Genomic DNA, 56,806 nt, shown 5'->3' on the forward strand with positions numbered 1-56,806 from the left:
CCTGGTCAACGTGACCACGCTGGAGTCGGTCAATCCATTGATGTTCGAGCGCATGCCGATCCAGCCTGCTAAGGACCTGCAGCATGTGGCGCTACTGGCCAATACCCAGTTGTTTTTGGTGACGCGGCCAACGCTGGCGCCGGACACGCTGGCCGAATTCGTGGCTTATGCGAAGGCCAACCCCGGCAAGCTCAGCTACGGATCGGCCGGCAACGGCACCACGCCGCATGTGGGCGGTGAGCTGTTCAAGCAGGCGGCGGGCATCACCGCGGCGCACATTCCCTATCGGGGGGCAGCGCCGGCAATCCAAAGCGTGATGGCCGGCCAGGTCGACTATGCGCTGGTGCCAGGCACGGTATTTCCCAGTGTAAAGGCCGGCAAGCTCAAGCTGCTGGCCGTGGCAAGCCGACGTCGGCCATCCTATGCTGCCGATGTGTCCACGATTGAGGAGGCTGGTTTTGGCAAAGTCTACGTGGACACGCCGTTTGCGGTCTATGCGCCAGCAGCGATGCCAGCGGCCCATGTGATGCGCATGAACCGCGAACTGAACAAGTTGCTCGCGCAGCCTGTCATCAAAGCCCGGTTTGCAGAGGTCGGAGCCGAACCAATGACGCTGTCGCCCGCTGAACTGACGGCCATGGTCGGCGAGGAAGCGGCGTTGTTTGGTCCTATCGTGAGGACGCAGGGCATCAAGGCGGATTGAAGTGAATCCGCCTCTCAGCCCGGAGGCAGGTGTAGTTCGATGATGCGCCGTAGCGTGACCTTGAGCGCTTCGGCGCGCTTGAGGCCGAAGGGCTGCAGCACTCGCAACTCGTGCTCCTTGGCCTTGCGGATCAGGTCGGCCACAATAGTTTGGCCGGCCGGCGCGATGCGCACCATGGTGAGACGTCGGTCGGTATCGTGCGCGAAGCGCTCCACATAGCCCTTGGCTTCCATGCGATCAAGAAGGCGCGTGACAGTTGGCTGCTTGCTGACCGAGATCTGCGCCAGGCGGCCGGTGCTGATGCCGGAGGTGCCTGTCAGCGAGGCTAGGATTCGCCACTCGGTGATTGAGAAGCCCTCGGACTCGACCACTGTATGGAATTCAGCTGAAATTAGCTTGCTGGCCTGCGCTAGCAGCGCCGGCAGATAGTCTTCAACAAAAGGCATGGGAGGCAGCGCATGCGCCTCCTGTGAATCCTGATCCATACTGGTACCCACGTCGCCCGAGGACATCAAACGTCGATATTCCCCGCCCGCAGCGCGTTGTCTTCGATGAAGTTGCGGCGCGGTTCGACCTCGTCGCCCATGAGCATGGTGAAGACGCGGTCGGCTTCAATGGCGTCGCCGATCTTGACCTGCAGCAGGCTGCGGACGTTGGGGTCCATGGTGGTTTCCCAGAGCTGCTCGGGGTTCATTTCACCCAGACCCTTGTAGCGCTGGCGACCCGTGGTGCGCTCGGCTTCGGAGATCAGCCAGGCCATGGCCTGACGGAAGTCGCCGACCTTTTCGGTCTTGGCCTTCTCGCCTTCGCCGCGCGTGACCTTGGCGCCTTCGCCCAGCAGGCCGACGAAGTTCTGCGCTTCGTCGGACAGGGCGGCGTAGTCATGGCTGCGCACGAACTCCTGGGTCAGGATGGAGCTCTTGATATTGCCGTGGTGATGGCGGCTGATGCGCAGGATGGGGTGCTCGCTGTTGGGGTCGATCTCGGCCGTCACATCGGCGGGAACGCCGGTGGTGGTCAGCTCGCGCAGCTTGGCTTCGAGAATCGGGGCGCACTCCTGGGCTTCCTCGATGGTGTCGAGCTTGATCTGCACGCCGTCGGCAATGGCGCGCAGGGCTTCGGCATCCATGAAGTTGGACAGGCGCTCGATGACGGTTTCGGCGGCCAGGTGCATGTTGGCCAGCTTGGCCAGTTCTTCGTCTTCGACGGTGCGCGGATTGTCGCCGCCGGTGTTCACGCTGGCATGGTTCAGCGCGATCTTGAGCAGGTATTTGTTGAGGGCCGGGCCGTCTTTGAGGTAGAGCTCTTCCTTGCCGTTCTTGACCTTGTACAGCGGCGGCTGGGCGATGTAGATATGGCCGCGCTCGACCAGATCGGGCATCTGGCGGTAGAAGAAGGTCAGCAGCAGAGTTCGGATGTGGGCGCCGTCCACGTCCGCGTCGGTCATGATGATGATGCGGTGGTAGCGCAGCTTGTCGGGGTTGTAGTCGTCGCTGCTGCTCTTGCCCGAGTCTTCGCTGACCTTGCCGATGCCGGTGCCCAGGGCCGTGATCAGGGTGATGATTTCCTGGCTGGACAGCAGCTTTTCGTAGCGGGCCTTTTCCACGTTCAGGATCTTGCCGCGCAGCGGCAGGATGGCCTGGAACTTGCGATCGCGACCCTGCTTGGCGGAGCCGCCGGCGGAGTCACCCTCGACGATGTAGATTTCGCACAGCGCAGGATCTTTTTCCTGGCAGTCGGCCAGCTTGCCGGGCAGGCCCATGCCGTCGAGCACGCCCTTGCGGCGCGTCATTTCGCGGGCCTTGCGCGCGGCTTCACGGGCACGCGCGGCCTCGATGATCTTGCCGCAGAGGATCTTGGCGTCGTTGGGGTTTTCTTCGAGGAAGTCGGTCAGGCTCTTGGCCACGATGTCTTCCACGGGCGCACGGACTTCGGAGCTGACCAGCTTGTCCTTGGTCTGGCTGGAGAACTTGGGCTCGGGCACCTTGACGCTGAGCACGGCGCACAGGCCTTCGCGCATGTCGTCGCCGGAGACTTCGACCTTGGCCTTCTTGGCCATTTCGTTGTCGGCGATGTATTTGCCGATCACGCGGGTCATGGCCGCGCGCAGGCCGGTCAGGTGGGTGCCGCCGTCACGCTGGGGAATGTTGTTGGTGAAGCACAGCACCTGTTCGGCATAGCTGTCGTTCCACTGCATGGACACTTCGACACCGATTTCGGTGCCGGGAATGCCGCCATAGGTTTCCGCAGGGCGCGAGCCGTTGGCATGGAAGGTGGTGGGGTGCAGCACCTTCTTGGTGCCGTTGATGAACTGCACAAAGCCCTTGACGCCGCCGGCGCCCGAGAAGTCGTCTTCCTTGCCGTCGCGCTCGTCCTTCAAGCGGATGCGCACGCCGTTGTTCAGGAAGGACAGCTCGCGCAGGCGCTTGGCCAGAATTTCGTAGCGGAACTCGAAGTTCTCCTTGAAGATTTCCTGGTCGGGCAGAAAGTGCACCTTGGTGCCGCGCTTGTCGCTGGCACCGACCACGCGCATGGGCGAGACTTCGGCGCCGTCCACGACTTCGATCAGGCGGTTTTGCACAAAGCCGCGCGAGAAGTCGATCTCGTGGCGTCGGCCGTCGCGGCTGACGGTGAGCTTGAGCCAGACGGACAGCGCGTTCACGCAGGACACGCCCACGCCGTGCAGGCCGCCCGAGACCTTGTAGCTGTTCTGGTTGAACTTGCCGCCGGCGTGCAGCTCGGTCAGCGCGATTTCGGCAGCCGAGCGCTTGGGCTCGTGCTTGTCGTCCATCTTCACGCCGGTGGGAATGCCGCGGCCGTTGTCGATGACGGACAGCGAGCCGTCGGCATGGATGGTGACCAGAATGTCGTCGCAGTAGCCGGCCAGCGCTTCGTCGATGGAGTTGTCCACGACCTCGAAGACCAGGTGGTGCAGACCGGTGCCGTCCGAGGTGTCACCGATGTACATGCCTGGGCGCTTGCGCACCGCCTCCAGGCCTTCCAGGATCTGGATTGCGCCTTCGCCATAGCCGCCTGCATCTGCGGCGGTCTGGGTGTCTGGCTTGTTCTCTTCGGTCATGAAATTACCTTGCTGCTACAAGATCAGGAGCTGTTGGCGCCTGACCTGCATAACTTTCAAATGAATACTTGCCTGAAATCATTACAGGACGAGCGGTAGCTGCTCCTGTTATTTCAGGCAATGAAATGGCTGGCTGCGTTCGGTCCACTCAGATGCGCATGGGCATCACGACGTACTTGAAGCTTTCGTTCTCGGGGATGGTGACCAGCGCCGAGCTGTTGCCGTCCTGCAGATCGATCTTGACCATGTCCTGGCTCATATTGGTGAGCACATCGATCAGATAGGTCACGTTGAAGCCGATCTCGATGGTGTCGCCACCGTAGTCGATGTCGAGTTCGTCCATGGCCTCTTCCTGCTCGGCGTTGTTGGACGCCACGCGCAGCGTGCCGGGCTCGACCGACAGGCGCACGCCCTTGAACTTGTCGCTGGTCATGATGGCCGTGCGCTGCAGCGATGCCAGCAGCGGGGCGCGGCCCAGGGTCACGCTGTTGGTGTGGTTGCGCGGGATGACTCGGTTGTAGTCGGGGAACTTGCCCTCGACCAGCTTGGTCACGAACTCCATGCCGCCAAAGGTGAACTTGGCCTGGTTGTTGGCAAACTGCATCTCGATGACGGGCTGGTTTTCGCCGCTGGCGTCCGACAGCAGGCGCTGCAGCTCCAGCACGGTCTTGCGCGGCAGAATCACTTCCTGCTTGATGGGCACTTCCACGTCCAGCGTGGCGCTGGCCCAGGCCAGGCGGTGGCCGTCGGTGGCCACCAGGCTCAGGGTGTTGCCTTCGGCGACGAACAGAATGCCGTTGAGGTAGTAGCGGATGTCCTGCACGGCCATGGCAAAGGAGACCTGGCCCAGCAGGTCCTTGAGCACTTTTTGCGGCACGCTGAAGGCGGGGCCGAAGGCGGCCGATTCCTGCACCAGCGGGAAGTCTTCGGCGGGCAGGGTCTGCAGCGTGAAGCGGCTCTTGCCGCCTTTCAGAATCATCTTGGACTGCTGCGTCTCCAGGCTCACGGTCTGGTCGCCGGGCATGGTCTTCAGGATGTCGATCAGCTTGCGGGCACCGATGGTAGTGGTGAAGTCGCCGGCGTCGCCGCCCAGCTCGGCCGTGGTGCGGATCTGGATTTCCAGATCGCTGGTTGTCAGCTGCAGTGCATTGCCGGTCTTCTTGATCAGCACATTGGCCAGAATGGGCAGCGTGTGGCGGCGCTCGACAATGCCGGCCACCGATTGCAGGACCGCGAGAACTTTGTCTTGTGTGGCTTTCAGGACGATCATGTCAACCTCAGTGATTTAAGTGCGCATTTGTTTTGACGCGGCGGCATCCGCAGGGCTGGGCGGACGCTCCCTCATGCCGCGTGAATTCCCCATTTTGCCCTGTGTGAGTGACATTCATGGGGGAGTTTTTCAGAGCGTGGTCATGATCTCTACGTCGGCGCGAGCAGATCGTGAACACGCTCTTAACCCTTGAGCGTTTGTTCCAGCACATGCAGCTGCTGGTTCAACTCGGTGTTGGTCTGGCGCTCGCCCGCAATCTTGCGTACGGCGTGCAGCACCGTGGTGTGGTCGCGGCCGCCAAACAGCTCGCCGATCTCGGGCAGGCTTTTTTGCGTCAGCTCCTTGGCCAGGTACATGGCAATCTGGCGCGGCCGGGCAATGCTGGCCGGGCGCTTCTTGCTGTACATGTCGGCCACTTTGATCTTGTAATAGTCAGCCACCGTCTTCTGGATGTTTTCCACAGAAATCTGGCGGTTCTGAATACTGAGCAGATCGCGCAGCGCCTCGCGGGCCAGCTGGATCGACACTTCCTTCTGGTTGAAGCGCGAATAGGCCAGGATCTTGCGCAGCGCACCTTCGAGCTCACGCACGTTGGAGCGCACGTTCTTGGCCACGAAGAAGGCAACTTCCTCGGGCATGTCGGCGTTCTCGGCGCGGGCCTTGTTGATCAGAATCGCCACGCGCATTTCCAGCTCGGGCGGCTCGATGGCCACCGTCAGGCCCGAGTCGAAGCGCGAGACCAGGCGCTCGTGAATATTGGCCAGACCCTTGGGGTAGGTGTCGGACGTCATCACGATATGGCTCTTCTTGGCCAACAGGGCCTCGAAGGCATTGAAGAACTCTTCCTGCGTACGGTCCTTGTTGGCGAAGAACTGCACATCGTCGATCAGCAGCAGGTCGAGCGAGTGGTAGCGTTCCTTGAACTCGTCGAAGGTGCGGCGCTGGTAGGCCTTGACCACATCCGAGACGAACTGCTCGGCGTGGATGTAGAGAATCTTGGCGTCGGGCTTGTCCTTGAGCAGCTGGTTACCCACAGCATGCACCAGGTGGGTCTTACCGAGACCGACACCGCCGTAGATGAACAGCGGGTTGTAGAGATGACCGGGCGAGCCTGCCACATGCATGGCGGCCGAGCGCGCCATACGGTTGGCCGTACCTTCGACCAGCGTCTCGAAGGTGAGGGCCGGGTTCAATCGGGTGCGGAAAACCGGTGCGCTGGCCTCTTCGCTGGTGACGGTAGGCACGGCGACATTGTGCGTTTGCGGCGCAGCCTGCTGAGTCGATGAAGGAGGGCGCACATAAGTACGAACAACGCTTTCCCGCTGAGCAAGTGCTAACTCAAGAGTGACGGGTTGGCCGTAGAGCGACTCCAGCATGGCCGAGATGCGGCCCGCATACTGGGCACGGATCCAGTCCAGCTTGAAGCGGTTGGCCACATAGACGGTGACCTTGGAAAAATCTTCTGCAACGAGTGCCGTCAGCGGCTTGATCCAGGTGTTGAATTGCTGCTCTGGCAGCTCCTGACCCAGTTGCTCAACGCAGACCTGCCACAGGGCCTGGCCTGCATCATTGGTTGGTTCCTCTGTCATTGTCAAAAGTCTAATTGTGGATAGGAGGAACAGTTGCGGGGTTGGTATTGTAGCTTTTGCGGAAGTTATCCACAAAATATCAGAAGGCTGTCCCCGACTCCGGTGCGTTATAGGCTGCACATCCTAATAGATTGGCCGCCTGCTGTTTGTAAAGAATCTCTGGGCCGCGCAGGTGCTTGACGGGATACCCCGCGAGTCCTTAGCAAATTCAAGGGTCATTGCATCAAAGGCGCAACGCTGTGATAATCCCCGGTTTCCCTGAATGTGTTCAGGGTGATATGAGCCGGGCGCCTTTTTTGTGCGCGCGCGCCCAGTTGCTTTAGGCGCTGTGGCGGGTGCTTTGTTCCGTTTGTTGCCTTCTGGTCCGATGACATGCACGGCATGTGAAAAAATATCGGGTTTGGCGGTGACAGTGTGCGGCGCAAAACCGGAATGGTCGGGCGCAGACATGGCGCCTTGCCGACGCAAATACTGAACCTTCTCAAGGAACCAACATGAAACGTACTTACCAACCTTCCAAGATCCGCCGCGCCCGTACCCACGGTTTCCTGGTCCGCATGAAGACCAAGGGTGGCCGTGCCGTGATCAACGCACGTCGCGCCAAGGGCCGCAAGCGTCTGGCCGTCTAAGGCCGGCGTTGGCTAGCGGTCTGCTCATTCGCTGCGCTGAAGGCCTCTGAACGGAGGCTCTCCTATGCAAAGGCTGAAAACGCGTCCGCAATTCCAGGCCACCATGTCCGCGGGCACGATTGCCCGTACCCCGCACTTCGCCCTGCATCGCATGGAGCTGGTGGCCGAGGTTTCCGACATGGTTGCCAACCCCAGGACAGGGCCCGGATCGAACGATCCGCAGGCCCTGTTTGGCATTGGTGCCGTGCGCAAGCAGGCCTGGCTGGGTGCCATGGTGCCCAAGCGCTGGGCACGCCGCTCGGTCACGCGCCACACCATCAAGCGCCAGATCTACGCGGTGTCCTCGGATTACGAGGATGCCCTGCTGTGTGCTTCCTATGTGGTGCGCCTGCGCTCGGGGTTTGACCGTAAGCAATTCGTCAGTGCAACTTCGGATCAGCTCAAGGCAGCGGTCCGCAAGGAACTGCAACAGCTTTTTGCGACCGGGGCGCGCCGCCTGACGCAGGCCCGTCAGACCGCCGAGGCGGAGGTGGATTTGAAGAAGAATTCACCTCAAGTTATTGATGGTAAAGCGCAAGAAGCTACTGATTCAATAGCAAATCAGCCGGAGAACCAGCCATGATGCAGCGACTGCTCATGGCTGTAGTGCGTGGCTACAGGCTGCTGCTCAGTCCCTGGCTGGGCTCGGCCTGTCGCTTCGAGCCGACCTGCTCGGCCTATTCCCTTCAAGCGCTGGAGCAACACGGCGCTGCGGTAGGCTCTTATCTGACGGTGCGCCGGCTGGCGCGTTGTCATCCGTGGTGTGACGGAGGGCATGATCCCGTGCCACAGCAAAAGCCCAGGCTGTTTTCCTTTCTGGACGATGCCTCGGACTCTTCCGCGACCACCCAACCTTCCTCACCTAAGAAGTCTTCATGAACGATATTCGCCGCACCATACTGTGGGTGATATTTGGCTTTTCCATGGTTTTGCTCTGGGACAAGTGGCAAATCCATAACGGCAAAAAGCCCACCTTCTTCCCATCGCCGCAGACGGTCAGCGCGCCTGCTGCGGCCGATGTCAAGCCTGCTGACGTCAGCGTGCCCCAGCCCGCAGCAGCAGCTTCTGCCGGCGATGTGCCCGGTGCCGCCAATGCCGCGGCGCAGCCCGCAGCAGCCGTGACGCCCCGTCAGGACGTGATCGTGGGCAGCGATGTGATGCGTCTGACCTTCGACAGCGAAGGTGGCACGCTGAAAGCTTCCGAGCTGCTCAAGTACTCCGACACCGTGGATGACAAAAAGCTCATGCAGGTGTTCGAGGAAAACGCCAAGCGTGTGTATCTGGGTCAGACCGGCCTGATCGGTGGCAACTTCCCCACGCACAAGACTCCCATGACCGTGATGCCCGGCGAGCGCGAGCTCAAGGACGGTCAGGACAGCGTGCAAGTGCGCTTCGAGTCGGCCGACCAGGGTGGCGTGAAGCTGGTCAAGACCTTCACGCTCAAGCGCGGCTCCTATGCCGTCGATGTGCAGCACGATGTGGTCAACACCGGCTCTGCCGCCGTGAACCCCCAGCTGTACATGCAGCTGGTGCGCGACGGCAACAAGCCCGAGCATGAGTCCACGTTCTACTCCACCTTCACCGGTCCTGCCGTCTATACCGACGCCAAGAAGTACCACAAGGTCGAGTTCAAGGACATCGAAAGCGGCAAGGCCGAGGTCGACAAGGCCTCTCCCAATGGCTTTGTGGCCATGGTGCAGCATTACTTCGCCAGCGCCTGGCTGCTGGCCGACGGCATTCAGCGCGACAACTTCGTGCGCAAGGTGGGCGACAACCTCTATGCAGTGGGCATGATCACGCCCGTGGGCACGGTGGAGCCCGGCCAGACCAAGACCGTGAGCTCGCGCCTGTTCTCCGGTCCTCAGATCGAGCCCATGCTGGAAAAGCTCTCGCCCGGTCTGGAACTGGTCAAGGACTATGGCTGGCTGACGATTCTGGCCAAGCCGCTGTACTGGCTGCTGTCCGAGCTGCACAAGTTCATCGGCAACTGGGGCTGGTCCATCGTGGCCCTGGTGGTGCTGCTGAAGATTGCCTTCTACTGGCTCAACGCCAAGGCTTACTCCTCGATGGCCAAGATGAAGGCCATCAACCCCCGCATTCAGGAAATGCGCGAGCGTCTGAAGGACAAGCCCCAGCAGATGCAGCAGGAGATGATGCGCATCTACCGCGAGGAGAAGGTCAACCCCATGGGCGGCTGCCTGCCCATCGTTATTCAGATCCCTGTCTTCATGGCTCTGTACTGGGTGCTGCAATCCAGCGTGGAAATTCGCAACGCGCCCTGGATTGGCTGGATTCATGACCTTTCGGTGCCGGATCCCTTCTTCATCCTGCCGCTGCTGATGACTCTGTCCTCGCTGCTGCAGACCGCCCTGAACCCCGCTCCTCCTGACCCCATGCAGGCCAAGATGATGTGGATCATGCCGCTGATGTTCAGCGTGATGTTCTTCTTCTTCCCCTCGGGTCTGGTGCTGTACTGGCTGACGAACAACATTCTGTCGATCGCTCAGCAGTGGATCATCAACAAGCGCATGGGCGTGCCGCCTCAGTTCAACCTGCCGAAGTTCGGCAAGGCTGCCGAAGGCAAGTAAGCACGGCGCCAGCGCCAACAAAAACGCCACCTGAAAAGGTGGCGTTTTTTTATGGGATGAATAAGGGCAGATTTCGTTGGTTGCCAACGATGTTGATGCGCCGTCTGATCAAAGATCTATGCAGGCCAATACAGTCGCTTTAGTGGAATGAGGCGTTTGGTCTCGGCATCGGTGGCATCGTAGTGCTCGATTAATGCACGGACTACATGCTCTAGTGTCCACATCGCCAATGGGATGGAGGCACGATCTGCTTCGTACAGTGCATCCTTGGTAAAGCCGCCTGTGCTTACATACAGACCCCGGTCATCCTTGTGTCGGCCACCGAGGAAGCTGCGGATATCCTGGCTACCCATCTGCTCCTTGCGGTGTTTGACCTCAACGACGATGCGAGGGTGTTCAAAGCCAAAACCATCGGGCGATGCAACAATGTCTTTGCCCCGGTCTGCTCCGTCTGGCGACACCTGTGTCTTGTAGCCCATGGCTCGCAGGATGCCTGCGACGACCTCTTGCATCTCTTTCCAGCTCAGATTGACGATGAGGTCCTTGATCTGCTCTCGCGCACGTTCCTCAATGCCACTCAGTGGGTCAATTGTTTCTTCTTCTACTTCGTATGCCTGTATTGGGGCTGGCTTGCCCTTTAGTGCGGCTTGTATTTCGTTTGCTGCGCTGGACGGGACTTCAAACAGAGTCAGGGTTGAGCCCAGGCTGTTTTTTGTACTGGCGCTAAGACTGTCGCGTGCGAGTTCTTGCATTTGCCACTGAACCTTGCGCACCAAAGACAAGCCCTGCTCGGCCGATTCTGGGCGGTGCTCGGATGGCCCCATAACTTTGCCGATCGAGTAGAGGCGGTTGGCTGGTGAGTAAGTAATGATCCAGTCGCCGTCTTGGATTTCATTGACGAAACGCCAGACCTGTGAAGCGCCCGATATCACGCTGCCTTGCTTGGACTGCGGCTCCATGGATTGAAAGAGTGCAATTAACTGCTTTCGGTCAACTCCAGGCTTGGCATGTGGCGCCAACTGACTCCAGCCGACGGCGACCACGCCTTGCTCTCGGAAAGCATCGTACAGACTGCCGCCTTCGCCTCGTACCATCCACATCCGTGCCATAAAAGTCCTTTTTGAGTGGGTGTCGGTCCACTATTTCTGCTGACGGAACACCAGAGTTATTTGCCGATGCAGAAGCTGGAGAAGATCACCCCCAGCAGGTCGTCGGAGCTGAATTCGCCAGTAATAGAGTTCAGCGACAGCTGGGCCAGGCGCAACTCCTCGGCCAGCAGGTCCAGATGGGCGGATTGAGCAGCCAGTTGCTCGTCGGCCATCTCCAGATGGGCATCCACGGCCTGCAGGGCTTCCACATGGCGGGCGCGGGCCAGGTACAGGCCTTCGGGGGCGGATTGCCAACCCGCCACTTCCAGCAGGCGCTTGCGCAGCGCATCCAGGCCATCGCCGGTACGGGCCGACAAGGCGATCTGCTCGGCATTGAGCTGGGCGGTGTGGCGGGACTGCACGTCGGCAGCCGCCATATCGGTCTTGTTCCAGACATGGATGACCGGTACCTGCGCGGGCAGCTTGTCCTGCAGGGTGCGGGCGATATCGGCATCGGCTGCCGCATAGTCGGCCTGTTCCACGCGGGTCAGGTCGTGCAGGAAGAGCACGGCATCGGCCGCTGCAATCTCGTCCCAGGCGCGTGCAATGCCGATGCGCTCCACCTCGTCATCACTGTCACGCAGGCCTGCGGTGTCGATCACATGCAGGGGCACGCCCTCGATCTGAATCGTCTGCTGTACCTTGTCGCGCGTGGTTCCGGCAATCGGGGTGACGATGGCCAGCTCGGCCCCCGCCAGTGCGTTGAGCAGCGAGCTTTTGCCCGCATTGGGCTGACCGGCAATCACTACCTTGATGCCTTCGCGCAGCAGCGCGCCCTGGTGGGCGCGTGCCAGCACGGCAGTGACTTGGTGGCGCAGGCGCTCCAGCTGGCCAAAGGCATCGGCCTTCTGCAGAAAGTCGATTTCCTCCTCGGGGAAGTCCAGTGTGGCCTCCACCAGCATGCGCAGATGCACCAGGGCATCGCGCAGCACATGGATTTCCTGCGAGAACGCGCCGGACAGCGAACGGCTGGCACTGCGCACGGCGGCTTCGGTGCTGGCATCGATGAGGTCGGCAATCGCCTCGGCCTGGGCCAGGTCGATCTTGTCGTTGAGAAAAGCACGCTCGGTGAACTCGCCGGGCTGGGCCAGGCGCAGCCCAGTCAACACCGGCTTGCCATCTTCATTGGTGCTCTGTGCTGCTTCCAGACAGCGTGCCAGCAGCAGCTGCAGCACCACGGGGCCGCCATGGGCCTGCAGCTCCAGCACATCCTCGCCCGTGTAGCTGTGCGGGCCGGGAAAGTAGATGGCCAGGCCATGGTCTATGGGCGAGCCGCCCGCATCCCTGAAGGGCAGATAAGTCGCTTCGCGCGGTTTCAGCTCCTTGCCGCAAAGCGCCCGTACCAGCGCAGCAATGCCTTTGCCGGAGACCCGAACAATGCCCACGGCACCACGCCCCGGAGCGGTGGCAATGGCGGCAATCGGGTCGTTGTGGCGGGGAAGCATGGGCGGACTTTCGGTCGAGAAGAGAAGCCGCGAATCATAGCCCTGCGGGTCAAGCCCTAGGAAGTCAGTGGTGAGGCTACCTGGGCGGCTATTTAACAGAAGAAGTATTTCATACAATCGTCACAAATCTGTCACGAAATATGAATATATCTTCCTTTGCAATGAGGCTGGGCTCTCTACTAGCCTGGATATTGCTTTTTTCACCTCCGTTTCTCATTCGCTCATATGGAAAAGAGGTGGGCTACACGCTGTTGGCCGCGCTGTTCTTCTATCCTTTGGCGCTGTCCCGAAAGTCTCTGGCGATCTGTATTCCACTGCTGATGTTTATCGGCGCTGCGAATATTTTTCATGCCCAGTTTTTGGGAAACATGATCGATGAGTTTTCCATTGCCACGCTGCTGCGCACCGAAGCTCATGAGGCTGCCGAGTTCCTGAGCTCTATCAATCGCCAGATGATTCTTGTCGTGCTGTGCTGGCTGGTGGCAAGTTTCGGATGTGGCTACTTTCTCTTTAAAAACTGCAAGGCTGGAGCAGCTCCATTTCAGAAATGGGAGAAAAGAATACTGCTGGGCATAGGATTGCTCTGGACCAGCTTTTTTGCCTTTGGCATGACTCAGCAGTTCACCGTCAATGACTATGTGCATAAACTGCGTCATATCTACCCCATGCATATGGCCAAGGCAGCAGTGCGTTATGGCGATCTGGAAAAAGAGGTTTTCTATCAGCCGACACTGTCTGCCAGGCCAAGTGCATCTCAGGCGAACACCTTGGTGGTGATTATTGGTGAGAGCGCCAGCAGCCATCGCTGGTCGCTATTGGGCTATCAAGAAGACGATACCAATCAGTCACTGAGACAGGTTTCCGGTTTGCGTACCTACAAGGTCATGGCTCATGGCTTCAATACCGCAAAGGCGCTGCCCTATATTTTGACGGGGCAGTCTGCTTTCGACAGCCAGAAAAATGCCTCGCCTTCGTTCCTGGATTTGGCTCGGCATGCTGGCTATAAGACCTTTGTCTTTTCGAACTCCAGATTCAATGACAAGAGCGAGGATATGTACTCGCAGATATTGCGTCGCTCTGCGGATGTCTATGCCAAGGTGGGCAATGGGGCACATGACGAAGTGATGACGACTTGGCTGGAGAAGTCGCTGGCGGATGAAGCGTCACATAAGCTAGTGGTTCTTCATACCTATGGCAGTCATCCCGATATCTCCCAGCGCTACCCTCGTTCCCGCTATGAGGGCGCAGATGCATACGATAACTCGATTCGCTATACCTCGGACCTGCTGGCCGACTGGATTCGCATGGTCGATGAAGCGTCTGACGCGCCCAGCGCGCTGCTTTACGTGTCTGATCATGGCCTTGGAGTTCCTCCTTGTGTGGACAGCCCTCGCCAGGGCAATGATCAGTCAGTGCTGGAGGTGCCACTGGCATATTGGGCGAACGAGGCAATGAGGAGTCTGCAAGGGAGTGAAGAGGTGGCGATCTCTGAAAGTCCTATGGCACACAGCACGACTCTGGCGCCCGAGATATTGATTGCAGCTCAGGGATACGAAGCCAGCACGGCGATGCCGCATTTGCAGGACAGCCGGAAGCTGCATTTCGATGGCGTGCCTTATGCCAAGCTCTATCGCGACGATGCCTGCACGCCCTGAGGTGCAAAATCTCCTTGTGTTATGCATCGTTCGCATAATGTTATGATTTTGTTTGCATTGTTATTGAACAGTCATGGCTGTTTGACCTTAAACGCCGAGCTGCACCCCCTCTTTTTTTGATAGCACTCGGCCTACAATCCAAAATCCGATTTCATCGTCCGCAGGAGCGCAGGGGCCGGGCTGTGTGCCCATAGAGAGTCCTTACTGCGGATGACTTACTTTGCGAGCTGGAGACCGCTGATGTCCGACACCAAGCCCATTACCTCGATTGATAAACGTGCGTTGCTGCGTCAGGCGGCACTGGAGTATCACGAGTTCCCCAAGCCCGGCAAGGTGGCCATCACGGCAACCAAGCCCATGGCCAATCAGCATGATCTGGCCCTGGCCTACTCGCCCGGCGTGGCTGCACCCTGCGAGGAAATCGTCAAGGACCCCGCTGCGGCCTTCAAATACACCAGCCGCGGCAATCTCGTGGGCGTGATCTCCAACGGCACGGCAGTGCTGGGCCTGGGCGACATCGGTGCGCTGGCCTCCAAGCCCGTGATGGAGGGCAAGGGCGTGTTGTTCAAGAAGTTCGCCGGCGTCGATGTGTTCGATATCGAGATCGACGAGAAGGATCCGCAAAAGCTGGTCGATGTGATTGCTGCGCTGGAGCCCACCTTCGGCGCCATCAACCTTGAAGACATCAAGGCGCCCGAGTGCTTCTTCGTGGAGCGCGAGCTGCGCAAGCGCATGAACATACCCGTCTTCCACGACGACCAGCACGGCACGGCCATCACCGTGGCAGCGGCCATGGTCAACGCGCTCAAGGTCGCGGGCAAGAAGATCGAAGAGGTCAAGCTGGTGGCTTCGGGCGCCGGCGCCGCGGCTCTGGCCTGCCTGAACCTGCTGCTGGAAGTGGGCCTGAAGCGCGAGAACGTGTTCGTGACCGACATTGCCGGCGTGGTCTACGAGGGCCGTACCGAGCTGATGGACCCGGACAAGGCGCTGTTTGCCCAGAAGACCGAGCTGCGCACGCTGGGTGAGGTGATCGAGGGCGCCGACGCCTTCCTGGGGCTGTCCGCCGGCAACGTGCTCAAACAGGACATGGTCAAGAAGATGGCGGCCAGGCCCATCATCTTCGCGCTGGCCAACCCCAACCCGGAAATCATTCCTGAAGATGTGAAGGCGGTGCGCGACGACGCCATCATCGCCACGGGCCGCACGGACTACCCCAACCAGGTCAACAACGTCCTGTGCTTTCCCTACATCTTCCGTGGCGCGCTGGACTGCGGTGCGACCACCATCACCACCTCGATGGAGATCGCCTGCGTGCATGCGATTGCCGCGCTGGCTCAGGCCGAGCAGTCCGAAGAAGTGGCCGCCGCCTATGTGGGCGAGGTGCTGAGCTTCGGCCCCGAGTACCTGATTCCCAAGCCCTTCGATCCGCGCCTGATGCTGATCGTGGCGCCCGCCGTGGCCCAGGCTGCGGCCGAAGCCGGTGTGGCCAAGCGCCCCATCCAGGACATGGATGCCTATCGCGAGCACCTGAAGACCTTTGTCTACGCCTCCGGCACCATGATGAAGCCCATCGTGCACGCCGCCAAGAAGGCCACCAAGAAGCGCGTGGCCTATGCCGAGGGCGAGGAAGAGCGCATCCTGCGCGCGGCCCAGATCGTGGTGGACGAACGCATTGCCCGCCCGACACTGATCGGCCGTCCCGCCATCATTGCCCAGCGCATCGAGAAGTTCGGCCTGCGCATGAAGGAAGGCGCTGACTACGACGTGGTCAACGTCGAGCATGACGAGCGCTACCGCGACTTCTGGCAGAGCTATCACCGCATGACGGAGCGCAAGGGCATCACCGCGCCCATCGCCAAGATCGAAATGCGCCGCCGCCTGACGCTGATCGGCTCCATGCTGCTGCACAAGGGCGAGGTTGACGGCCTGATCTGCGGCACCTGGAACAACACCAATGTGCACCTGAACTATATCGATCAGGTCATCGGCAAGCGCAGCGGCGTGGCCACCTATGCCTGCATGAACGGCCTGCTGCTGCCCGAGCGCCAGGTGTTCCTGGTGGACACTCACGTCAACTACGACCCCACGGCCGAGCAACTGGCCGAGATCACCATCATGGCCGCCGAGGAAATGATGCGCTTCGGCATCAAGCCCAAGGCTGCGCTGCTGAGCCACTCCAACTTCGGCTCCAGCAACCAGCCCAGCGCCATCAAGATGCGCCAGACCCTGGAACTGCTGCGCGAGCAGGCGCCCTGGCTGGAAGTGGATGGCGAAATGCACGGCGATGTGGCTCTGGATGGCAAGGCCCGCGCCAAGCTCATGCCCAACAGCACGCTGCTGGGTGATGCCAACCTGCTGGTGTCGCCCAATATCGACGCCGCCAACATCAGCTACAACCTGCTCAAGCAGGCTGCCGGCGGCGGCATTGCGGTGGGTCCGGTGCTGCTGGGTGCGGCCAAGCCCGTGCATGTGCTGACTCCCAGCACCACGGTACGCCGCATCGTGAACATGACGGCGCTGACCGTGGCCGACGCCAACGTCAGCCGTTAATTACGCGGTAAAAACAAAAGCCCGCCGTGCATGGAGCACGGCGGGCTTTTCTGTGCCTGCGGCGGGGCTTACCAGGTGCGGCTGACGCCTGTGTCCACCGTGCCAAAGATTTCCACGCTGTTGGAGCCGCTGGAGCTGGAGGAGGCCGGCATGGTGCCGGAGCAGGCCGTCAGCGCCAGCGTGGCGGCTGCTGCGGCCAGGGTGAGCCATTTGCGCATCTGCATTTCCTTGTCCGCATCCACTGCGGCTTATGGCCCATGGTAGCGGGCCGAAGATACCCTGCCGTAACAGCTTGTTATGCCTGAAATTGGTATGAAACCAATTCAGGATAAGCATTGGCAGCTATCAAATTTGATCAGGTCTCCAGATACAGCTCGGCCAGCCGCTCGCGTGCAGCACCGTCTATACCCAGAACCAGGGTCAGATAGCGGTCCACGCTGCCATGCTGGGCGCGCACCACATCGACCGAGGCCATCAGGTAGGACGGCTGTACGCGCCACAGCGCATCCAGAGCCTCTTCGGACAGCTGGCCGTACATCTGGGCGGGGCGTCTGAAGTACTGATTGGTCAGCAGATAGTCTTCCATGATCTGCTCCTCGTCCACACCCAGCGCCGTCAGCAGCAGGGCAGCGGCCCAGCCAGTGCGGTCCTTGCCGGCCGTGCAGTGAAAGACCAGCGGCGCATCGCTGAGCTGCAGCAGCGCGAGGAACTGTGCAAAGCGATTGCCGTACACGTTCACAAAGCTGCGGTAGGTGTCATGCATCAGCTCCTCGGTATCGCGGCTGCTGAGGTTGCGGCCCTGCTCCATCATGGACTGGGCGCGCTGCACTACCGTGGGCTCGACGACCAGGGCATGGCGTTCGATCCTGGGCCAGTCATAGGAGAGATGCGCGCTTTCGCCTTCTCCGCGAAAGTCCGCGCTGCGGTGGATGCCCAGCTTTTGCAGCTGCTCCAGATCCTGCTGCGTCAGATGCGCCAGATGGGCGGAGCGGTACAGCTTGCCCCATTGCAGGCGGCGGCCGTCCAGGCCCCGATATCCGCCCAGATCACGGAAATTGGAGGCTCCCGAGAGGGAGACTTGGCGCGCTGGGCGCTCCGTCAGCAGGTCGTGGTTCAGTTGCATATCACTGCTTATAGCGGATTGCAAAGACCCGTCCATGTCATCCGTGTTACCCAGCTGCGGCGCATGCATCGTCGGCCCCGACGAAAAGCGCCGCCTGCCTCAGTGGCTGGTCGTGCTGCCGCGCAGCATGTGCTTGAGCAGCTTGCCGGTCGCGGTGCGTGGCAGCGCGTCACGGACTTCAAAGATGCGCGGAATCTTGTAGCGAGCCAGCCTGCTCTCCATGAACTGGCGCAGATCCTCATGGTCCGGCGTCTTGCCGGGCTTGAGGGTCAGCACTGCCACCACGGTCTCGCCCCATTCGGGATGAGGGCGGCCGATGACGGCCACGTCCTGCACATCGGGGTGGATCGAGAGCACGTCTTCCACTTCCTTGGAGTAGACGTTCTCACCGCCGGTGACGATCATGTCCTTGAGTCTGTCCACGATGTAGAGATAGCCGTCCTCGTCCACGCGCGCCAGGTCGCCGCTGCGATACCAGCCCTGGTCGTCCAGCACGGCGGCCGTGGCCTCGCGGTTGTCCAGATAGCCTTGCATCATGGCCGCAGAGCGCAGGCAGATCTCGCCCACTTCGCCGGGGCTGCACAGGCTGCCGTCCTGACGGCGGACTTCCAGTTCAACGCCGGGTATGGCGCAGCGACCTATGGAGCCTGCCTTGGCTACGGCTTCTTCGGGGTAGAGCACGGTGCCCAGAGGGCCCGATTCGGTCATGCCATAGACCTGCATGAAGCGGTCGCTGCGATAGAGCTGAGCCAGCTTGCGTGCCATGTCCGCGCCCAGAGGGCCACCGCCATAGGCCCACAATCGCATAGCGCTGAAGTCGTAGCTGGCCACATCCGGCACCACGGCCAGCGGAGCCAGAAAGGCAATCGGTGCGCCAAAGGTGAAGCTGATGCGCTCCTGCGCCAGCGTCTCCAGAAACTCCCTGGGCGCATATTCGCGCATCAGCACGGCGGTGCCGCCCATGAGCAAGGTGCCCAGGAACCAGTTGTTCAGTGGCGACGAGTGCCAGATGGGCATGGCGATCAGCGTGCGCTCCGTGGGCGACAGCGAGGTGGCCGCCGCTGCACACAGGGCGGCATGGAAGACATTGGCATGGCTGTGCAGGCAGCCCTTGGGCTGGCCCGTGGTGCCGGAGGTGTAGAGAATCTCGGCCAGAGCGTGTGGCGCAGGTCGGCCATGCTCGTCGCCGCAGGGCGCAGCCTGCGCCAGCAGCTCATCGAAGAAGCCCACGCCTTCGGCGGCAGAAGCCGTGCTCAGCCAGCGCAGTTCTGCCTCCGGCTGCAGTTCGGCCTGTACCGTTGCGATCAGCGATGCGCGCGCTCCATCCACAATGCACAGCCGTGCGCCTGAGTGGCGCAGTATGTAGGCAACTTCCGGGGCCTGCAGCTTGTGGTTGATGGGCACGACGACCGCGCCCAGCCGCCAGGCGCCAAGCAGCGCAAACACAAAGCCCGGGGTGTTGAAGCACAGCAGACCTAGCTTGTCGCCCTGGCGCACGCCTTGCTCATAAAGCACGGTGGCGGCTCGGCGGCCGGCCTGCGCCAGCGCGGCATAGCTCCAGTCCTGACCGTCGGCGCGCAGCGCCAGTTTTTCGGGGCGCGTGCGTGCCTGCTGGTCGAGCAGGGAAATGAAATTCATCATTGCTGGCGTCCTCCTCAGCCAGTCCAGGCATTGCGCAGCAGGGCGGCCGGGTCGCTGCTGCCGCAGGCAACACCTGCCACCGGGCCCCAGTCCGGGTCGAAGCGGCTGCCGATGAAGGCCGAGGCACTGTCGCTGCCCGCATGCTGCAGCATCAGCGTGGCTTGCACCGTGGTGGCCAGGCGCTGGGTGAAGCGGCGAGCCTCGCGCTCCAGCTCCTGTGGGGGCAGGGTGACGGCCTCGCGCAGCTTGTCCACCTGCGCACGCAGCACGGCTTCCTCCGAACCGACTTCACGCAGATGGTCCAGCAGCAGATGGGCGTCGTCCGGGTTGCGGGCAATGGCGCGCAGCACATCCAGACACATGACGTTGCCCGACCCCTCCCAGATGGAGTTGACGGGTGCTTCGCGGAACAAGCGCCCCATGGGGCCGGTCTCCACATAGCCGTTGCCGCCGAAGACTTCCATGGCTTCGCCTGTGTAGCCCACGGCACGCTTGCAGTTCCAGAACTTGGCGGCAGGCGTGACGATGCGGCGCCAGGCCTGATCCAGGGCGTCTTCGGAGCCAAAGCGTGCTGCGAGATCCATGGCCAGCCAGGTGGCAGCTTCGGATTCCAATGCCATATCGGCCAGCAGGCCGGTCATCACCGGCTGCTCGGCCAGCGGCAGGCCGAAGGCATGGCGGTTGCGCGTGTAGTGCAGGGCCTGGACCAGGGCCTGGCGCATGAAGCCTGCACTGGACAGCGCACAGTCAAGGCGGGTGTAGGTGGCCATTTCGATGATGGTGGAAATGCCCCGGCCTTCCTGGCCTATGAGCACGCCCCAGGCGTTGTCGAACTCCACTTCGCTGCTGCTGTTGGAGCGGTTGCCCACCTTGTCCTTGAGGCGTTGGATGTGAATGGCGTTCTTGCTGCCGTCGGACCGCCAGCGTGGCACGAAAAAGCAGGTGGGGCCGCGCTCCTCGGTCTTGGCCAGCACCAGATGTCCGTCGCACATGGGGGCCGAGAAGAACCATTTGTGGCCGGTGATCAGGTATTCCTCGCCCCAGGGACCGCTGCTGCCCGATGGATTCAAGGCCACGGCACGCGTGGTGTTGCTGCGCACATCGCTGCCGCCCTGGCGCTCCGTCATGCCCATGCCCACGGTGATGGAACGCTTGCCCTCGGCGGGAATGTCGCGCGCGTCGTAATCGGTGGATTCCAGCAGCGGCCCCAGCACCGCATTGAGCTGCGGGTTGATGCGCACCAGCGGAATGCTGGCCTTGGTCATGGTGGTCGGGCAGGTCGAGCCGGATTCGATCTGGCTGTGCATGAACAGCGATGCGCCATAGGCGGCCCAGGCCGTTGGCCGCTGGTCGGTGAAGGGCAGGTTGGAGATGCCGTTGAGCCGTGCAATCGTCATCATCTGGTGCCATGCGGGGTGAAAGCGCACCTGGTCGATACGGTCGCCCGAGGGAGAATGCGTGTGCAGTTCGGGCTCGAAGTGATTGGCTTCTTCTGCGGCGCGCAGCGTGGCTTCGGCGCCGTATTCCGCACCCTGGCGTTGCAGCTCCGGGTCGCGCCACTGTGCGCCGCCGCGTGTCACGGCACGCTGCAGCACCGGGTCGCTGGTGTAGACGTTGTAGTCCTTGAGCTCCGGAGCCTGGTTATGGGGATGGATGCCAGTCATGATGTCTCTTCCTTGCTATGTGTCCCTGCCCGCAGCAGGGCGCAGGGCTTTGTGATTTCCATGTCATGCGCAACTGGCGGTCAGGGGCCGCCAGGGTGCGGGTTCAGGATGGCCGCTTCATCTTGCAGCTGGTGTCCAGGCTGGCCGCCTGTGCGGAAACCGTGCTCACGGGCTTCCATCCCAGGCCCGTTCCTTCCTGGTCATGCACCACGGCCTTGCCGTCCACTTTTTCCCAGCTCAGCACATGGATGGGTTGCTGGGCCTGGTGGTCGCTCTTGCGCATTTCCACGGGACCGTTGATGCCCTCGAAGCGCATGCCCGACATCCTGGCCGCGACGGCGCCAGGTTCCACGGACTTGGCCTCGCGAATGGCCTGGGCCAGCATCAGCATGGCGTTGTGGCCCAGGCCGTTGATGAAGTCCTCGTTGAACTGGCGCTTGAAGCCCGGCAGCAGCGGGTTGCTTGCCAGTGGCTCAGAGTTGGGGCTGAAGGCCGAGATCAGCTTGACCCTGCCTTGCCCTGCTGCCCCCATGGCGCTGGGCACGCCGAAGTTGTTGCCGTTGAGGGTATAGAAGTCCGTGCTCAAGCCAGCTTCGCGTGCGGCCCGCACGATCAGCGCCAGGTCTGCACCGAAGTCCGCAGTGATGACGGCATCGGCTCCGGATTGCTTGATCTTGGCGATATAGGGGGAGTAATCCTTGACCTGGCCCAGCGGGTGGAAGTCATCGCCCACGATCTTCAGGTCGGGGCGCTTGGCCGCCAGCATGCTGCGTGCGGCGCGCGAGACTTCCTGGCCATAGGCATAGTTGGGGTTGAGTAGAAAGACCTGCTTCACCTGCTTTTGCCCGGCCAGATAGGAGGTCAGCGCGGCCACCTTCATGTCCGAGTTCGCATCGGTGCGGAAGTGCCAGTAGCTGCACCTGGCATTGGTCATCTGCGGTGCCTGGGCAGCATAGTTGAGATAGATGATTTCCTTGCCGGGGTTGCGGCTGTTGTGCTTTTCGATGGCTTCCTGCAGTGCCAGGCCCACGGCCGAGGAGCTGGCACCCTGCACCACATAGCGGATGTTCTGTCCGATGATGGAGTTGAGCTGGCTCAGTGCCTCCTGTGCGGAGAGGCGGTTGTCGAAGGGCACGACCTCGAACTTCACGGCACCGGCCCAGCTTTGCTCGTTGGCAAGCTTGGCGCTGTACTGGAAGCTCTTGAGTATGTTCAGGCCCAGCCCCGCCATGGGGCCGCTCATGGCATCCAGCGAGGCAATCTTCACCACCGTGGCCGGCTGCGCATGAACGAGTGATGCGCAGGCCAGAGCCACTGCCGCCAGGGGAGTGGAAATACGAGGGTGCATGCTTGTCTCCGTCCTCTCATAGGAATTTTTTATTCGCCAGGCCGCAATGCACAATGGCATCGAGGTACCTGTCAAAAATTCTAGGAAACCGTGCAAAAAAGGTGTTCGGATTTGGCCAGCATGAAACCACGCACTCCTTCGACCGCGACAGCAGGGCGTCGCCGCCCTTTGCAGTCCCGCGCGCGGCAGACGTTTCAGGCCCTGCAGGACGCCTTTGTTCGGCTTTTGCTTGAGCGCAGTTACGCGGAAATCACCGTGCGCGAGATCGTCCTGGTGGCGGGCACCGGGCTGGGCAGCTTCTACGAGTACTTCTCGGGCAAGGAAGATCTGGCCAAGGTCTGCCTGCATCTGCGCTCCAAGTCGCTGCTGCTGGGCATTCGCGGCGTGACCGGCAGTCATTCGGGCCAGCCGCTGATGCAGATTGCCGAGGCGGTGATCGAGTCACAGCTGCAGGCGCACCGCGAGCGGGCAGATGAATGGGGTGCCCACTATCTGCTGGAGCGCCACTACTCCACTTCCGAGGCCTACCGCAAGATGTTCGAACGCTGTGTGGATGCCTGGGCCGCAGCCATAGAGCAGGCCGTCGATCTGCCCCCGGACTACCCGGTGCGCGATGCTGCACGGGTGAGCCAGTGCATTCTGTACGGCCTGTTCAACCACAGCTATCTGGCCGCCGATGCACCGCCGGATCTGGACTTGCTGCGCCAGCGCGCCAACACGGCCATATCCGGTTATCTGAACGCCTTGCGCTGCGCTGCCTGAAACTAAAAAGACCGCCAGCGGCAAGCCGCGGCGGTCCTCGTTGGTCATTGCGGCAGGGCTGGCGATCAGCTCACATGCTTGCCCACAATGCCGGCCAGCTCGAACATGCTGATCTGCTCCTTGCCGAACACCGGCTTGAGCTTGGCGTCGGCGTTGATGGCACGCTTGTCCTTGGCGTCCTGCAGGCCGTTGGCCTTGATGTAGTCCCAGAGCTTTTTGATCACGTCGGGGCGCGAGGTGGGTTCGCTGCCGATCACGGCGGCCAGGTCGGCGCTGGGCTTGAGCGTGGCGCTCACGGTGCGGGGCTTCTTCACCGCAGCGGTCTTGGTCGTCGCCTTGGTCACCGTCTTGGCGGCGGTCTTCTTGGCTGCCGTGCCTGTCTTCTTGGCGGCAGCTGTCGTGGTTTTGGCCGCCGCTGCGCCGGCAGTCTTGCGTGCCGGGTATTTGCCTTCGCGCTGCTCGAACTCGAAGTTCACCTTGCCCGCAGCACCATCCCAGACCAGGAAGGCCTTGAAGTTGCGGCGCGTGCGGTTGGAGACGAACTTCTCCAGCAGATCGGTCTTGCCGGTCTGCAGCAGTTTGCTCATCTGCTCGCGCTCTATGGGCTGCTGCAGGATGATCTGGCCGCTCTTGAAGTCGCAGCTGGGCGTGGTCTGCGCCAGCGTGGGCACGGCCTTGGAGCAGACATAGTTGGCGCCATGCTCGAAGACGGGCGAGCCGCACTTGGGACAGGGGCCCAGGCTTTGCTGGTGGGCAAAGTCCACGATCTCGCCCGTGTCCTCGGAGTCCTTGTCGTCGCCGAAGTCGAATTCCAGCTTGAAGTTGCTGTTTTCCTCGTCACGCACGATGGCGACCTCGGCCACGAACGGCCAGCCGGCCTTGGAGCGGAAGCCTTCCAGCGGGCCGATGCGGCGTTCGCGCAGCAGCTGCTCGGCCTCGGCCGTCTCGAAGGTGCGGCCGGCTGGCGACTTGGTGAACGAGAAGCCGCAGCCTTCGCTGGCGCCATTGGCGCCCGTGCAGGCATAGCGGCGGTAGTTCTCCTTGACCACGCCGCCGCAGTTGGGGCAGGGCGTGGAGAGCGTCGCGTAGTCACCGGGAATGGTGTCGCGGTCGTATTCCTTGGCCTTCTTGACCAGCTTCTCGGTCATGGCCTGGATCTGCTGCATGAAGGCTTCGCGCGAGAGCTGGCCTTTTTCCATCTGCGACAGCTTGAATTCCCATTCGCCGGTCAGGTCGGCGCGGCACAGCTCCTCGACTTCCAGGCCGCGCAGCAGCGTCATCAGCTGGAAGGCCTTGGCCGTGGGGATCAGCTCGCGGCCTTCGCGCAGCATGTACTTTTCCGTCAGCAGGCCTTCGATGATGGCCGCGCGCGTGGCTGGCGTGCCCAGGCCCTTTTCCTGCATGGCTTCACGCAGCTCGTCGTCGTCGATCTGCTTGCCGGCGCTTTCCATGGCTCCCAGCAGCGTGGCTTCGGAGTAGCGTGCCGGCGGCTTGGTCTTGAGGCCCTTGACATCGGCGTGGTGGGTGCGCGGCTGCTCGCCGGGCTGCACGGCCACCAGGGGCTGGCCCTTGTCGCCTTCCTTGGCGTCCTCCACCTCGTTGGCTGCTTCCTTGCCGTAGATGGCCAGCCAGCCCGGCTTGACCAGCACCTTGCCCTCGGTCTTGAAGCTGTGCTGCTCCACCTTGCTGATGCGGGTGGTGACCTGGTATTCGGCGCTGGGGAAGAACACGGCCATGAAGCGGCGCACGACCAGGTCGTAGAGCTTCTGTTCGGCTTCCGACAGGCCGGAAGGGGCCTGCGTGGTCGGGATGATGGCAAAGTGATCCGACACCTTGCTGTTGTCGAAAACGCGCTTGGTGGGGCGGATGTAGTTGTCGTTGATGGCCTGCTGGGCAAACGGCGCCAGATGGCGCATGCCGCTGGTGGCCAGCATATCGAAGGTCTGCTTCGCGACGGGCAGATAGTCCTCGGGCAGGGCACGCGAGTCGGTACGCGGGTAGGTCAGGGCCTTGTGACGTTCGTACAGGCTTTGCGCCAGCGCCAGCGTGGTCTTGGCCGAGAAGCCGAACTTGCCGTTGGCCTCGCGCTGCAGGCTGGTCAGGTCGAACAGCAGGGGCGAAGCCTGTGTGGTGGGCTTGCTCTCTTCCGTCACCTGGGCAGGCTTGCCCTGCACGGCGGCGGCAATCGCTTCGGCATCGGCCTTGTTCCACAGGCGGTCGGCCTTGGCCTCGGCATCGTCCGACTTCTTCCACTGCGGGTTGAACCACTTGCCCAGGTACTGGCCGGCCTGGGCGTCGAAAGTGCCGTGCACTTCCCAGTAGTCGCGGCTGACGAATTTGCGGATCTTTTCCTCGCGCTCCACCACCAGGGACAGGGTGGGCGTCTGCACGCGGCCCACGGTGGTCAGGAAGAAGCCGCCGTCGCGCGAGTTGAAGGCCGTCATGGCGCGCGTGCCGTTGATGCCCACCAGCCAGTCGGCTTCGGAGCGGCTGCGTGCGGCGCTGGCCAGACCCTGCATCTGGGCATCGCTGCGCAGATTGTTGAAGCCGTCGCGAATCGCCTGCGGCGTCATGGACTGCAGCCACAGGCGCTTGACGGGTTTGCCCAGGCCGCCCTTGGCGCCGCCCGCGTATTGCTCGATCAGGCGGAAGATCAGCTCACCCTCGCGGCCCGCGTCACAGGCGTTGATGAGTTCGGTCACATCCTTGCGCTTGGCCTGCTTGACCACGGCGTTCAGGCGGGTCTTGGTCTTGTCCACGGGCTTGAGGTCGAAGCGCGGGGGGATGACCGGCAGATTGGCAAAACTCCATTTGCCGCGCTTGACATCGAATTCTTCGGGCGCCTGAATCTCCACCAGGTGGCCGACCGCACTGGTCACCACATAGCTGTCGGATTCGAAGTAGTCATCGTGTTTTTCGAACTTGCCTGCCACCGGGGTCAGCGCACGGACGATGTCCTGTGCGACAGAAGGCTTCTCTGCAATCACCAGGGTTTTAGTCATTGTGTGTTCTCGTCGTCATTAACCACCTGAACCCGAATCGAAACTCAGGCTCATACAATTCGCTTCTCACGCGCGCGCATGCGCACATGTGTGCATATTCAAAGTATCAGAGAAAACATGCCCCGCACATCACTGGCCTCTTCAACGGGCCGACGCATCCAGACCCGGCGCTCCGGCGTTCATGGCAAAGGCGTTTTCGCCGCGCAGGATATTGCGGAAGGCGAAACCATTATTGAGTACGTGGGTGAAGTGATTGACTGGCAGGAGGCGCAGGACCGTCATCCGCATGATCCCAGCCAGCCCAATCACACTTTTTACTTTCAGGTCGACGATGAGCGGGTGATAGATGCCACGCACAAGGGCAATTCCTCGCGCTGGATCAACCACAGCTGCGCGCCCAACTGCTACACCGACGAGATCGACGGTCGCGTCTATATCGTGGCGCTGCGCAATATTGCAGCGGGCGAAGAACTGAACTACGACTATGGCCTGATGGTGGAGGAGCGCTATACGGCCAAGCTCAAGGCTGAATATGCCTGCTACTGCGGCGCTGCGAACTGCCGCGGCACCATGCTGGCGCCGAAAAGGGGCTGGAAGCCTCCGATGCCTGCAAGCATCCCCTGAGGCGCTGCACGCCTTCCCCTTCTCTCTACGCGCTTTGCGCTATGGGAAGGGGACGACGCCCTCGCTGCGGGGCGGTGGGGCCGCCTAGGCCCTTGCTTGGCGTCTCTGACTTGCGTTGCGCCAGTTTTTAGATTTGGATAGATAGAAATGACTCAGCCGATTCACTGGAATGCCGAAGCCTTGTGGGAAGCCATTGCACCGCAGTTGCCGGGCTTTACGGTCGAGGTGCTGCCGACCATCGACTCCTCAAATACCGAACTCATGCGCCGCGCGCGCGACGGGCTGACGGATCCGGTGCTGTTGATTGCCGAGCAGCAAACCCAGGGCCGAGGCCGCCTGGGCCGCAACTGGGTCAGCGGCGTCGGTGATTCGCTGATGTTCTCGCTGGGCCTGCCGCTGGCACCGCGCGACTGGTCGGGGCTGTCGCTGGCAGTGGGCGTGAGTGTGGCCGAGAGCTTGCAGCCCCAGCTTCCCGCAGCGGGGGCCGCGCCCAAGATCGGCATCAAATGGCCCAACGATCTGTGGCTGGAGGGCGACCGCAAGCTGGCCGGCATTCTGATCGAGACCGCCAGCTTTGTCGGCGGCCAACAGCACGATATGACGGCACCGCGCTATGTGGTGATCGGTATCGGCATCAATGTGCGTCCCCGTCCCGGTGACGGCATGCGCACGGCCCCGGCCTGCCTGCAGGAGCTCGATGCCGCACTGGATGCGCCCACGGCCCTGGCCTGCATATTGCCCAATCTGGTGGCCGAGGTGCAGAGCTTTGCCCGGCATGGCTTTGCCCCGCTGATGCAGCGCTTTGCCCAGCGAGACCTGCTGGCCGGACGCGAGGTGAATCTGAGCGACGGCACTAGCGGCATGGCTCAGGGTGTGGCTGCCGATGGCGGCTTTCTGGTGCGTACAGCGACCGGGCTGCAAGCCGTGACCAGTTCTGAAATCAGCGTGCGTCCGGCTGGCAGCCCGCTGCAGGCTTGAAATGAAGCACCTCCTGAGGCGCTTTGCGCCTTCCTCCTCTCTCTACGCGCTGCGCGCTAGGGGGAGAGGACGCAGCCCATGTAACTGATGTGAGAAACCTATGCTGAGAATCGTTTTCCTGCTCTTGCTGCTGGGCAACGCGGGTTACTACATGTGGAGCCACGGCTATCTGGCCGGCATGGGGCTGGCGCCGGAGTTGCAGTCCGAGCCGCAGCGCCTTCAGGAGCAGATCAGGCCGGATGCCCTGGTGCTGCAGCAGCCCGAAGCGGCGCAAGCTCCGGCTGTTGAACCGGCAAAGACTATGGAGCCCGAAGCGCCTGCGGTGGACGACAGCGCGCCGCCCGCAGCTCCCGAAAGCAAGTCGGATGGCAAGCCCGAAGCTGCAACCGTCGCGGCCAGGGAAACCAAGGACGCCAAGGACACAAAGGATGCCAAGACCGCCATTAAGGAGCCCGAGACCTGCTATCAGGCCAACGGCATCGAAGAGGCGCAGGCCGACAGCATCCGACGTGCGCTGGCGGGCAAGTCCAAGAGCGATTGGGAGCTGGTGGCCAGCCATCAGGGCGGGCGCTGGATGGTCTATATGGGCAAGTTCCCAGACGCCGAATTCATGGACCGCAAGCGCGGCGAGTTGCGTCTGATGAATATCGACTTCGACCGCGCCGGCGGCAGCTTCGAGCCCGGTCTGTCGCTGGGACGTTTTTCGACGGAAGAAGCCGCCCAGCGCCAGCTGGCCACTTTCGCGCGCCAGGGCGTGCGCACCGCGCGCGTGGTGCAGGAGCGTCCCGATGTGACGACCTATGCGCTGCGTCTGCCCAAGGCCACGCCGACATTGCGCAACGAAGTGGCGGCGCTGGCTGGCAAGAATCTGGTGCCCAAGGCCTTGCAGGCCTGTGCCAAGTAATTTTCGTAGCTGCTATCGCAAGAAAGGCCTGCATTTGCAGGCCTTTTGTATTGGAAAACCAGTTGCGATAAGCGCAACCAGCTCCTGTTTTTAGTCCAAATGAATATTGGCGACGGCGGCCAGCTTCTTCATCTTGGCCACTTCGCTGGCGATCTGCTTGGTGAAGTCGGCGCTCGATGTGCCCGAGGGGTACAGGCCTTGAGCAGCCATGCGCTGCTTGACGGCGGGGTCCTTGAGTGCGGCAATGATGGCTTTTTGCACACGTTCCACTTGTGCGGCGGGCGTGTTCTTGGGGGCCACCAGGCCGAACCAGGAAGGCTCGTTCAGGTCGGGGTGACCGGCCTGCGCATAGGTCTGCACGTCGGGCAGCACGTCCAGACGTTCATGCCAGGACACGGCCAGGGCGCGCACCTTGCCCGACTTGATATGGGGCAGGGACGAGTTCACCTGATCGAAGTACACGGGAACCTGGTTGCCCAGCACGTCGTTGATGGCAGGAGCCGAGCCACGGTAGGGGATGTGGTGCATTTCGGTGCCCGTGCTCTTGAGGAACTGGGCGCCCCACATATGGCCGATGGTGCCGTTGCCGGGGGTGGCATAGGACACCTTGCCGGGGTTGGCCTTGAGGTAGGCCACAAACTCGGCAAAAGTCTTCACGGGAATCAGCTTGGGGTTGATCACCAGCACGCCGGGGGCCTTGACGATCTCGGTCACGCCCACGAAGTCGTTGATCGCGTCGTAAGGCAGCTTCTTGAACACGGCGGGGTTCACACCATGGGTGGACAGGGTGGCGATACCGAAAGTCACGCCATCGGTGGCGCGAGCCACTTCTGCCATGCCGATGGAGCCGCCGGCGCCGGCCTTGTTTTCAATCACCACGGCCTGGCCGCCCAGCAGCTTGATCAGCACGTCCTGCATATTGCGGGGCACCATGTCGGTGGGGCCGCCAGCGGGGAAGGGCACGACGATGCGCAGAGGACGCGATGTGTCCTGCGCCATGCTCATGCCGGAGAAAGAAGAAGCGGCTGCGGCAGCAGCGGCGGTGTAGATGAATTGACGTCGTTGCATCAAAAAGCTCCCAGGATCCAGTGATTCCAAATTGCTGTCTTGCAGAGCGCAAATAGCGACTCTTCAGACAACCCATGATCGAATTGATTCTAGGGTAAGCGAGAACTTGCCAAATACGCAGTTTCCGATATTCGCATCGGGGCAAACGGGCGCAAAGCCAAGCCTGGCGCGGCTTCTCAGCCTTGGGAGGCACCGAATTGGTGCATTTTTAGGTTGCGCTTCACTGCTGTCCGGGCATGGCCTTGAAGCGCACGGTAAACAGCGCCCCCGGCGGGGTATGACCGGGCCTGGCATCCTGCAGCAGCACTTGCGCGCCGTGCTGACGGGCGATTTCCATGACGATGGGCAGGCCCAGACCGGAGCCGTCGGCTTCGGAGCCCAGCGCCCGGTAAAAAGGCTGGAAGATCAGTTCGCGCTCGCCCAGCGGCACGCCGGGGCCTGAATCCTCGACCTGCAGCAGCAGAATCTGGCCGAAATGATCGGCCTGCACGCGCACGGTGACCACGCCTGGCTGTTCGCTGGTCGATGGCGTGTAGTTGATGGCGTTGTCCACCAGATTGCGCACCAGCTCGGCCAGCAGCGTGGCATTGCCGTTGAGCCAGACACCGGGCGTGCTGGCGCTGGCACCCTCGTAGCCCAGGTCTATGTGCTTGTCCATGGCGCGCGGCAGGCAGTCCTGCACCACGTCGGTGACGATGCGCACGAGGTTGCAGCCCTGCATGGCGGGCACGGCGCTCTCGGCCCGTGCCAGTGCCAGCAGCTGGTTGACAGTATGGGTGGCACGCATGCTTGAGCGGCCGATCTGCGCCAGCGAGCGCTTCAGGTCTTCGGTATTCGTGCCCTCGCGCTGGGCCAGGTCGGCCTGCATGCGCAGGCCCGCCAGCGGGGTCTTGAGCTGGTGGGCGGCGTCGGCCAGAAAACGTTTTTGCGTGGCGATGGAGTCATGCAGGCGCTGCAGCAGATCGTTGACCGAATCGACCAGCGGCACCACCTCCAGCGGCACATCCTTGTGGTTGATGGGCGAGAGATCCTCGGGCTTGCGCGCGCGGATGCGCTCCTCCAGCCGGTGCAGCGGCTTGATGCCGCGCGCCAGCGCCAGCCAGACCAGCAGGGCGGCCAGCGGCAGGATGACAAACTGCGGCAGCATCACGCCCTTGATGATTTCCGTGGCCAGCACGCTGCGCTTTTCGCGTGTTTCCGCGACCTGCACCAGGGCGTTGGGCTCGCCGGGCAGCGGCATGCGCACCCAGATATAGGCCACGCGCAGGTCAATGCCCTTGTATTCCTCATCGCGCAGCAGCACCGAGCCGGTGGGCGTGTCCTCGTCGACGGAGGGCGGGCGCGGCAGGTCGCGCTCGCCGGCCAGATATTCGCCCCTGGTGCCGCTGACCTGGAAGAACACCGTGTCCGATTCATCGGCGCGCAGGATCTCGCTGGCCGACTGCGGCAGATTGAACTGCACCTTGCCGCGCTGCACGATGACCAGCTGAGCCAGGGCCTGGGCGTTGTACTCCAGCGCGCGATCGAAGGGCTTGTTGGCCAGGCCCTGGGCCACCAGCCAGGTCAGTGCCAGGCTCACGGGCCAGAGCAGCAGCAGCGGCGTGAGCATCCAGTCGAGGATCTCGCCGAAGAGGGATCGCTGCTCACGCTGAAAAATTTTCATGCTTGTAAAACTGGCGTATTCCAACTCAGGGATGGCCAGCAAGGGCCGCCCCGCAGCAAAGGCCATCGTCCCCCTCGGGGGAAGCGGCGGGGCCGCCTAGGCGCAGCCGCTCAGGGGGGTGCTATCTTTTCCAGGCAGTAACCGAGGCCGCGCACGGTGGCGATGCGGATCGGGCCTTTCTCGATTTTCTTGCGCAGCCGGTGGATATAGACCTCGATGGCATTGTTGCTCACCTCCTCGCCCCATTCGCACAGGCGCTCCACCAGTTGGTCCTTGCTGACCAGGCGGCCTGCGCGCTGCAGCAGCACCTCCAGCAGGCCCAGCTCGCGCGCCGACAGCTCCACCATCTTGCCGTCGATGGTGGCGACCCGGCCGGTCTGGTCATAGACCAGCGGGCCATGCTTGATGGTGGAGCTGGCGCCGCCCATGCCGCGACGCGTGAGGGCGCGCACGCGCGCTTCCAGCTCGGACAGCGCAAACGGCTTGGCCATGTAGTCGTCGGCACCATAGTCCAGGCCCTGTACGCGCTCTTCGATCGAATCGGCGGCCGTGAGAATCAGCACCGGCAGCGCATCGCCGCGCCCGCGCAGGCGCTTGAGCACTTCCAGGCCGTGCACCTTTGGCAGGCCCAGATCGAGAATCAGCAAATCGAATTCGCTGCTGGTCAGCAAGGCGGTATCGGCCTCGCTGCCGTTGGCCACATGGCTGACGACGGCGCCCGAGCTGCGCAGCGTGCGCAGCAGGCCATCCGCCAGCACCTGGTCGTCTTCGGCAATCAGTATGCGCATGTGTGTCTCCTGCTTGTTATGTGTGCCTGTTTGCACTTTTGCTGCCATTGTAGGGATGGCTCATGGCCGTTCGGGGCAATTCTCGACAGCCGCTCATAGGCGTCAAGAAGGCGTCAATACAGAATCTCAGTAGCCTTCGGCATAGGCTTCCAGGCCCAGCGCGACCACGGTGGCCACATCCGCACCCACGGCTTCGCGAAATTCGGCTTCGGCCTGGCTTACGGCGTCGTGAAAAGCCTGCAGCCAGGCCAGACCCGCATCGGTGAAGCGCACGCGCCTGGCGCGCGCATCATGTGGGTCGGCCTCGCGCGTGACCAGGCCCCAGGCTTCGCACTGCGCCACCAGATCGGCCATGGCCTGTTTGGTCATGCCGGCCTTGTCGGCCAGATCGGTGAGCCGGTCGCCAGCCAGCGACAGATGGCGCGTGATGTGGATATGGGCCGCTCCTACCTTGTTGCGCGCCGCCAGATTGGATAGCGCCAGCGGCACCTCCACCGCACGCGCCATGAGCTGCAGCACGCGCGCATCGAAGCGGCGCATGGCATGGCCCAGCAAACGGCCCAGATGGGTCTGGCGCCAGGCATCGGCGGGCGGGGTGACGGGGGCGATTTCTGACATGGATAAATAGTAAGGCAAACTGACTAAATATTTAAATAAATCTGCAGTATCCGCATCTAAACTACTGTTCAAGCATCCAGCCTGAATGCAAAAACAGGACTGGCCACAGACAGTCATTCACCTACTTCGGAGCCTGATATGAACGCCATCGCCAAGACCAACGACGCCAACAGCGAAAAAGCCAAAGCCCTGGCTGCAGCCCTGGCCCAGATCGAAAAGCAGTTCGGCAAGGGCACCATCATGAAGCTCGGTGAAGGTGAAGCCATCGAAGACATTCAGGTCGTTTCCACCGGCTCCCTGGGTCTGGACATCGCGCTGGGCGTAGGTGGTCTGCCCCGCGGCCGCGTGATCGAAATCTACGGTCCCGAATCCTCGGGCAAGACCACGCTGACGCTGCAGGTCATTGCCGAGATGCAAAAGCAGGGCGGCACCTGCGCCTTTATCGACGCCGAACATGCGCTGGACACCAGCTATGCCCAGAAGCTGGGCGTGAACCTCAGCGACGTGCTGATCAGCCAGCCCGACACCGGTGAGCAGGCTCTGGAAATCTGCGACAGTCTGGTGCGTTCGGGTGCCGTGGACCTGATCGTCATCGACTCGGTGGCCGCATTGACGCCCAAGGCTGAAATCGAAGGCGAGATGGGCGATGCCCTGCCCGGTCTGCAGGCCCGTCTGATGAGCCAGGCCCTGCGCAAGCTGACGGCCACCATCAAGAAGACCAACTGCATGGTCATCTTCATCAACCAGATCCGCATGAAGATCGGCGTGATGTTCGGCTCGCCCGAGACCACCACCGGTGGCAATGCGCTGAAGTTCTATGCCTCCGTGCGTCTGGATATCCGCCGCACCGGCACCATCAAGAAGGGCGACGAGGCCATCGGCAACGAAACCAAGGTCAAGGTCGTGAAGAACAAGGTCTCGCCCCCCTTCAAGACGGCAGAGTTCGACATTCTGTTTGGCGAAGGCATCAGCCGCGAAGGCGAGATTCTGGACATGGGCGTGAACGCCAAGATTCTGGAAAAGAGCGGTGCCTGGTATGCCTACAACGGCGAAAAAATCGGCCAGGGCCGCGACAACTCGCGTGAATTCCTGCGCGAGAACCCTGCGCTGGCCATCGAAATCGAAAACAAGGTCCGCGAGAGCCTGGGCATCAAGCTGCTGCCCGTGGACGGTGCAGCGACTGCCGAAGCCAAGCCTGCCAAGGGCGGCAAGGGCAAGGTGGACAAGGACGGAGTGATTGAAGGCTGATTCTTCCCGCTGAGGCGCCATGCGCCTTTCGCGAAAGGGGACGACATCCTCGCTGCGGTGCGGCCCTTGCTTGATGTCCCTGGCTTGGTGAACGCCAGTGTTTGAGTGCGGGCCTCATTGCTTAAAAGGTTTGCCATCTTTGCGCAGGTTCGTCCTGCGCCTTTTTGTTTCTGGAGATGCGTCGTGAGCTTTGCCAAGCTTTCACTCAAAGGCCGCGCCCTCAAGCTGCTGGCGCAGCGCGAGCATTCGCGGCTGGAGCTGCAGCGCAAGCTGGCCGCCCATGTGGAGGAGGGCGACGATCTGAATGCCGTGCTCGACGAGCTGGAGCAGCGGGGCTTCATCAGCGTGGAGCGCGTGGTCGAGTCTGTCCTGCGCAGCAAGGCCGGCCGTTATGGCGCAGCGCGTCTGGTGCATGATCTGCGCAGCAAGGGGCTGGATGACGAGACCGTGCGCCAGGCGGGCGAGCAACTGCGCGGCAGTGAGCTGCAGCGTGCGCGCGAGCTGTGGCGCAAGCGTTTTGGCAGCGTGCCCGTCGACCTCAAGGAAAAGGCCAGGCAGCTGCGCTTTCTGGCTTCGCGCGGCTTTTCGTCCAGCGTGGCTTCACGCGTGCTGCGCGATGCCCCATACTCCCCTGCACCCGACAGCGAGGACGAGGACTGAGGCGGCAGCCCGCTCCCTGCCCGCTTGCGGCGGCAACAGCTTCTCACATCGGAGGGACCCACGTGCTGACTGCTTCGCAACCCCCTGACGCCCCATCCGCCCTGCGCGTGGGCCTGAGTGCCGGAAAATCGCTGCTGGGCGGCCTGATGCTGGGTGCCTTGCTGGCCCTGGTGCTGGGCTGCGGCGCGGCCGTGTTCTATTTTTCCCGCCTGATGGCCGATCCCGGCCAGGGCATTCATGCCTCGGCCCATACCGGCATCTACGGCGCCGTGATCAGCCTGCTGATGTCGCCGCCGCTGCTGGTGGCCGTGGTGCTGATCTTCATCATTCCCGCCTACCTCATGGTCGGTCTGCAGCTGGGCCGCGCCCGGGCGGCAGGCAAGCTGGTGGCGCGCTACGGCCAGGGCCTGGCCGAGCGCCTGGCGGCCATGCTGGCACAGCGCATCGAGGCCCTGCCCAGCGCTCACCAGGCCATGCACAAGGCGGCCGACCTGCTCACCGTGGGCGCGGCGATGGAGCATCTGCAGCCCTGGGTGGGCAATGGGCGTGCCGTGCAGTTCGTGGTGCGCAGCGTGCTCAATCGCCTGCCGCTGTCCGATCTGCTTGAGGAATGGGGGCGCACGCGTGCCCAGTGGGGCAGCGAAGGCGGCAAGGACGACCCGGCGCTGCGCGCCTTTCTGGGTGCTCGCATCGAGGAGATGCTGCAGGGCCTGACCGAGCCGCCCTGGACGCTGCTGTGGATCTTGCTTGCCGGACATGCCGCCGTGCTTGGCCTGGGCATCTGGCTGACCGCCTGAGCGCCCGGCCGACCTGGCGCCGGCTCAATGTCGGTGGCTGCGCGTAGCCCACCAGCAGACCAGCGAACCCAGCGTTACCAGTGCCACGCCCTGCCAGAAGCTCCAGCCTGGCAGCACTTGCAGCAGTGCGCTGGCCATCAGCGCCGAGAGCACGGGTGTGAAATAGGACGCCGCGGCCAGCAGGGCCAGCTTGCCATGCTGGATGCCGTGCTCCCAGCAGCTATAGCCCAGTGCCGTGAGCGCCCCGACCAGCAAGACCTGGCCGGCGGTGAGCCAGGTCCAGAGCATGGGTTGTGACTCGCCCAGCATCAGCCACTTGAGCCACAGCGCGATGGCAGTCCAGGTCACGAACAGGCCTACGGCGTTGAAGCCGGCGCCATAGCGGCGCGCCAGCAGCGAGTAGGCCGGCCAGAGCAGAGCGGCCGCAAAACCCATGCCATAGGCCAGCGGGTTGCCCAGCACATGGCTCCACATGATCGGCAGGCTGAAGCTGTCGCCGCCCAGCACGCGCGCCAGACCCCACAGGCAGATCAGCACGCCTGGCCAAAGCCACCAGCGAGCCGCCTGCTGGCCGCACAGCACGGCCAGCACGATGGTGAGGCTGGGCCAGAGATAGTTGATGAGCCCGATTTCCATGGCCTGGCTGCGGTCGTGGGCCAGGCCCACGGCTACGGACAGGCAGATTTCATAGACCACGAACAGCAGGCCGCAGCCCCAGAGATAGGCCGGGTGCATGCTGCGCCAGCGTGCCAGCTCGCGCCAGCCTTTGCGCCCGCGTGCTGCGGCAATGCAGATGGCGGCCATGGTGTAGAGGCAGGCCGCGCCGCCGACGGCGCCCAGCGGCTCGGCCACGGCGCGCATCAGACCCACGGTGCAGCTCCAGCAGAGTACGGCGATCAGGCCGATGGCCGTGGCCTTTTGCGCGGCGGCTGCGTTCATGCGCAGCCGTTCCTGCTCCTGAAGCAGGAGCTGTTAACGCTAGTCCTATCTGAAAAATTCTCAATAACTGCCATGTAAACCTTGTAGATGCTGTGCAGGCTGCTGCGAAATTGATGAATGCAGATATGAAAAAAGCCGCAGACCTGCGGCTTTGGAGGGTAAGGGCGAGGGCTGCGCTATGCGCGGCCCGGCACTCTGCCGTTGACGGTCATGCCGTGCATATTGTCATCGCTGTCGTGGAACTGCTTGCGCATATTGCATCTGGCCTGCGGCCTATGGGTCATGGATGCTGTTTGGCGACCCCGGCGCTGTCGCGCTTCACGAACAGCAGCACCAGAATGGCGGCACAGAACTCCACGGCAGCGATGATGAGCAGGCCTGGCGCATACGAGCCGCTGCTGGACTTGAGCAGACCCAGCAACTGCGGCGAGAAGTAGCCGGCCAGATTGGCTGCAGAGTTGATGACCGCCAGGCCCACGACCAGGGCAGTGGCCGAGAGGAAGCGGTTGGGAATCTGCCAGTACACGGGGATGGAGCCCATGGTGCCCAGCGATGACAGAGCCAGAGACGCGACGACGCCGGTCACATTGCCCTGCTGCAGGAACAAGGCCGTCAGCACCAGCCCGACAGCGCCCATGGCAGCGGCAATCGCCGTGTGCCAGCGCACTTCCTTTTTGCGATCGGACAGCCAGCCGTTGCCCACCATGCCTATCCAGCCACAGGCGTAGATCAGGGACATGACCCAGCCCAAGGTCTTGAGGTCGGTGATGCCCACGGATTTGACGATGCTGGGTCCGTAGAACACCAGCGTGGAGTTGCCGGCCACGATGCAGAAGAAGATCAGGATCAGCATCAGCACGCGAGGGTTGCGCATGGAGGCCCAGAAGCTGTGCTCGCGTTGGCCCAAAGAGGCTTCCTCGGCCTTGAGCTCTTCGGCTACATGCTGTTTTTCACGGGCGCTGAGCCAGGGAGCCTTGGCCGGTGTGTCGCTGAGCAGAAAGTAGGCAGCAATGCCCGCGAGAACGGACGGAATGCCTTCGATGATGAACAGCCATTGCCAGCCCGCATGATTGGCCACGCCGTGGAAGGTTTCCATCAGATAGGCGGCAATCGGGCTGCCCAGCATCAGCGACAGGGCCGACGCCGAGACAAAGAACGCCAGGGCCTTGCCGCGGCGGTGCGCCGGCAACCAGTAGGTCAGATAGAGAATCACGCCGGGCTGCAGGCCGGCTTCGAAAGCACCCATCAAGAAGCGCAGCACATAGAACTGCAAAGGCGTCTGCACCCAGGCCATGAGGATGCCGGTCACGCCCCAGCCTATGGTGATGCGCATGATGGTCTTCTTGGCCCCGAACTTGTGCAACAGCAGATTGCTGGGGACTTCAAAGAAGAAATAGCCAATGAAGAAGATGCCGGCCCCTGCGCCATAGACGGCGTCGGACCATTGCAGGTCGCTCATCATGGTCAGCTTGGCAAAGCCGACGTTGACACGGTCTACCCAGGCCAGAAACCAGATCAGGGTGAGAAACGGAATCAGCCGCCAGATGATGCGGCCAAAGGTGATGTCGCGCTCCTGCACGGTGCTGACATCGCTGCGCGCAGCAGAGACGGGAATGGAAGACATGGTTTCCTCGCTTTCGTACAACAGTGGGACTGAGAACGGCTACGAGAGCAGGGGTAGCAGCTCCGCGCATCCACTGCTGCCTGCTGCGCGGATGCCGCCGCGCCGGGGTCAGGCGCGGCCGGCATCACAAGGCCGGGAAAGGCTCTGGCAGGTACAGCTCAGATGGGGCGACTATAGAAGTGGCTTGCGCAAAGCACAGCCGGTGCTTTTCCGTCTGGACAAAACAAGAAATTTAAATTTCAAAAATCAAAATATGAAAAATTAATTTCTTTTACGATTTTTGCCAGGACGTGGAAAGCAAAAAACGGCCACCAGGGCCGTTTTTTCGGGAGCAGGGCAGGGCTTACAGACCCAGCATGATCTGCAGGTTTTGCACGGCAGCGCCGCTGGCACCCTTGCCCAGATTGTCCAGGCGGGCAATCAGCACGGCCTGGCGGTATTGCTCGTTGGCAAATACGCGCAACTCCAGCTTGTTGGTATTGGCCAGGGTGTCGGCGGCCAGCTTGTTGTCATCAGTAGGCGGCAACACGCTGACCCAGTTGGCGCTGGTGTTGGTCTGGGCGTAATGGTTGGCCAGGGCGTCGTGCAGGTCGGCGGCCTTGGGTGCGCCGGGCAGCAGATCCAGGTGCAGCGGCAGCTGCACCAGCATGCCCTGGGCAAAGTTGCTCACGGCGGGGATGAACACGGGGCGGCGGGTCATGCCGGTGTAGTGCAGGATTTCGGGAATGTGCTTGTGCGACAGGCCCAGCGCGTAGGCCTCGTAAGGGGCGGCATCGCCGCCTTCATAGGCTTCGATCATGGTGCGGCCGCCGCCGGTGTAGCCGGACACGGAGGGCAGGCTCACAGGGTAGTCGGCGGGAATCAGGCCGGCAGCCACCAGCGGTGCCAGCAGGGCAATGGCGCCCGTGGCGTAGCAGCCGGGGTTGGAGACGCGGGTGGCGCTCTTCACGGCGTCGAGCTGGCCGGCGCGCAGCTCGGGGAAGCCGTAGACCCAGCCTGCGGCCGTGCGATGGGCGGTGGAGGCGTCGATGATCTTGATGGCGCGGCCGGTTTCTGCGGTGATGGAGTCCACCATGGCTGCCGTTTCACGGGCGGCATCGTCATGCAGGCAGAGGATGACCAGATCCACACCGGCAATCAGAGAGCGTTTGGCGGCCGGGTCCTTGCGCAGTGCGGGGTCGATGCTGACCAGTTCCACACCTGCAAAATCGACCAGACGATCACGGATCTGCAGACCCGTGGTTCCTGCTTCTCCGTCAATAAAGACTTTTGCCATTGCATTTTCTCCTGCACCGGCGCGCGCATTTCTTGGTTTATATGCCGCTGCCTGCGGCACCATTGCCGCTTTCCGAACGGTGATTGTCCTTGAATCTCGTCAGGGATGTGCACTGCCTGTCTTTGAGAACGTGGTTGAGCTCTCATCGCGCCGCGACAGAGGCTTTGCGGGATGGGATGCTAGGGGGCGGCCCCCCGCGCGCGATACCGCAGCAATAGCTGTGCTATTGCGAGGATTTGCGCGGCCGGCGAGGCAACGCCGCAGACTGCCCCTGACCGGGCGTCCGCAAAGCCCCTGTCCCGGAGGGTTGGAGCGAAATCGGGCGATTTCTGTGCGCTGTCACTTGCTTGCACCCCGGTGCAAGCGGCGAGCCATCGCTTCGAACTCATCCCGATTGCGCTCCAACGCGGCTGCGTAGAGATCGCAATCACGTTCTGAGCCAAGTCTCGCGCGAATGGCCCAGTAGACGTAGCAGCTATTCGCGGTTGTCAGCACATTGCCAGCCGCTGCCCCAATGTCCTTGACTCGTATATAAGACATAAGAAAGTTGCGGGAAGAAAAGATATCGTGTAGGAATAATTTCCCTAAAGAATTCAAGGCATTGCAGCTGTTTCCGGAACACGACAAAGTTGCGCGAAATTGTGGATTTTGCGCATGTTCAGGTGTCGTTTTGCGCGGTGCAGCATGGTACATTCCTGCTCGCCATGTCATATGAACCCGATGGCCAGGCTCCCCCGAGTCGGTGGCAAGCGGGTATTTCCCCTCAGTTCAGAGAGACAAAGTCATGAAGATTCATGAATACCAAGGCAAGGAAATCTTGCGCCAATTTGGTGTGCCCGTTCCCCGTGGCATTCCTGCGTTTACCGTGCAAGAGGCTGTTGAAGCAGCCCAGAAGCTGGGTGGACCCGTGTGGGTGGTGAAGGCCCAGATCCACGCTGGTGGCCGCGGCAAGGGCGGCGGCGTGAAGGTTGCCAAGTCCATCGAGGACGTGCAAAAGCTGTCCGAGCAGATCCTGGGCATGCAGCTGGTGACTCACCAGACCGGCCCCGAAGGTCAGAAGGTTCGCCGCCTGTACATCGAAGACGGCGCCGACATCAAGAACGAGCTGTATGTGTCGCTGGTGACCGACCGCGCCACACAGAAGGTTGCCCTGATCGCTTCCAGCGAAGGCGGCATGGACATCGAGGAAGTGGCCCACTCCACTCCCGAAAAGATCATCACCGAGATGATCGACCCCCTGACCGGCATCACCGAAGCGCAATCGCGCAAGGTGGCAGCTGCCATCGGTCTGGAAGGCAAGTCCGTGGACCAGGCCGTGGATCTGTTCGCCAAGATCTACAAGTGCTACATGGACACCGACGCGTCGCTGGTGGAAATCAACCCCCTGAACTGCGACTCCAAGGGCGACCTGATGGCCCTGGACGCCAAGTTCAACTTTGACCCCAACGCCCTGTTCCGTCACCCCGAAATCGTGGCTTTCCGCGATCTGGACGAAGAAGACGCTGCCGAAATCGAAGCATCCAAGTTCGATCTGGCCTACATCTCCCTGGACGGCAACATCGGCTGTCTGGTGAACGGCGCCGGTCTGGCCATGGCCACCATGGACACCATCAAGCTGTTCGGCGGCGAACCAGCCAACTTCCTGGACGTGGGCGGCGGCGCTACGGCCGAGAAGGTGACCGAAGCCTTCAAGATCATGCTCAAGAACCCCGAAGTCAAGGGCATTCTGGTCAATATCTTCGGCGGCATCATGAAGTGCGACACCATCGCCACCGGCGTGGTCACTGCTTGCAAGGCCGTGAACCTGTCCGTGCCTCTGGTCGTGCGCATGAAGGGCACCAACGAAGAACTGGGCAAGCAAATCCTCAAGGATTCCGGCCTGCCCATCATCGCTGCCGACACCATGGCTGAAGCAGCGACCAAGATCGTTGCTGCCGTTAAGTAATACGCCCCGGAGATAGAAACATGTCGATCTTTATCAACAAAGACACCAAGGTCATCACCCAGGGCATTACTGGCAAGACCGGCCAGTTCCACACTGAAAAGTGCCAGGAATACGCGAACGGCAAGAACTGCTTCGTGGCAGGCGTGAACCCCAAGAAGGCTGGCGAAAAGATTTTCGACATCCCAATCTTTGGTTCCGTCAAGGACGCTGCCAAGGAAACCGGCGCTACCGTGTCCGTGATCTACGTGCCTCCCGCAGGTGCTGCTGCTGCCATCTGGGAAGCTGTTGAGGCCGACCTGGACCTGGCCATCTGCATCACCGAAGGCATCCCCGTGCGCGACATGCTGGAAGTGCGCAACAAGATGAAGGCCAAGGAAGCTGCCGGCGGCAAGAAGACTCTGCTGCTGGGCCCCAACTGCCCCGGTCTGATCACGCCTGACGAAATCAAGATCGGCATCATGCCCGGTCACATCCACAAGAAGGGCCGCGTGGGCGTGGTGTCCCGCTCCGGCACGCTGACTTACGAAGCCGTGGCTCAGCTGACCGAACTGGGCATTGGCCAGTCCTCCGCCGTTGGTATCGGTGGCGACCCCATCAACGGTCTGAAGCACATCGACGTGATGCGCGCTTTCAACGACGATCCCGACACCGATGCCGTGATCATGATCGGTGAAATCGGCGGTCCCGACGAAGCCGAAGCTGCCCAGTGGTGCAAGGCCAACATGAAGAAGCCTATCGTGGGCTTCATCGCCGGCGTGACTGCGCCTCCCGGCAAGCGCATGGGCCACGCAGGTGCCCTGATCTCCGGCGGTGCCGACACGGCTGACGCCAAGCTGGCCATCATGGAAGAGTGCGGCTTCACCATCACCCGCAACCCTTCCGAAATGGGTCGCCTGCTGCAAGGCCTGCTGAAGAAGTAAGCCCGTGCAAAAGTTCGTGATACAGCGTTGAATTTACGCAGTATTACGAACTGGCAAGATGGGCTTAGCGCCCTACACTGCCTCCACTCTTAAAAGAAAGCGCCGCGCAATGCGGCGCTTTCATATTCAAAACAGTGGAGTCAACATGGAAATGCTCAATAGCGCCGATTTCTGGATCGGCCTGGTGAAGATCATCTGGATCAACATCATTCTCTCCGGCGACAACGCCGTGGTCATCGCACTGGCCGCGCGCTCTCTTCCCCCTGAACAGCAAAAGAAGGCCATCATGTTCGGCTCCGGCGCCGCCGTGGTGCTGCGTATCGTGCTGACCGTGGTGGCTGCCAAGCTGCTGGAACTCTCCTTCCTGCAGGTTGTGGGCGGTTGCCTGCTGCTGTGGATCGGCTATCAGTTGCTGACCGGCGACGAAGACGGCGAGGGCGAATCCAAGGGCCATGGCTCCATGATGACTGCCATCCGCACCATCCTGATTGCCGACCTGGTGATGAGCCTGGACAACGTGATTGCCGTGGCTGCGACCGCCCAGGGCAATATGGTGCTGCTGATCCTGGGCCTTGCCATTTCCATTCCCCTGGTGATTTTCGGCTCCACGCTGATGATCAAGCTCATGGAGCGCTTCCCCGTCATCGTCACGCTGGGCGCGGCGCTGATCGGCTGGGTGGGCGGCGAGACCATCGTCAACGACAATCTGCTGCATGGCTACACTATGGCTCACCCCTGGCTGCACTATGTCGCTGCTGCAGCGGGTGCCGTGCTGGTGGTCGGACTGGGCAAGTTCATGCAGGCACGCTCTGCAAAGAAGGAAGTCGCTGTGGCCTGATCGCCCCGGAAGTCTTTCCCCAAAAAACGCACTGTGGATTCACAGTGCGTTTTTTTATGGCCGCAGTGCGGATGACAAACTGTGTGAACATCTGGTGGACACCAACCTTCGTGTAACCCCAGGCTTGTTAGCCTTGTCGCCATGCAGATATCGGAACTTGCCAGCCTGTCGGGTGTGTCCGTACACGCCATTCGCCACTATGAGAGTCTGGGCCTGATTGCCGCCAGTCGGCGTCCTTCCGGCTATCGCGAGTTCGATGACAGCGTGATCCGCGAGCTGCGATTCATCGCCATGTCGCGGCAATGTGGCTTCTCTCTTGCGCAGATTGCCGAGGTATTGCCGGCCTACCGCTGCAAGTCCCTGACGGCCAGCCAGATCGTCTGCAGGCTTGAGGAGCGCATTGCCGAGATCGATGCCGAAATCGCCAAGCGCAACGCTCTGCGTCAGCACCTGGTTTCCCATGTGGAATGGTTTCGTCTGCGCGAGCAGCGGCCAGCCTCGAAACCGGGATTTCCTCGCGTCTTTGCGCGGGGCGGCAATGATGCCGGTCCATCCGGCAGGAGGGGGAGCAAGTCATGACACCGCAGAACGAACACTTTGCCCGAGACATCAGGGCGCTGGTGCTGTCCATGCCAGTGGCGCAGATGCTGCAACTGCGCTTTGAGCGCATAGAGCCCGGCGAGGTCGATCTCTGCCTGCCCTATCAGGACAGTCTGAGTTTCAGGCCCGGCCAGTTGCAGGCAACGCCGGTCTTTGCCATCGCAGACTTTGCCGCCGTATCGGCGGCAGGGACGCTGCTGCCGCCGGGCTGGCTCAATGCCACCGTGGACTGCAGCATCAAATACCTGGCTCCTGCCGATGGCGAGACATTGCTGGCCCGTGGCCGCGTCATCCAGGCCAGCAAGCTGCTGACAGTGGCCCGGGCGGATGTGTTTTCCTGCCGCGAAGGCCAGGAGCTGCTGTGCGCCACCATGCTGGCCACGGCGCGGAATCTGGCGCCTGCACAGTAAGAGGCCTTTTGGGGTGCTGTAGCGCCTGAACGCTAGATGCTATCGAGGTTGATTTTTCTCGATAGCGGGCCTGTAACCGGCCGGGTCAGCGCCTTCAAGGCAAACTACAGCCCATCATGAAGACCCAGTACTACACCGCTTCCAGCCTGGACGGCTTTCTTGCCACCGAAGACGACTCTCTGGACTGGCTGTTTCCCCTGGGCAGCCTGACGCAGTCCAGCTATCCGGGCTTTATTGCCCAGGTCGGTGCGCTGGCCATGGGCTCGTCCACCTATGAGTGGATGGTCCGCAACGCCGACGCGGTGAAGAAGGAGAGCGGCGCGGCCTGGCCTTATGCACAGCCTGCCTGGGTTTTCTCCAGCCGTCAGCTGCCGTTGATAGAGGGAGCCGATGTACGCTTTGTCAGCGGCGATGTGCGGCCCGTGCTGGCAAGCATGAGGGCTGCAGCCGGCGACAAGAACATCTGGATCGTGGGTGGCGGAGATCTGGCGGGACAGTTCCATGACGCGGGCCTGCTCGATGAAGTCATCGTGCAGATTGGCTCGGCCACTCTGGGCCGTGGCAAGCCTTTGTTGCCGCGCCGCTTGCTGAGTCCCGTGCTGCAGCTGCAGTCCGTGCAGCAGATGGGCCCGGGAATGGCCGAGCTGCGCTACACCGTGTGCAAGACGCAGCCGCCCGCGAATTAACGGCTGCTTCTGGCAGGCCAGAGCACCGAAGCAATCGCCACCACCATCAGGCAGACAGCAGTCCAGTCCTGCCAGTGCAAGACCTCGCCCAGCCACCAGGCGCCCACGAACACGCCCAGCACCGGAATCATCATCACGCTCAGCGTGGAGGCCACGGGCGGCAGGCTGCGGGCCAGATAGAACCATACGGCCTGGGCGAAGCCCAGCACCAGCACACCATTGAAAGCGATGGCAGCCAGAGCGCTCTGGTCGGGCATATGCCATTGTTGGCGCTCGAAAACAAAGGCCAGCACGGTCAGCACCACGGTGGTGATGGCCACCATCCAAAGCGACAGCGTCATCAGCGGCACCGGCGCCTCGGTGCGGCGCAGCAGCTGCGTGCCCCAGGCCCAGCCGGCGGCGGCGATCAGCATCAGCATCACGCCCAGGGGCTTGCTGCCCAGAGCGCCAACCTCATGCCATAGCAGCAGCAGCACGCCGGCAAAGGCCGCTCCCACGCCGGCCCAGGCGCGTGCGCCCAGCCGGTCCTTGAAGAACAGGCTGCCGAATACGGCCGAGAAGATGGGCATTGTGTAGCCCAGAATCGCCGCGCGCCCGCTGGACAGCGTGGGGATGGCAATGATGATCAGGCAGTGCCAGAGCACCATATTGAACAGCGTGAGCTTGGCCAGCTGGCCCCAGTAGCTGCGCGGTATGGTCAGCGGCAAGCGCTGGCTGGTCACAAACAGGGCCAGAATCGGCAGGCCTATCCACATGCTGACCATGCGAAAACTCAGCGGCGGGAAATGCTGTACGCCGAGCTTCATTACCGGCCAGTTCAGGCCCCAGACGATGGTGAGCAGGACGAGAAGAATGAGCTGTTTGGGCGTGAACGAAGGCATGGGTGTGGATTATCTCCCCCGGAATGACTTTCTCCCCCTGTGGCGCTTCGCACCTTCCCCCTCACTCGCTTCGCGGGAGGAGTACGACACCGTCGGTGCGCGGCGGCGCTTCCTCGGTGTCACTGAGTTGATGTGTGCGTCTGCTTTGCGGCTTGGCGCAAGACCTGTAGCGGGGCTTGGAAGGGTCGAGCAATTAAAATCATGCTTTATGACTTTTATCGACATGCTGCGCGACGCGTCCACGCGCAATGACTCCATGCTGTGCGTGGGTCTGGACCCTGAACCCAGCCGCTTTCCCGGTGCCATGAAGGGCGATGCGTCCAAGATCTACGACTTCTGTGCAGCCATCGTCGATGCCACCCATGATCTGGTCAACAGCTTCAAGCCCCAGATCGCCTACTTTGCCGCCCACCGTGCCGAAGACCAGCTCGAAAAGCTGATGGAGCACATGCGCCGAGTGGCACCCCATGTGCCCGTGATTCTGGATGCCAAGCGCGGCGATATCGGCTCCACCGCCGAGCAATACGCCAAGGAAGCCTTCGAGCGCTATGGCGCCGATGCCGTGACGCTCTCTCCCTTCATGGGTTTCGACTCCATCACGCCCTATCTCAAGTACGAAGGCAAAGGGGCTTTTTTGCTGTGCCGCACCTCCAACCCCGGCGGTGACGATCTGCAGGCCCAGGTCCTGGCCGATGTGCCTGGCAACCCCCATATGTTCGAGCATGTGGCCAAGCTGGCCCAAGGCCCCTGGAACACCAACGGCCAACTGGGCCTGGTGGTGGGTGCAACCCGTCCCAACGAGATCGAGCGCGTGCGTGCCGTGGCTCCCACCTTGCCGCTGCTGATTCCCGGCGTGGGCGCACAGGGTGGCGATGCCGTTGCAACCGTCAAGGCGGCTCGCATCGGCGGCGGACCCATCATCATCAACTCCTCGCGCGCCATTCTGTACGCAGGGCAGGGCGATGACTTTGCCAAGGCTGCACGCGAAGCCGCTATCGCCACGCGCGCCACGCTGCAGGCTGCAGCCCAGAGCTGAGGCAGGGTAGGCTCTGGCCATGCAAAGCAAATGGCTGGAAGACTTTCTGCTTCTGGCTCAGGAGCGCAGCTTCACCCGTGCGGCAGAGCTGCGCCATGTCACCCATCCTGCGTTTGGCCGGCGCATTCGTGCGCTGGAGGCATGGGCTGGAACGCCGCTGATCGAAGCGGGCGGCGGGCCGGTTCGCCTCACCCCGGCCGGTGAAGCCTTTCGCGACACCGCCGAGCAGATGGTGCGCACCCTGGCCCAGTCGCATGACGAGCTGCAGGCCGTGGCCGGTCGGCAGGCCCATGTGATCACGCTGGCCACGGGGCGTACCCTGGCGCGTACCATCGTGGCTGACTGGCTGGCGCGCTACGGCAGCGTGCTGCAGACGGCGGAGATGCGCATCGTTACCCGCACACTCGACGAAACCGTGCACATGCTGCAGCGCGGCGAAGTCAGCTTTGCCCTGCTCTATCACCATGCGGCCATTGCCGTGCGACTGGATGGCCGTCAGTTCAACTATCTGACGGTGATGAGCGACAAGCTGGTGCCCGTTGCGCGGGCCGATGCCGAAGGCAAGCCCTTGTTTGCACTGGCGCAGGCCCTGTTGCCCGGTGCCAGCCCCGTGCCCTATCTGGCCTTCTCGCACAGCATGGCTCTGGGGCGGCTGGCCGAAGATCATCTGGCCAGCCATCCGCTGTGGCCACGTCTGCGCCGCTGCATCGAATGCGATTCTGCGGATGCCAATTACGAGTACGTGCTAAAGGGTCTGGGCGTGGCCTGGATGCCCTGGTCCATGGTGCAGCGCGACTGCCAGGACGGTCGTCTGGCGCTGGCCGGGGACGGCAGCCTGGACGTGCATTTCGATGTGCGGCTTTATCGGCCCAAACGCCGCTTGAGCACCGCTGCGGAGCAGTTCTGGACCGATATCACTGGCCAGTAAATAAGCAGTCACTCCTTTTTTGCCTGCGGCCAGACCTGAAGCTGGAAAAACAACAGCGGGTATCGGGCTCCTTGCAGCATTGCTCCCTCTCTATTTGCTCAAAAACGCGTTGATGTGCTGAAATGGCACGGAAATGTGCCAGATCGGCACTAAAAGGTTTTCTCCGTATTCGGACAATTGCCTCATACAGATTCGGAATAGTTTCATGCAGAACACAAACATCCTCCGCCGTACCGCCATCGCTGCGGGCCTGCTGCTGGGCGCTGCCGTGGCAGTGCCTGCCATCGCCGCCGACAACTATCCCAGCAAGGCCATCACCATGGTCGTGGGCTATCCGGCCGGTGGCAGCACCGACCTGGTCGGTCGTCTGGTGGCCGATGGCCTGGCCAAGCAGCTGGGCCAGCCCGTGGTGGTGGAAAACCTGGGCGGTGCCGGTGGCGCCATCGGTGCGCAGAAGGTGGCCAAGGCCCCAGCCGACGGTTACACCATCATGGTGGGCGCCAACAATGAGCTGGCCATCGCCAGGCTCATCAACAAGGCCGTGAAGTACAACATTGGCGACTTCACTCCCATCGGTCTGGTGGGTTCCCAACCCATGGTGCTGGTCGCATCGCACAAGGCCGGCGTGAAGAACGCGGCCGAGTTCGTGAGCCTGGTGTCCAAGAACCCCGACAAGTTCAGCTACGGCAGCTCCGGCGTGGGCACGGCGCTGCACCTGGCCGGCGAGCTGGTCAAGGAGCAGGGCAAGCTGCAGATGACCCATGTGCCTTACAAGGGCGTGGCACCGCTGACCACCGACCTGGTGGGCAACAACATCGAGTTCGGCGTGTTCGTGCTGTCCTCGGGCCTGCCCCATATCAAGGCCGGCAAGGTCGTGGCCCTGGGTACGACCGAAGCCAAGCGCTCGGCCATCACCCCCGATATTCCTGCCCTGTCCGAGCTGCCCCAGTTCAAGAACGTGGACATCAACAGCTGGTTTGCGCTGATGGCCCCCAAGGGCCTGCCCGCTCCCATCGCCGCCAAGCTGAAGAAGGCGCTGGAAGAAACCATGGCTTCGCCCGAGTTCCGCAAGAAGATGGAAGAGACCGGCAACGTGGTGGCCGATCCCAAGGTGGATGCCGGCAAGTACATCAACACCGAGATTGCCAAGTACTCGAAGATTGTTCAGTTCGCCAAGATCGAGAACTGATAGTGGCACCGCCTGGGTGGTCTGAGACTGCCTGAGGTTCTGAACGGCTTGTGTCTTTTGGGGCGCAAGCCGTTTTTGTTTCTTGGCTGATTTGAGGGCAGAGGGCGGGCCGAGCCCCGCCCTCTGAGTGCCAATCAAGCAAGCCGTAATAATCGAATCAAATCGGCATCAAGCGCAGACCCACAAAGCGCAACCAGCTCTCAATTCTGAGTCGCCAGCTGACAACGCGCAGGCGACACTGCCCCCACATTCACCTTCTGCGCGGCCAGCGCCGCATCCAGCGTTTCCCCGAGCAGCAGATTGCGCGCCAGCAGGCTGTAGCCGGCGGCGCTCTGGATGCCATAGCCGCCCTGGGCGGCAACCCAGAAAAAGCCCGGCACAGGCGTGGGCGAGGCATCCCAGCCTATTACCAGCTCGCCATCAGCGACAAAGCTGCGCAGGCCGGCCCAGGTATGCGAGGGGCGGCGGATTTGCAGCGTGGTGGCTTCCTCTATGTGATAGATGCCGGTCGCAATGTCCAGCTCTTCGGGCACCACATCGTGCGGTGCCACGGGGTCTGCATTGGCGGGTGAGCCCAGCAGCTGGCCGGCGTCGGGCTTGATGTACCAGTTTTCATCGGCGCTGATGATGGCGGGCCAGTGCGTGGCATCCATGCCTTCGGGGGCCGGGAAGGTGAAGGCGCTGCGGCGCTTGGGCGTGATGCCGATGGGCGCCGCGCCCACCATGGCGGCCACGACATCCACCCAGGCCCCGGCGGCGTTGACGATGACCTTGGCACGAAGGCTGCGGCCCTGGGGCAGGGCAATGTGCCAGAAGTCGTTGACCCGGGTGATGGCCTGGACCTCGGCGTTGCACCACAGATCGCCGCCGCGCTGGCGCAGGCCGCGGATATAGCCCTGGTGCAGGCCGTGCACATCGATGTCGCGTGCGCCGGTGTCCAGAAAGCCGTCCACCAAGACCTCGGTGTCGAGCACAGGAACCAGGGTCTTGAGTTGCTCGGCGCTCAGGCGCCGGGCCTCGGGGGAGTGGATGGTGGCTTCGGCATAGGCGGCGTCGACCAGATCCTTTTGCTCGGCCGTGCCCACATAGAGCACGCCGCGCGGCGTGAGGATGGGAGCTTCGGCAAAACCGGCCGGTGGCGCATCGTAGAAGGCGCGGCTGGTGCGGGTCAGGGCCTGCACCTGGGCGGGCCCGTAATGCTCTTCAAACAGCGCGGCCGAGCGGCCGGTGGTGTGATAGCCGGGCTGGGATTCGCGCTCCAGCACCAGCACGGAAGGCGGAGTATCGCCACCCGACTGCGCCAGCTGCCAGGCTGCGGATGCACCGGCCATGCCCGCGCCCACGATGACGAAATCCCAGACATCTTTCTGCATTGCTTCTCTCCTCGGTGTCGCCGGCCATGGCCCTGCATGGCTGGCTGTGTTTGGTCAATCCTGGCTTGTGGCCGACTTGGCTCTGGATTTGGCAGGAGCCTTGTCCAGATAGGGCTTGAGGTAGCGGCCCGTCACGCTGGCCGGGTTGGCCGCGACTTCCTCTGGCGTGCCCTGAGCCACGACCTGGCCGCCGCCCGAGCCACCCTCGGGGCCCATGTCGATCAGCCAGTCTGCGGTCTTGATGACGTCGAGGTTGTGCTCGATCACGACGATGGTGTTGCCCGCATCGCGCAGCTGGTGCAGCACTTTCAGAAGCAGGGCGATGTCGGCAAAGTGCAGCCCCGTGGTGGGCTCGTCGAGGATGTAGAGCGTGCGGCCGGTGTCGCGCTTGGACAGCTCTTGTGCGAGCTTGACGCGCTGGGCCTCGCCACCCGACAGCGTGGTCGCGCTCTGGCCCAGGCGGATATAGGACAGACCCACGTCCAGCAGGGTCTGCAGCTTGCGCGCAATGCTGGGCACATCCTTGAAGAAGGCATGAGCGTCTTCGACCGTCATCTCCAGAATCTGCGAGATGTTCCGGCCCTTCCACTGCACTTCCAGTGTTTCGCGGTTGTAGCGCTGGCCGTGGCAGAGGTCGCAGGGCACGTAGACATCGGGCAGAAAATGCATCTCCACCTTGACCACGCCGTCGCCCTGGCAGGCTTCGCAGCGGCCGCCTGAGACATTGAACGAGAAGCGCCCGGGGCCGTAGCCGCGTTCCTTGGCGGTATTGGTTTCGGCCATCAGCTCGCGGATGGGCGTGAACAGGCCGGTATAGGTTGCGGGGTTGCTGCGCGGCGTGCGGCCGATGGGCGACTGGTCGACGTTGATGACCTTGTCGAAATAGTCGATGCCCGCGATATCGTCATGCGCAGCCGGCTCGGTGCCTGCACGGTGTACCTGGCGTGCCACTTCGGCATACAGCGTGTCGTTGACCAGGGTGGATTTGCCCGAGCCCGAGACACCGGTCACGCAGGTGAACAATCCGACGGGGAAGTCCACCGTCACGTTCCTGAGGTTGTTGCCGCGCGCGCCTTGCACGGTCAGCGCCTGAAGGTCGGTGCGCGCCTTGCTCGCAGATTCCCGCTTTTTGGCGGCCGTGACCGGAAAGCGCGATGTGCTTTGGCTGGTTTCGGCTTCACTGTCCTTGCGCAGCACGGGCAGCCAGGCGGTGCGCTGCCTGGGCACGGGAATGCTTTGTACGCCGCTCAGATAGCGGCCCGTGGGCGAATCGGGGCTGGCCTTGATGTCTTCATAGCTGCCCTGGGCCATGATGCGGCCGCCATGCACGCCGGCGCCCGGGCCCATGTCGATGATCTGGTCGGCCGCCCGCATCATGTCTTCGTCATGCTCGACCACGATCACACTGTTGCCGATATCGCGCAGGTGCTCCAGCGTGGCAATCAACTTGTCGTTGTCGCGCTGGTGCAGGCCGATGGAGGGCTCGTCCAGCACATACATCACGCCCGTCAGGCCCGAGCCGATCTGGGACGCCAGGCGAATGCGCTGGGCCTCGCCGCCCGAGAGCGTGTCGGCGCTGCGATCCAGGCTCAGGTACGAGAGGCCCACATCGTTGAGGAAGAGCAGGCGCGAGGCGATCTCGCGCACGATCTTGTCCGCAATCTCGGCCTTGGCCCCGGCCATGCTCAGCTGCTTGAACCAGCCCAGCGCATCGGCCAGCGTCGCATGACTGACTTCATAGATGGAGCGGGCCTGCTCGCCATCGCCCACGCGCACAAAGCGCGCTTCGCGGCGCAGGCGCGTGCCTTCGCATTCGGGGCATTTGCGAACGCTGCGCAGCTTGGCCAGGTCGTCGCGAACCACCTGGGATTCGGTCTCGCGAAAGCGGCGCTGAATATTGGGGATGATGCCTTCGAACGGGTGCGACTTGATAAAGGCTTCGCCCTTGCGTTCGCCGCTCTCGAAAACATAGTTGAACTCCATGGACTCGTCGCCCGAGCCAAAGAGAATCACGTCGCGCACCTTCTCGGGCAGCTCCTCGAACGCCGTCTCGGTGCTCACGCCATAGTGCTTGGCCACGCTCTCCAGCATGGAGAAGTAGTAGTTGTTGCGCTTGTCCCAGCCCTTGATGGCGCCGCTGGCCAGACTCAGCGACGGGAAGGGCACGACGCGGTCGGGGTCGAAGGCTTCGCTGTTGCCCAGGCCGTCGCATGCCTGGCAGGCTCCCATGGGGGAGTTGAAGGAAAACAGGCGCGGCTCCAGCTCGGGCAGGGAGTAGTCGCAGAGCGGGCAAGCGAACTTGGCGCTGAACAGGTGCTCCTTGCCGCCGTCCATCTCCAGCGCGATGACGCGGCCGCCGGCATCGGCACCGCCGGCGCGCAAGGCCGCCTCAAAGCTCTCGGCCAGGCGCTGCTTGATGTCTTCGCGCACCTTGACGCGGTCTATCACCACATCGATGTTGTGGCGCTCGTTCTTCTCCAGCTTGGGCAGGGACTGGGCATCGTAGATCTGCCCGTCGACACGAAAGCGCACATAGCCCTGGGCCTGCAGCTGCACGAAAAGCTCGGCGAACTCGCCCTTTTTCTCGCGCGCCAGGGGGCCGAGGATCATCAGCTTGGTGTCTTCGGGCAGCTGCAGCACGCTGTCCACCATCTGGCTGATGGTCTGGGCCTGCAGCGGCAGATTGTGGTCGGGACAGAACGGTGTGCCGGCACGGGCGTAGAGCAGGCGCAGATAGTCGTTGATCTCGGTCACCGTGCCCACGGTGGAGCGCGGGTTGTGGCTGGTGGCCTTCTGCTCGATGGAAATGGCGGGCGAGAGGCCCTCGATCAGATCGACATCCGGTTTGTCCAGGCGGCCCAGAAACTGGCGTGCATAGGCCGAGAGGCTCTCGACATAGCGGCGCTGGCCTTCGGCGTACAAGGTATCGAAGGCCAGGCTGGACTTGCCCGAGCCCGACAGGCCGGTGATCACAACCAGCTGGTTGCGAGGAATGTCCAGGTCGATGTTCTTGAGGTTGTGCGTGCGTGCGCCGCGAATGGCGATGCGTGTCTGCGCCAGAGAACGGCCCAGATAAAGGCTGTCATCATGGACTTCAGAGGGCGAATCAGGCTTCAGGGACACGGGCGCTCCAGACGGGGAAAACTCTCCATGATAGTCAGACGGGAATGAGCGTGACTAGATGATTCAGGTTCACGGACAATCTACGGTTTTATTTCCTCTCTTTTGCCCGGCAGTGATTTAGTTAACCTGGGCATAAGACTTTGACTCTTGGCAAAATCTGAGCGTGAAAAAAATCAATACCTCCCCCAGCGCGGGCACGCAGGGCACGGACAAATCCTCTTCCACCATGACCTCCCAGGAACGCCGCTCCAGCGGCGCCCTGGCGCTGATCTTTGCGCTGCGCATGCTGGGCCTGTTCCTGGTGCTGCCCGTCTTCATGCTGGAGGCACGCAAATACCCTGGCGGTGACGACCCTGCCATGATCGGCCTGGCCATGGGCCTGTATGGCCTGACCCAGGCCCTGTTCCAGTTGCCCATCGGCCTGGCCTCCGACCGTATCGGCCGCAAGCCGGTCATCGTCGCCGGCCTGCTGGTGTTTGCGGCGGGCAGCCTGATTGCGGCCATGGCCGACTCGCTGACCGGCCTGATGGCGGGGCGTGCCATTCAGGGCGCAGGCGCCGTGTCTGCCGCCGTCACGGCCCTGCTGGCCGATCTGACGCGCGATGGCGTGCGTACCAAGGCCATGGCCATGGTCGGCGGCAGCATCGGCCTGATGTTTGCACTGGCGCTGGTACTGGCGCCGCTGCTCAATGCCTGGATCGGCCTGTCCGGCATCTTCGGCCTGACCTGCGCGCTGGCGTTGGCCGGTATTGCCGTGGTGCTGTGGGTGGTACCGCCCGAGCCCAGACAGCATGCCGATGCGCCCAAGGGCCGGTTCAGCGAGTTGCTGGGCCAGTCCGATCTGCTGCGCCTGAATTTTGGCGTCTTCATTTTGCATACCGTGCAGATGTCCATGTGGGTGGCCGTGCCGGCCATGCTGGTACAGGCCGGTCTGGCCAAGGAGCAGCACTGGCATATCTATCTGCCGGCCGTGCTGCTGTCCTTTCTGGCCATGGGTCTGCTGTTTTCCATGGAGCGCAAGGGCAAGCTGCGCAAGGCCTTGCTGGGAGCCATTGGTCTGGTACTGGTCGTGCAGATCGGTCTGGGCATGCTGGCCGCCAGCGGCACCATTCCGACGGTCTGGTGCATGGCGCTGCTGATGTTTCTGTTTTTCTGCGGCTTCAATGCGCTTGAAGCCACCCAGCCCAGCCTGGTCTCGCGCATGGCTCCGGCGCCGCTGCGGGGTGCGGCATTGGGTGCCTACAACACGCTGCAGTCGCTGGGCCTGTTTGCCGGTGGTGCTGTCGGTGGTGCAGTCGCCAAATTTGCTGGCGTGCCGGGCTTGTTCATCATGACGGCTGTGCTCGTTGCCCTGTGGCTGCTCGTGACCTGGCCGCTGCGCCCGGTGGGACGTCACTGACTTACAGCAACACCGCCTGAGGCGCTGTGCGCCTAGGCGGCCCCGCCTTCCCCCTCTCTGCTACGCGGAGGGGGATCGGCTGCTCGCGCGTAGTGGCCCCTTCCTGCTGGGGCACCATGTATCGCCGCGATGGGATATAGGGCAATCCCGCGCTCGTCATGGCTTGCTTGGGGCAAAATACGAGGTTCATTGGTTCGGGACCTTTCGTAATTGCCCGGGCCACTTTTTGAAAAGGTATCTCTATGGCATCCGTCAACAAAGTCATCATCGTCGGCAATCTGGGCCGTGACCCCGAAATGCGCACCTTCCCCAGCGGCGATCAGGTGGCCAATGTGACCATCGCCACAACAGACCGCTGGCGCGACAAGAACACCGGAGAAAACCGCGAAGCCACCGAATGGCACCGCGTGGTCTTCAACGGCAAACTGGCCGAAATCGTGGGCCAGTACCTGCGCAAAGGCAGCCAGGTCTATGTGGAAGGCAGCCTGCGCACCCGCAAGTGGACCGACCAGGCCTCCGGCCAAGAACGCTACGCCACCGAAATCCGTGCCGACGCCATGCAGATGCTGGGCAGCCGCCAGGGCGGTGGTCAGCAGCAAGGCGGCTACGGCAGCGATGATGGCTATGGCGAAAGCAGCTACGAAGCACCCCGCCGTCAGGCTCCCGCTCCCATGCAGCAGCGCCCCGCACCGGCACCCATGCAGCAGCGTCCTGCTCCTGCACCCATGGCTCCTCCTCCCCAGCGCGCAGCTTCGGGGTTTGACGACATGGATGACGACATCCCGTTTTAGAGCCTACCTTTCCTGATTTGTAAACAAGAGGCCCGAGATGACGAATCTACGGGCCTTTTTCTTTGTTAACATTTTTTTCGAAGGCCGATAGTGTGTACTTATCGACTACCTTTGAGGAAATGTAAACATGTCAGTAGGCTATCAAGTCAGAACGATACGTTTGGAGTCTGGTGAGCGGCTTCCGCTGCTACTAAGCGAAGAAACTGGAGTGCCAGTCTGGGATGTGACGCTGTTCATCCTGACGGCGCTGCGCTCTACCAGTTTGGCGACCAACACGATTGCGCATGCGGCTAGAGCCGTGATGGTCGGCCTGCAGGTTTTTCGTTACTTGGGTATCGACCTGAATCAGCGCCTAGAGCAAGGAAAGCTTCTCTCGTTGAGTGAAGTAGATGAGCTTGTGAATTTGGCAGGGCTGAAGCAAGAAGAGCTTGACGCACTCCTAGGAAACAAAAAAAAGTCGCAGGCAGCGTCTCGTGTTGTTTCGCTTGAAAGAGCGCGTATGCGCACCTCAGCTAGAGCTTCAAAGCGAGTCGAGTCTGAAACGAAGGCCACTCGACTCATATATATCCGCAAGTACATTGAATGGCTAAGCGCAGGCAGACGCTTGAAGCTTGATGTTGGTCACGAGCACTTCCGTGCTTTGAATGTAGCGACTGAGACTGTGGTAGGCCAACTGAATGCACGCATCCCTGGTCGCGACCATGACGCCGGTGGCCGACAAGGTGTCAGTGCTGAGGTGCGCGCCCGAATACTAGAGGTCATAAACCCTGATAGCCCAGAAAACCCTTGGAAGGGCAGGCATGTTCGCCTTAGGAATCAGCTCATTTTCATGTGGCTGCTTCTGCTTGGTATTCGGAATGGTGAACTTCTGGGGGTCTATGTCGATGACGTCAATCTCCGCAAAGGAGAAGTTGTCATCACCCGCCGACCAGATAACCCGGAGGATGAGCGCGGGAACGCTCCACTGGTTAAGACAAGAAGCAGGCTCTTAGCCCTTAGTCCTGGGTTAATGGACCTTACGCGTGATTACATCATTGGGAAGAGCAAGGATAAAAAGGGTTCGCGTTCGAGCATCAAGGGCGCGCGACGCCATCCTTACCTTTTTGTGGCCAACGGTACAGGTGCAGCACTGTCAAAGCCGGCCCTCAACAAGCTTTTCAGAGAGCTACGGACGAAGGTGCCTGGACTAACTAATGACCTTTCGCCTCATGTGCTGCGTCACACCTGGAACGACGATTTCTCCGAGCTAATGGACACAAAGGGTG

The 56,806-nt window shown here is 62.1% G+C and carries 49 protein-coding genes (2 of these 49 running past the window's edge); 27 read left to right on the forward strand and 22 right to left on the reverse strand.

What is annotated here, in order from left to right; genetic code table 11:
* A protein-coding gene (locus EIC84_RS12615) for a tripartite tricarboxylate transporter substrate binding protein (protein WP_003064803.1) crosses the window boundary here: on the forward strand, positions 1–703 show its 3' portion. The gene continues 287 nt to the left of window position 1, outside the view; 703 of the gene's 990 nt are visible here — the last part of the coding sequence; the start codon falls outside the window, past its left edge; the stop codon is at positions 701–703.
* A 14-nt stretch (positions 704–717) separates the two neighbouring features.
* On the opposite strand, the gene EIC84_RS12620 is transcribed toward EIC84_RS12615, so the two are convergent.
* The 4 genes from EIC84_RS12620 to dnaA all read right to left on the reverse strand — a co-directional run bounded on the left by EIC84_RS12620 (position 718) and on the right by dnaA (position 6,641).
* A complete protein-coding gene (locus EIC84_RS12620) occupies positions 718–1,215 on the reverse strand; it encodes a MarR family winged helix-turn-helix transcriptional regulator (RefSeq protein WP_003064801.1) in 498 nt (165 codons plus the stop codon).
* Positions 1,215–3,782 (reverse strand): DNA topoisomerase (ATP-hydrolyzing) subunit B, encoded by a 2,568-nt coding sequence (gene gyrB, locus EIC84_RS12625; RefSeq protein WP_003064799.1) that lies wholly within the window; start codon positions 3,780–3,782, stop codon positions 1,215–1,217. Before gyrB ends, EIC84_RS12620 begins: the two co-directional genes overlap by 1 nt.
* Positions 3,783–3,930: 148 nt before the next feature.
* On the reverse strand, positions 3,931–5,052 hold the full coding sequence (gene dnaN / locus EIC84_RS12630) for a DNA polymerase III subunit beta (protein ID WP_003064798.1): 1,122 nt from the start codon (positions 5,050–5,052) through the stop codon (positions 3,931–3,933).
* A 182-nt stretch (positions 5,053–5,234) separates the two neighbouring features.
* Positions 5,235–6,641 carry a chromosomal replication initiator protein DnaA gene (dnaA, locus tag EIC84_RS12635; RefSeq protein ID WP_003064795.1) on the reverse strand — a complete coding sequence of 469 codons (1,407 nt, stop codon included), beginning with the start codon at positions 6,639–6,641 and terminating at the stop codon, positions 5,235–5,237.
* Positions 6,642–7,135: 494 nt separating this feature from the next.
* Here dnaA and rpmH point away from each other — a divergent pair, with 494 nt between their 5' ends.
* From rpmH to yidC, 4 genes are all read left to right on the forward strand, one after another.
* Positions 7,136–7,270, forward strand: coding sequence for a 50S ribosomal protein L34 (gene rpmH, locus EIC84_RS12640; protein ID WP_003060014.1), 135 nt, complete (start codon positions 7,136–7,138; stop codon positions 7,268–7,270).
* Positions 7,271–7,334: 64 nt separating this feature from the next.
* Positions 7,335–7,892: a ribonuclease P protein component gene (locus EIC84_RS12645; protein WP_003064794.1), complete on the forward strand. Its 558-nt coding sequence runs from the start codon at positions 7,335–7,337 to the stop codon at positions 7,890–7,892.
* Entirely contained in the window at positions 7,889–8,188 is a 300-nt protein-coding gene (gene yidD, locus EIC84_RS12650) for a membrane protein insertion efficiency factor YidD (protein WP_003064792.1), read from the forward strand. Before EIC84_RS12645 ends, yidD begins: the two co-directional genes overlap by 4 nt.
* Positions 8,185–9,897, forward strand: a complete 1,713-nt coding sequence (gene yidC / locus EIC84_RS12655; protein ID WP_003064791.1) for a membrane protein insertase YidC — start codon at positions 8,185–8,187, stop codon at positions 9,895–9,897. The genes yidD and yidC overlap by 4 nt, the downstream gene beginning before the upstream one ends.
* Before the next feature lie 116 nt (positions 9,898–10,013).
* Here yidC and EIC84_RS12660 read toward each other — a convergent pair whose 3' ends face one another.
* On the reverse strand, positions 10,014–11,006 hold the full coding sequence (locus EIC84_RS12660) for a restriction endonuclease (protein ID WP_034351101.1): 993 nt from the start codon (positions 11,004–11,006) through the stop codon (positions 10,014–10,016).
* 56 nt (positions 11,007–11,062) lie between these two features.
* Positions 11,063–12,490 (reverse strand): tRNA uridine-5-carboxymethylaminomethyl(34) synthesis GTPase MnmE, encoded by a 1,428-nt coding sequence (mnmE, locus tag EIC84_RS12665; protein WP_003064786.1) that lies wholly within the window; start codon positions 12,488–12,490, stop codon positions 11,063–11,065.
* 140 nt (positions 12,491–12,630) lie between these two features.
* Here mnmE and EIC84_RS12670 point away from each other — a divergent pair, with 140 nt between their 5' ends.
* Together EIC84_RS12670 and EIC84_RS12675 are read left to right on the forward strand one after the other, a co-directional pair.
* The gene (locus tag EIC84_RS12670) at positions 12,631–14,145 is read left to right on the forward strand and encodes a sulfatase-like hydrolase/transferase (protein ID WP_237704435.1); all 1,515 of its coding nucleotides are present in this window, start codon (positions 12,631–12,633) and stop codon (positions 14,143–14,145) included.
* A gap of 240 nt (positions 14,146–14,385) precedes the next feature.
* On the forward strand, positions 14,386–16,695 hold the full coding sequence (locus EIC84_RS12675; RefSeq protein ID WP_003064782.1) for an NADP-dependent malic enzyme: 2,310 nt from the start codon (positions 14,386–14,388) through the stop codon (positions 16,693–16,695).
* A 68-nt stretch (positions 16,696–16,763) separates the two neighbouring features.
* On the opposite strand, the gene EIC84_RS25975 is transcribed toward EIC84_RS12675, so the two are convergent.
* The 5 genes from EIC84_RS25975 to EIC84_RS12695 form a co-directional block, all read right to left on the reverse strand.
* Complete coding sequence (locus EIC84_RS25975) at positions 16,764–16,913, reverse strand: hypothetical protein (RefSeq protein WP_003064780.1); 150 nt, start codon at positions 16,911–16,913, stop codon at positions 16,764–16,766.
* A gap of 137 nt (positions 16,914–17,050) precedes the next feature.
* On the reverse strand, positions 17,051–17,818 hold the full coding sequence (locus tag EIC84_RS12680; protein WP_003064777.1) for a tyrosine-protein phosphatase: 768 nt from the start codon (positions 17,816–17,818) through the stop codon (positions 17,051–17,053).
* Positions 17,819–17,917: 99 nt separating this feature from the next.
* Positions 17,918–19,459 carry a class I adenylate-forming enzyme family protein gene (locus tag EIC84_RS12685; RefSeq protein WP_003064776.1) on the reverse strand — a complete coding sequence of 514 codons (1,542 nt, stop codon included), beginning with the start codon at positions 19,457–19,459 and terminating at the stop codon, positions 17,918–17,920.
* 14 nt (positions 19,460–19,473) lie between these two features.
* A complete protein-coding gene (locus EIC84_RS12690; RefSeq protein ID WP_003064774.1) occupies positions 19,474–21,123 on the reverse strand; it encodes an acyl-CoA dehydrogenase family protein in 1,650 nt (549 codons plus the stop codon).
* Positions 21,124–21,226: 103 nt separating this feature from the next.
* The gene (locus EIC84_RS12695; protein WP_003064772.1) at positions 21,227–22,471 is read right to left on the reverse strand and encodes a branched-chain amino acid ABC transporter substrate-binding protein; all 1,245 of its coding nucleotides are present in this window, start codon (positions 22,469–22,471) and stop codon (positions 21,227–21,229) included.
* Positions 22,472–22,639: 168 nt separating this feature from the next.
* On the opposite strand from EIC84_RS12695, the gene EIC84_RS12700 reads away from it, so the two are divergent.
* On the forward strand, positions 22,640–23,233 hold the full coding sequence (locus EIC84_RS12700) for a TetR/AcrR family transcriptional regulator (protein WP_003064770.1): 594 nt from the start codon (positions 22,640–22,642) through the stop codon (positions 23,231–23,233).
* Positions 23,234–23,298: 65 nt separating this feature from the next.
* Here the strand turns inward: EIC84_RS12700 and EIC84_RS12705 are convergent, their stop codons facing one another.
* On the reverse strand, positions 23,299–26,235 hold the full coding sequence (locus EIC84_RS12705; protein ID WP_003064768.1) for a DNA topoisomerase III: 2,937 nt from the start codon (positions 26,233–26,235) through the stop codon (positions 23,299–23,301).
* A gap of 117 nt (positions 26,236–26,352) precedes the next feature.
* Between EIC84_RS12705 and EIC84_RS12710 the strand changes: the two genes are divergently transcribed.
* The 3 genes from EIC84_RS12710 (at position 26,353) to EIC84_RS12720 (ending at position 28,741) form a co-directional block, all read left to right on the forward strand.
* Positions 26,353–26,859: an SET domain-containing protein gene (locus tag EIC84_RS12710; protein ID WP_003064766.1), complete on the forward strand. Its 507-nt coding sequence runs from the start codon at positions 26,353–26,355 to the stop codon at positions 26,857–26,859.
* A gap of 147 nt (positions 26,860–27,006) precedes the next feature.
* Entirely contained in the window at positions 27,007–27,837 is an 831-nt protein-coding gene (locus EIC84_RS12715; RefSeq protein ID WP_003064764.1) for a biotin--[acetyl-CoA-carboxylase] ligase, read from the forward strand.
* Positions 27,838–27,937: 100 nt separating this feature from the next.
* Positions 27,938–28,741, forward strand: a complete 804-nt coding sequence (locus EIC84_RS12720) for a hypothetical protein (RefSeq protein ID WP_003064762.1) — start codon at positions 27,938–27,940, stop codon at positions 28,739–28,741.
* Between the two features lie 90 nt (positions 28,742–28,831).
* Here the strand turns inward: EIC84_RS12720 and EIC84_RS12725 are convergent, their stop codons facing one another.
* The 4 genes from EIC84_RS12725 to EIC84_RS12740 form a co-directional block, all read right to left on the reverse strand.
* A complete protein-coding gene (locus EIC84_RS12725; RefSeq protein ID WP_003064761.1) occupies positions 28,832–29,809 on the reverse strand; it encodes a tripartite tricarboxylate transporter substrate binding protein in 978 nt (325 codons plus the stop codon).
* A gap of 220 nt (positions 29,810–30,029) precedes the next feature.
* Positions 30,030–31,472, reverse strand: a complete 1,443-nt coding sequence (locus tag EIC84_RS12730; RefSeq protein ID WP_003064759.1) for a sensor histidine kinase — start codon at positions 31,470–31,472, stop codon at positions 30,030–30,032.
* 110 nt (positions 31,473–31,582) lie between these two features.
* Complete coding sequence (locus EIC84_RS12735; RefSeq protein WP_003064757.1) at positions 31,583–32,260, reverse strand: response regulator transcription factor; 678 nt, start codon at positions 32,258–32,260, stop codon at positions 31,583–31,585.
* 126 nt (positions 32,261–32,386) lie between these two features.
* Positions 32,387–32,878 (reverse strand): MarR family winged helix-turn-helix transcriptional regulator, encoded by a 492-nt coding sequence (locus EIC84_RS12740; protein ID WP_003064755.1) that lies wholly within the window; start codon positions 32,876–32,878, stop codon positions 32,387–32,389.
* A 138-nt stretch (positions 32,879–33,016) separates the two neighbouring features.
* Here EIC84_RS12740 and recA point away from each other — a divergent pair, with 138 nt between their 5' ends.
* The 3 genes from recA to EIC84_RS12755 all read left to right on the forward strand — a co-directional run bounded on the left by recA (position 33,017) and on the right by EIC84_RS12755 (position 35,583).
* Positions 33,017–34,126 (forward strand): recombinase RecA, encoded by a 1,110-nt coding sequence (gene recA, locus EIC84_RS12745; RefSeq protein ID WP_003064753.1) that lies wholly within the window; start codon positions 33,017–33,019, stop codon positions 34,124–34,126.
* A 183-nt stretch (positions 34,127–34,309) separates the two neighbouring features.
* Positions 34,310–34,786, forward strand: a complete 477-nt coding sequence (gene recX, locus EIC84_RS12750; protein WP_003064751.1) for a recombination regulator RecX — start codon at positions 34,310–34,312, stop codon at positions 34,784–34,786.
* Positions 34,787–34,848: 62 nt separating this feature from the next.
* Entirely contained in the window at positions 34,849–35,583 is a 735-nt protein-coding gene (locus tag EIC84_RS12755) for a hypothetical protein (RefSeq protein ID WP_057094135.1), read from the forward strand.
* A 24-nt stretch (positions 35,584–35,607) separates the two neighbouring features.
* On the opposite strand, the gene yddG is transcribed toward EIC84_RS12755, so the two are convergent.
* Positions 35,608–36,522, reverse strand: coding sequence for an aromatic amino acid DMT transporter YddG (yddG, locus tag EIC84_RS12760; RefSeq protein WP_003064747.1), 915 nt, complete (start codon positions 36,520–36,522; stop codon positions 35,608–35,610).
* A gap of 280 nt (positions 36,523–36,802) precedes the next feature.
* On the reverse strand, positions 36,803–38,146 hold the full coding sequence (locus EIC84_RS12765) for an MFS transporter (RefSeq protein WP_003064745.1): 1,344 nt from the start codon (positions 38,144–38,146) through the stop codon (positions 36,803–36,805).
* Here EIC84_RS12765 and EIC84_RS12770 point away from each other — a divergent pair.
* Positions 38,136–38,411 carry a hypothetical protein gene (locus EIC84_RS12770; RefSeq protein WP_131361312.1) on the forward strand — a complete coding sequence of 92 codons (276 nt, stop codon included), beginning with the start codon at positions 38,136–38,138 and terminating at the stop codon, positions 38,409–38,411. The two genes, EIC84_RS12765 and EIC84_RS12770, sit on opposite strands and share 11 nt — an antisense overlap.
* Positions 38,412–38,489: 78 nt before the next feature.
* On the opposite strand, the gene argC is transcribed toward EIC84_RS12770, so the two are convergent.
* Positions 38,490–39,422: an N-acetyl-gamma-glutamyl-phosphate reductase gene (gene argC, locus EIC84_RS12775; protein WP_003064743.1), complete on the reverse strand. Its 933-nt coding sequence runs from the start codon at positions 39,420–39,422 to the stop codon at positions 38,490–38,492.
* Between the two features lie 784 nt (positions 39,423–40,206).
* Here argC and sucC point away from each other — a divergent pair.
* The 6 genes from sucC (at position 40,207) to EIC84_RS12805 (ending at position 44,821) form a co-directional block, all read left to right on the forward strand.
* Complete coding sequence (gene sucC, locus EIC84_RS12780) at positions 40,207–41,367, forward strand: ADP-forming succinate--CoA ligase subunit beta (RefSeq protein ID WP_003064741.1); 1,161 nt, start codon at positions 40,207–40,209, stop codon at positions 41,365–41,367.
* Between the two features lie 20 nt (positions 41,368–41,387).
* Positions 41,388–42,287 carry a succinate--CoA ligase subunit alpha gene (gene sucD, locus EIC84_RS12785; RefSeq protein ID WP_003064739.1) on the forward strand — a complete coding sequence of 300 codons (900 nt, stop codon included), beginning with the start codon at positions 41,388–41,390 and terminating at the stop codon, positions 42,285–42,287.
* 145 nt (positions 42,288–42,432) lie between these two features.
* On the forward strand, positions 42,433–43,125 hold the full coding sequence (locus EIC84_RS12790; RefSeq protein WP_003064737.1) for a TerC family protein: 693 nt from the start codon (positions 42,433–42,435) through the stop codon (positions 43,123–43,125).
* A gap of 141 nt (positions 43,126–43,266) precedes the next feature.
* Positions 43,267–43,704 carry a MerR family transcriptional regulator gene (locus EIC84_RS12795; protein WP_003064727.1) on the forward strand — a complete coding sequence of 146 codons (438 nt, stop codon included), beginning with the start codon at positions 43,267–43,269 and terminating at the stop codon, positions 43,702–43,704.
* Positions 43,701–44,135 (forward strand): PaaI family thioesterase, encoded by a 435-nt coding sequence (locus EIC84_RS12800; RefSeq protein ID WP_003064725.1) that lies wholly within the window; start codon positions 43,701–43,703, stop codon positions 44,133–44,135. The genes EIC84_RS12795 and EIC84_RS12800 overlap by 4 nt, the downstream gene beginning before the upstream one ends.
* A 116-nt stretch (positions 44,136–44,251) precedes the next feature.
* Positions 44,252–44,821, forward strand: coding sequence for a dihydrofolate reductase family protein (locus EIC84_RS12805; protein WP_003064723.1), 570 nt, complete (start codon positions 44,252–44,254; stop codon positions 44,819–44,821).
* Here the strand turns inward: EIC84_RS12805 and EIC84_RS12810 are convergent.
* Entirely contained in the window at positions 44,818–45,702 is an 885-nt protein-coding gene (locus EIC84_RS12810; protein ID WP_003064721.1) for a DMT family transporter, read from the reverse strand. The genes EIC84_RS12805 and EIC84_RS12810 overlap by 4 nt on opposite strands.
* A gap of 208 nt (positions 45,703–45,910) precedes the next feature.
* On the opposite strand from EIC84_RS12810, the gene pyrF reads away from it, so the two are divergent.
* The 3 genes from pyrF to EIC84_RS12825 all read left to right on the forward strand — a co-directional run bounded on the left by pyrF (position 45,911) and on the right by EIC84_RS12825 (position 48,855).
* The gene (gene pyrF, locus EIC84_RS12815) at positions 45,911–46,738 is read left to right on the forward strand and encodes an orotidine-5'-phosphate decarboxylase (RefSeq protein ID WP_003064718.1); all 828 of its coding nucleotides are present in this window, start codon (positions 45,911–45,913) and stop codon (positions 46,736–46,738) included.
* A gap of 19 nt (positions 46,739–46,757) precedes the next feature.
* Complete coding sequence (locus tag EIC84_RS12820; protein WP_003064716.1) at positions 46,758–47,666, forward strand: LysR family transcriptional regulator; 909 nt, start codon at positions 46,758–46,760, stop codon at positions 47,664–47,666.
* A gap of 205 nt (positions 47,667–47,871) precedes the next feature.
* Positions 47,872–48,855: a tripartite tricarboxylate transporter substrate binding protein gene (locus EIC84_RS12825; protein WP_003064714.1), complete on the forward strand. Its 984-nt coding sequence runs from the start codon at positions 47,872–47,874 to the stop codon at positions 48,853–48,855.
* A 200-nt stretch (positions 48,856–49,055) separates the two neighbouring features.
* Here EIC84_RS12825 and EIC84_RS12830 read toward each other — a convergent pair whose 3' ends face one another.
* Together EIC84_RS12830 and uvrA are read right to left on the reverse strand one after the other, a co-directional pair.
* On the reverse strand, positions 49,056–50,228 hold the full coding sequence (locus EIC84_RS12830; protein WP_003064711.1) for an FAD-binding oxidoreductase: 1,173 nt from the start codon (positions 50,226–50,228) through the stop codon (positions 49,056–49,058).
* 54 nt (positions 50,229–50,282) lie between these two features.
* The gene (uvrA, locus tag EIC84_RS12835; protein ID WP_003064708.1) at positions 50,283–53,351 is read right to left on the reverse strand and encodes an excinuclease ABC subunit UvrA; all 3,069 of its coding nucleotides are present in this window, start codon (positions 53,349–53,351) and stop codon (positions 50,283–50,285) included.
* Positions 53,352–53,577: 226 nt separating this feature from the next.
* On the opposite strand from uvrA, the gene EIC84_RS12840 reads away from it, so the two are divergent.
* The 3 genes from EIC84_RS12840 to EIC84_RS12850 form a co-directional block, all read left to right on the forward strand.
* Positions 53,578–54,750, forward strand: a complete 1,173-nt coding sequence (locus EIC84_RS12840; RefSeq protein WP_034361954.1) for an MFS transporter — start codon at positions 53,578–53,580, stop codon at positions 54,748–54,750.
* A gap of 242 nt (positions 54,751–54,992) precedes the next feature.
* Positions 54,993–55,541: a single-stranded DNA-binding protein gene (ssb, locus tag EIC84_RS12845; protein WP_003064700.1), complete on the forward strand. Its 549-nt coding sequence runs from the start codon at positions 54,993–54,995 to the stop codon at positions 55,539–55,541.
* A gap of 127 nt (positions 55,542–55,668) precedes the next feature.
* On the forward strand, positions 55,669–56,806 hold the 5' portion of the coding sequence (locus tag EIC84_RS12850) for a tyrosine-type recombinase/integrase (RefSeq protein WP_003064696.1). The gene runs 164 nt beyond the window's last position; 1,138 of the gene's 1,302 nt are visible here — the first part of the coding sequence; it begins with the start codon at positions 55,669–55,671; its stop codon lies beyond the right edge, outside the window.

The organism is Comamonas sp. A23 (assembly GCF_004522605.1).
GTDB classification, from domain to species: Bacteria; Pseudomonadota; Gammaproteobacteria; order Burkholderiales; family Burkholderiaceae_C; genus Comamonas; species Comamonas thiooxydans.

What these genes read in the sequence shown, in the direction of transcription:
- EIC84_RS12620 (WP_003064801.1), bottom strand. Translation starts at nt 1,215, where the DNA reads ATGTCCTCGGGCGACGTGGGTACCAGTATGGATCAGGATTCACAGGAG.
- gyrB (WP_003064799.1), bottom strand. Translation starts at nt 3,782, where the DNA reads ATGACCGAAGAGAACAAGCCAGACACCCAGACCGCCGCAGATGCAGGC.
- dnaN (WP_003064798.1), bottom strand. Translation starts at nt 5,052, where the DNA reads ATGATCGTCCTGAAAGCCACACAAGACAAAGTTCTCGCGGTCCTGCAA.
- dnaA (WP_003064795.1), bottom strand. Translation starts at nt 6,641, where the DNA reads ATGACAGAGGAACCAACCAATGATGCAGGCCAGGCCCTGTGGCAGGTC.
- rpmH (WP_003060014.1), top strand. Translation starts at nt 7,136, where the DNA reads ATGAAACGTACTTACCAACCTTCCAAGATCCGCCGCGCCCGTACCCAC.
- EIC84_RS12645 (WP_003064794.1), top strand. Translation starts at nt 7,335, where the DNA reads ATGCAAAGGCTGAAAACGCGTCCGCAATTCCAGGCCACCATGTCCGCG.
- yidD (WP_003064792.1), top strand. Translation starts at nt 7,889, where the DNA reads ATGATGCAGCGACTGCTCATGGCTGTAGTGCGTGGCTACAGGCTGCTG.
- yidC (WP_003064791.1), top strand. Translation starts at nt 8,185, where the DNA reads ATGAACGATATTCGCCGCACCATACTGTGGGTGATATTTGGCTTTTCC.
- EIC84_RS12660 (WP_034351101.1), bottom strand. Translation starts at nt 11,006, where the DNA reads ATGGCACGGATGTGGATGGTACGAGGCGAAGGCGGCAGTCTGTACGAT.
- mnmE (WP_003064786.1), bottom strand. Translation starts at nt 12,490, where the DNA reads ATGCTTCCCCGCCACAACGACCCGATTGCCGCCATTGCCACCGCTCCG.
- EIC84_RS12670 (WP_237704435.1), top strand. Translation starts at nt 12,631, where the DNA reads ATGAATATATCTTCCTTTGCAATGAGGCTGGGCTCTCTACTAGCCTGG.
- EIC84_RS12675 (WP_003064782.1), top strand. Translation starts at nt 14,386, where the DNA reads ATGTCCGACACCAAGCCCATTACCTCGATTGATAAACGTGCGTTGCTG.
- EIC84_RS25975 (WP_003064780.1), bottom strand. Translation starts at nt 16,913, where the DNA reads ATGCGCAAATGGCTCACCCTGGCCGCAGCAGCCGCCACGCTGGCGCTG.
- EIC84_RS12680 (WP_003064777.1), bottom strand. Translation starts at nt 17,818, where the DNA reads ATGCAACTGAACCACGACCTGCTGACGGAGCGCCCAGCGCGCCAAGTC.
- EIC84_RS12685 (WP_003064776.1), bottom strand. Translation starts at nt 19,459, where the DNA reads ATGATGAATTTCATTTCCCTGCTCGACCAGCAGGCACGCACGCGCCCC.
- EIC84_RS12690 (WP_003064774.1), bottom strand. Translation starts at nt 21,123, where the DNA reads ATGACTGGCATCCATCCCCATAACCAGGCTCCGGAGCTCAAGGACTAC.
- EIC84_RS12695 (WP_003064772.1), bottom strand. Translation starts at nt 22,471, where the DNA reads ATGCACCCTCGTATTTCCACTCCCCTGGCGGCAGTGGCTCTGGCCTGC.
- EIC84_RS12705 (WP_003064768.1), bottom strand. Translation starts at nt 26,235, where the DNA reads ATGACTAAAACCCTGGTGATTGCAGAGAAGCCTTCTGTCGCACAGGAC.
- EIC84_RS12710 (WP_003064766.1), top strand. Translation starts at nt 26,353, where the DNA reads ATGCCCCGCACATCACTGGCCTCTTCAACGGGCCGACGCATCCAGACC.
- EIC84_RS12715 (WP_003064764.1), top strand. Translation starts at nt 27,007, where the DNA reads ATGACTCAGCCGATTCACTGGAATGCCGAAGCCTTGTGGGAAGCCATT.
- EIC84_RS12720 (WP_003064762.1), top strand. Translation starts at nt 27,938, where the DNA reads ATGCTGAGAATCGTTTTCCTGCTCTTGCTGCTGGGCAACGCGGGTTAC.
- EIC84_RS12725 (WP_003064761.1), bottom strand. Translation starts at nt 29,809, where the DNA reads ATGCAACGACGTCAATTCATCTACACCGCCGCTGCTGCCGCAGCCGCT.
- EIC84_RS12730 (WP_003064759.1), bottom strand. Translation starts at nt 31,472, where the DNA reads ATGAAAATTTTTCAGCGTGAGCAGCGATCCCTCTTCGGCGAGATCCTC.
- EIC84_RS12735 (WP_003064757.1), bottom strand. Translation starts at nt 32,260, where the DNA reads ATGCGCATACTGATTGCCGAAGACGACCAGGTGCTGGCGGATGGCCTG.
- EIC84_RS12740 (WP_003064755.1), bottom strand. Translation starts at nt 32,878, where the DNA reads ATGTCAGAAATCGCCCCCGTCACCCCGCCCGCCGATGCCTGGCGCCAG.
- recA (WP_003064753.1), top strand. Translation starts at nt 33,017, where the DNA reads ATGAACGCCATCGCCAAGACCAACGACGCCAACAGCGAAAAAGCCAAA.
- yddG (WP_003064747.1), bottom strand. Translation starts at nt 36,522, where the DNA reads ATGAACGCAGCCGCCGCGCAAAAGGCCACGGCCATCGGCCTGATCGCC.
- EIC84_RS12770 (WP_131361312.1), top strand. Translation starts at nt 38,136, where the DNA reads ATGGAAGACATGGTTTCCTCGCTTTCGTACAACAGTGGGACTGAGAAC.
- EIC84_RS12765 (WP_003064745.1), bottom strand. Translation starts at nt 38,146, where the DNA reads ATGTCTTCCATTCCCGTCTCTGCTGCGCGCAGCGATGTCAGCACCGTG.
- argC (WP_003064743.1), bottom strand. Translation starts at nt 39,422, where the DNA reads ATGGCAAAAGTCTTTATTGACGGAGAAGCAGGAACCACGGGTCTGCAG.
- sucC (WP_003064741.1), top strand. Translation starts at nt 40,207, where the DNA reads ATGAAGATTCATGAATACCAAGGCAAGGAAATCTTGCGCCAATTTGGT.
- sucD (WP_003064739.1), top strand. Translation starts at nt 41,388, where the DNA reads ATGTCGATCTTTATCAACAAAGACACCAAGGTCATCACCCAGGGCATT.
- EIC84_RS12790 (WP_003064737.1), top strand. Translation starts at nt 42,433, where the DNA reads ATGGAAATGCTCAATAGCGCCGATTTCTGGATCGGCCTGGTGAAGATC.
- EIC84_RS12795 (WP_003064727.1), top strand. Translation starts at nt 43,267, where the DNA reads ATGCAGATATCGGAACTTGCCAGCCTGTCGGGTGTGTCCGTACACGCC.
- EIC84_RS12800 (WP_003064725.1), top strand. Translation starts at nt 43,701, where the DNA reads ATGACACCGCAGAACGAACACTTTGCCCGAGACATCAGGGCGCTGGTG.
- EIC84_RS12805 (WP_003064723.1), top strand. Translation starts at nt 44,252, where the DNA reads ATGAAGACCCAGTACTACACCGCTTCCAGCCTGGACGGCTTTCTTGCC.
- EIC84_RS12810 (WP_003064721.1), bottom strand. Translation starts at nt 45,702, where the DNA reads ATGCCTTCGTTCACGCCCAAACAGCTCATTCTTCTCGTCCTGCTCACC.
- pyrF (WP_003064718.1), top strand. Translation starts at nt 45,911, where the DNA reads ATGACTTTTATCGACATGCTGCGCGACGCGTCCACGCGCAATGACTCC.
- EIC84_RS12820 (WP_003064716.1), top strand. Translation starts at nt 46,758, where the DNA reads ATGCAAAGCAAATGGCTGGAAGACTTTCTGCTTCTGGCTCAGGAGCGC.
- EIC84_RS12825 (WP_003064714.1), top strand. Translation starts at nt 47,872, where the DNA reads ATGCAGAACACAAACATCCTCCGCCGTACCGCCATCGCTGCGGGCCTG.
- EIC84_RS12830 (WP_003064711.1), bottom strand. Translation starts at nt 50,228, where the DNA reads ATGCAGAAAGATGTCTGGGATTTCGTCATCGTGGGCGCGGGCATGGCC.
- EIC84_RS12840 (WP_034361954.1), top strand. Translation starts at nt 53,578, where the DNA reads ATGACCTCCCAGGAACGCCGCTCCAGCGGCGCCCTGGCGCTGATCTTT.
- ssb (WP_003064700.1), top strand. Translation starts at nt 54,993, where the DNA reads ATGGCATCCGTCAACAAAGTCATCATCGTCGGCAATCTGGGCCGTGAC.